We start from the raw sequence: 57,671 nt of genomic DNA, 5'->3' as shown, positions 1-57,671 counted from the left end.
AGACATCGCGGGACCGGTGGTGGCTCGTGGCCGCGAGCGGGATCGCCGTGTTCATGACCCAGCTCGACGCCACGGTCGTCAACGTCGCCATCCCCACCATCCAGGAGGGGATGGGCATCGGCCCCAGCCTGGCCGCCACGCCCCGGCAGCTGCTCGGCGCCACCGCCGCCACGACGAGCCTGGCCCGCCAGCTGGGCGTGGCTCGGCCCGGCACTGGCCACCGGCGTCTGGGCCTTCTCCGGCTACGACCTGCAGGGAATGCGCCTGGCCGTCGTGCTCGCCACGGCGCTGGCCTGCGCCAGCGTGCTGGCCCTGACCCGGCCGGCCCACCGGCCGCTGATCCGTACGACACAGTGAAGGAAGAACGATGTCCGAACCCGTCAAGACCGCCGTGATCTACTACAGCGCGACCGGCAACGTGCACAAGCTCGCCACCGCTCTCGCCGAAGGAGCGGAGAAGGCCGGCTCCGACGTACGCCTGCGCAAGGTGGCCGAGCTGGCCCCGCCCCAGGCCATCGCGAGCAACCCGCAGTGGGCCGAGCACGTCGAGAGCTCCCGCGACGTCGCCGAGGCCGGCATGGACGACCTGCTCTGGGCCGACGTGGTGCTGCTCGGCACGCCGACCAGGTATGGGGCCATGGCCAGCCAGCTCAAGCAGTTCATCGACACGACCGGCCCGGCCTGGCAGAAGGGGCTGCTGGCCGACAAGGTCTATGGTGCCTTCGGCTCGGCCGGCACCCGGCACGGCGGCTCCATCCAGTTCCAGGCCGGCACGCCGTACGGCACGACCCACGTCGGCGGTGACGGCGTGCCCGGAGACCTCGCCCTGGAGAGCGGCCGCTACCAGGCGCGGCGCGCGGTCGAGACCGCGGCGAAGCTCAAAGCGGGCCGCACGTGACCCCTGACCGCCGGATCGCCGGGTGGTCCGGCGTTCTGGCCGGCGCCGGTCTGGCGGTGGAGGCCGCGTTGTGGACGGTCAGCGGCTGGAGCCCCGCCACGTTCGCAGATCCGGCCGCCGCCCTGGAGTTCCTGCGCGCGGGGGGCGGCGTGCTGCGCCTGGCGATGCTCTCGGGGTTCGTCAACCTGGTGTTCCTCGTGGTGTTCGTGGCGGGACTGGCCGCCCGGCTGAAGGACGGCACGCCCACGCTCGCGGCGGCGACCCTCTGGTTCGGCATGATCGGCATCGCCACGCACGTGCTCGTGCCCCTGAACCATTGGTACGGCGTGCCCGCCTTCCTCGCCGCCGCCGCGCGGGATCCTGAGTCTGCGCAGGCCGCCTGGACGGCCTATGCCGTCGCGGGCCACGACGCGCCGAGCGGCGCGGGCAGTCTGTTCCTCGGCCTTTCGATGGTCACGGCGGGCTGGGCCGCGGTCGCCGGGCGGGCGCTGCCGGCGTCGCTGGGGTGGCTCGGCCTGGTCACCGGCGCGGCCACCGTGCTGACCGTCTTCGCGCCGGACACCGTGTTGTCCGGGGTGGCGGGGGCCGTGGCCATGCCCTCGCTGCTGCTCGCCGTCGTCTTCCGCACGTGGGGCGGGATCGTGCTGATCAGGACGCCTGCGCTCTGAGGGCCACGCGTGACGGGTGACGGGAGACGGGCGGCCGCAGCCGCGCCGCCCGTCGCCCTGTGCGTCACTCGCGTCGTTTGCCGTACATGCCGACCGACAGCGAGACGCCGAGAGCGGCCAGGGCGACCTGGATGCCCAGCTCGATCCAGTCGACGCCGCCGGTGTCGGCGACACCCAGAGCCGCCGCGATGGCCGTGCCGATCAGCGCGGCGACCACGCCGATCACGATGGTCAGCCAGATGGGGATGCGTTGCCGTCCAGGGATGACCAGCCGCCCAAGTGCGCCGATCACGATGCCGATGATGAGGCCGGAAATGATGCCGGTGATCTCCACGCTGAACTCCCGAAACTCGGTGGTCCGCCTGTCTGCTCAACGATCGCGCACCGCCGGCGGTTCCTCCAGCCGCCGGTCACCGGATGGTGTAGCCGCCGTCCACGAGGATGTCCGCGCCGTTGATCATGTTGGCGCCGTCCGAGGCGAGGAACAACGCCGTGGCGGCGATCTCCTCGGGATGGGCGAAGCGGCCCGTGGGGATCTGCGCCTTCAACGCGTCGCCCTTCGGCCCCTCCCACGCCTTGCGCCCCAGATCGGTGAGCACCACGGTGGGGGAGATGGTGTTGACCGTCACCCCGCGGCCGGCCCACTCGGAGGCGAGCACCTTCGACAGGCCGACCACGCCGAACTTGGAGGCGCAGTAGGCGGCGTGCTGGTCCAGGGCGACCGTGGCGGCCTGGGAGGCCAGGTTGATGATCTTGCCGCCGCCGGCGGCCAGCATGTGCCGCCCGACCTCCTGGCACATCAGGAACGTGCCCTTGAGGTTGATGTCGATCGTCCGGTCGAAGGCGCTGACGTCGAGGTCCTCGGCCGGGGCCAGGATCGCGACACCGGCGCTGTTCACCAGGATGTCGATGCGGCCGTAGGCGTCCACCACCGCGCCGGTCGCCGACCGGACCGCGGCCGGATCGGACACGTCACACGCGAACCCGGCGTGGCCGTCCCCGAGCTCCTTCGCCCGTGCCCCGGCCGCTTCGTGGTCGATGTCCACCACGGCGACCCGGGCTCCCTTGACCGCGTACGTGGCGGCGATGGCGGCGCCGATCCCGGACGCGCCGCCGGTCACCAGCGCCACCCTGCCCCGCAGCCCGAACGTGAGGTCGGGCGCCTTCTCCGCTGCCGTCATGAGCACTGCTCCTCGCTGTTGGTCTGTACGGCCTGCTTGTCCTGCGCTTCGCCGGTGATGAGGGACGAGTGCACCAGTTCCTCTCCCAGCCGCAACGTCTCGGCCTGGTCGGCCAGGTCGTGCCCCGACTCGTAGCTCAGGAGGGTCCTGACCTTGGCCGCCGAGCTGGAGTTGGCGTCGAAGCGGTAGCCGAGCCACTCGCTCGCCAGGCGGCGGGCCAGCTCCAGGCCGACGACCCGTTGCCCGAAACAGAGGATCTGGGCGTTGTTGCTCAGCACGGACCGTTCGACGGAGAAGCTGTCGTGCGCCGTCACCGCGCGGATGCCGGGCACCTTGTTGGCGCTGATCGCGACCCCCAGCCCGGTGCCGCACACCAGCAGCGCGCGGTCCGCCTCGCCGGCGGCGACCATCCGGGCCGCCATGACGGCGATGTGCGGGTACGGCGTCGTGTCCTCGGCTTCGACCCCGATGTCGACGACCTCGGCCACCCTGGTGTCGCTCTCCAGGTCGGCCTTCAGGACGTTCTTGTACTCCAGGCCGGCATCGTCGGAACCGACGATGATCCGCCATTGGTGAGGCATGGCCCCCCATCCCTTCCTCTTCGTACGACTCAGCGGGCGGGCTGCAGCACGTCCGCGACGGCGAGGGCGCACAGGGCGAGCGACGTCGCGCCCGCGTCCGGGGTCCCCACGCTGCGTTCCGCGAGCGGGCGAGCCCGCCCGATCTGGGGACGCAGGCCGGCGGTCGCCTCGGCCGCGGACTCGCACACCCGCGCGGCCTCCCGCCAGGCGGCGGGCAGTTCCGCTCCGGACCTGACGCGTCCGGTCAGCGCCTCGCAGAACGGGGCGAACGCGTCGACCATCGTCTTGTCGCCGGGCTTGGCCTTTCCAAGGTCGAGCAGCGCCCGCAGCCCGGCCGCGACGGCGTCCGCGACGTCGGAGCCGGTGATCTTCTCGCGGTCGTCGCCCAGACCCCGCCCGATGGCGCACAACATGGCGCCCCAGAGCACGCCTGACGTGCCGCCGGCCTTCGCGGCCCACGCCTCGCCCGCCGTGAGCAGGACCGACTGCGCTCCGGCCCCCGCGTCGGCCGCGTCACGCCCGGCGTCGACCGCGGCGGACGAGCCCTTGACCATCCCGCGCCCGTGATCGCCGTCGCCGGCGGCGGCGTCGATGCGGCCCAGCTCGACCTCGGCCCCGGCCATGGCGGCGGCCATCGCCTCCAGCGCCGAGACGACGGTCTGGGCGCAGGCGCGGGAGGCGGGCGAGCCCGGCGCGGGCGCGGACGGTTCCTCTGAGAGCCGCCCTCCGGCCGGTTGTTCCGAGCGCGACCCGACGTCACGGCGGGCCGGCGCACGCGGTTCGACGCGGCCCCTGCGGAAGGCCGGAGTCTCGGCGGGCGCGCACCACAGCCGCTCAAGCTCGTCGTCGAGGAAGACCAGGGTCAGGGAGCACCCGGCCATGTCCAGGCTGGTGACGAGCTCGCCCACCTCCGGCGCGACGACCTGGAGCCCCTCTTCCGCGAGCAGCCTGGCCACGGTGCGCCAGACGACGAAGAGCTCCTCGTACTTCGTGGTGCCGAGGCCGTTGAGTATCGCGGTCACCCGGTTGCCGGATCCGGCGGGCTTCTCCGCCACGACACCGGACACCAGCCGCCGGGCCAGCTCGGCGGCCGGCGGCAGCGTGTCCTCGCCCACGCCGGGCTCGCCGTGGATGCCGAGGCCCACGCCCATGCGCCCACGAGGAACGGTGAAGAGCGGCGCGGTCCCGCCGGGCAGGGTGCACCCGTCGAAGGCCACCCCCAGCGTCCGGGTGCTGGCGTTGGCGTGGCGGGCGACCCGTTCGACCGCGTCGAGGTCGTAGCCTTCCTCGGCGGCGGCTCCCGCGACCTTGAACACGACGAAGTCCCCGGCGATCCCGCGGCGTTCGCCGATCTGCGACTCCGGCGCGCTGGCGATGTCGTCGGTGACGAACACCACGCGGGTGTCGATGCCCTCCTGGCACAGCCGCTGCTGGGCGAGGGTGAAGTTCATGACGTCCCCGGCGTAGTTGCCGGTGGAGAAGAGCAGGCCGGCGGAGCCGGCGGCGACCCTGCCCACCGAGTACGCGTCCTGTGCCGACGGCGAGGTGAAGATGTTCCCGACGACGGCGCCGTCGGCGAACCCGGGCCCGACCACGCCGCAGAAGGCGGGGTAGTGCCCGGACCCGCCGCCGACGACGACCGCGACCTTGCCCGGCGGTGTCTCGGTGGCGCGTACGACACCGCCCGGCACGCCGGTCACGGTGCCGCGGTGCACGTCCAGGAAACCGGCGAGCATGTCGTCGGTGAAGGTGCTGGGGTCGTCGTACAGACGAGTCATCTGGGTTGTCCCTTCAGTCGCGACGGGCGAGCGCGCCTGCGTGTCATTGCTGAGGGTTGATCACTGATTTGACGGCGAGCGGGTCGCGTTCGGCGGCGAGCAGCGCCGCCTCCGATTCCGCGAGGGGGAAGTGGCCGGTGACGAGGCTGTCGACGTCGACCTGTCCCGAGGCGGCGAGCGCGATGGCCGTGGGCCAGGTGTTCGCGTAGCGGAACGTCCCCGTGACCTCGATTTCGCGGCTCTGGATGAAGGTGAGCGGCAGCGGCAGCCCGTCGTCGCCCATCCCGACGAGCACCGCGCGGCTCGCCCTGTTCAGGGTACGCAGCCCGTCGACCGTGGCGCCCGGGTGGCCGGAGCATTCCAGCAGCACGGTGGGCTCGGTCCCCGCCTCGCTCAGGGGCGTGTCCGCGACGTTGATCGTGGCGGTCGCGCCCAGGTCCGCGGCGAGCTTGAGCCGGTGCGGGTTCAGGTCGGCGACCACGATCTCGGTGGCGCCGAAGGCGCGGGCGCACTGCGTCGCCACCAGCCCGATCGGTCCCGCCCCGGTGATCAGGACGCGGCTTCCCGCGCTCACGCGGCCCTTGCGGCAGGCCCAGACCCCGACCGACAGGGGTTCGAGCAGCGCCGCCGCGTCGTCCGAGATCGAGCCGGGCACAGGGTGGGCGAAGGCCGCGTGGACGGTGACGAATCCGGCGAGCGAGCCGTCGATCGGCGGCGTCGCGAAGAACCTCATGTCCGGACACAGGTTGTAGCGGCCGGCGAGGCACTCCGGGCAGGTCAGGTCGGGCACCCCGGGCTCGACGGACACCCGCTGCCCCATCCGTGAGGCGTCCACGCCGGGCCCCACACCGGCGATGACGCCTCCGGACTCGTGTCCGAGCACCATGGGCCGCTCCACCACGAAGTCGCCGATGCGGCCGTGCTGGTAGTAGTGGACGTCCGAGCCGCAGACGCCCACCGCGTTGACCTGCACCAGCACCTCGCCGGGGCCGGGCTCGGGGACGGGGCGCTCTTCGATCGCCAGCTGCTGGATTCCACGCAGGACCGCTGCCTGCATCGTGGTCATGGAGGATCTCCTCACGTACGCGGTGCTCGGGCTGGTACGGCGGCCTACTTGGCCGTCTCCTCGTTGGCGATGTCACCGGTCTTGAGGTTCGCCTCGATCAGCGCGGGCAGCTGCTGCAGGAACTGGTCCTTCTTGGTGACCACGTGCTCCATGTAGGTGTCCACGTTGTCCGAGGTGACCTTGGGCATGAGGTAGACGGGGTTCCTGTCGACCTCCTCGCCCTTGGCGATCTTGGCGGCCACGGCCAGGCCGGTGGCCAGCTCGACGGTGCCGTGCTGCAGGTTGGTGCCGATGAAGTCGCCGCTCTTGACGGCGTTGAGCCCGTCCTCGATGCCGTCGACGCCGACGATCGGGATCTTGACGCCGGCCTCACGCGTGGCCTGCAGGGCGCCCAGCCCCATGTCGTCGTTCTCCGCGACGACGCCGTCGATCTTGCCGCCGAAGCTGGACAACCAGTTCTTCATCTTGTTGACGGCCTCGTCGCGCTTCCAGTTGGCTGTGTCCTTGGCGAGGATCTTGATGTCGGGGTACTTGGCCAGGATGTTCTGGATGCCCTTGGTACGGTCGATCTCTCCCGACTGGCCGAGCGGGCCCTGGAGGACGACGATGTTGCCCTTGCCGTTGAGCTCGTCCGCCATCATCTGCATCTCCTGCTCGCCGGCCTTGACGTCGTCGGGCAGGACGGTGCCGGCCAGGTCTTTGCTGTCGAGCCCGGCGTTGACGGCGAGGAACGGGATGTTCTTGGCCTTGGCCGAGGCGACCTGCGGACCCAGCGAGTCGGCTTGGACGGGGACGACCATGATGGCGTCCACGCCGGCGTTGACGAACTGGTCGACCTGGCTCGCCTGGGTGCTGACGTCCAGGTTGGCGGAGTTCCAGAGGACCTCGATGTTGTTGGCCTTGGCGTAGGCGTCGATGCCGGCCTTCCCTGCGGTGATGAAGGACGACATGTCGTAGACGCTGATGCCGACCCGGATGCCTCCCTCACCGGACGCGCCGGCGTTGGGGTCGCCGGCGCCGCAGGCGGAGGTGGCCAGCAGGGTCGCGCTCACCGCGGCGAGGACGATGGCACGCAAGCTTTTCATGCGCATGGAAACTCCATTGGTGCGTTTTCGTGCGGGTCTGTGTGCGGAGGCGGGGCGGTCAGCCCCTGCGTTTGGCGGACCAGACGTCCACGGTGACTGCGGCGACGATGAGCGCGCCCTTGATCACGCTCTGCCAGTAGGCGGGCACGACGAGGATGTCGAGGCCGTTGTTCAGCGTCTGGATGAGGAACAGGCCGAGCGCCGTGCCGAGGATGCTGCCCCGGCCGCCGAGCAGGCTCGCGCCGCCGATGACGACGGCGGCGATGGCGTCCAGCTCGTAGCCCTGGCCGAGGTTGGGCGGGCCGGAGATGACCCTGGAGGCGAGCATCACGCCGGACAGCCCGGCGAGCAGCCCGCTGAGTGCGTAGACGCTGAACAGGATCCTGGTGGTCTTGACGCCGGCGATCTGCGCCGCGACGGGGTTGCCGCCCACGGCGTAGACGCGCATTCCGTACGAGGTTCGCTTCATGATCAGGGCGAGCGCGATGATGCCGACGATCATGACCACGACGGGGATCTGCAGGCCGAGGATCTGGTTGTTGGCGATCTCGCCGAAGTTCTGCGGAAGGCCGTTGATCGGCGCGCCCTGGCCCACGACGTACGCCAGCCCGGACGCCGTGGTCAGCATGCCGAGCGTGGCGATGAACGGTGGCACGTTCACTTTCGAGACGAGGAAGCCGTTGACCGCCCCCGCAGCGAGCCCGACCAGCATGGCGACCAGAAGGGACAACCAAAGCCGCTCGGGATGATCCTTCACCGTGTAGGCCGCGGTCATCGCGCTGAGAGCGATGACGCTGCCCACGGACAGGTCGATGCCGCCGGTGAGGATGACCAGCGTCTGGCCCAGCGCGATGAGCGCGAAGGGCGCCGCGGCGATGGCGATCGTCTGGAGGTTGTCCACCGTTCCGAAACGTGCGCTGCGGTAGCTGAAATAGGCGATGATCAGGAGCATCACCACCACCATCGAGTGGCGGATCAGCTGGTCGCGGATCCATGGTCCGGACAAGCGCCAGGTCAGGAGCCGTGCGGCCGTTCCTCCGGGGTTCGTAGGCTCCTGGGCTGACTCCTGCGAGGTCATCGGCCCTCCTTCTCGGTGTGTTGGGGCGCGGGGCCGGTGTCCGGGTTCAGTCCGGCGGCGTACCTGAAGATCACGTCCTGGACGTGGGGGGAGGACAGGTCCTCGCGGGTCAGCTCGCCCGCGACCGCTCCTCCGCGCATGACGAGCGCCCGGTGGGCAAGGCTGAGGATCTCGGGCATGTCGGAGGAGGCCATGACGACGGCCATCCCCGAGGCCGCGAGCTCGGTGATGATGCGGTAGATCTCGCTGCGCGCGCCGACGTCGACGCCGCGGGTGGGTTCGTCGAGCAGGAGGACGTTGACGCTGCCGGTCAGCCAGCGCGCCAGGACCACCTTCTGCTGGTTGCCGCCGGAGAGCGTGCCGACCTGCTGTGACAGCCCGCGACTGCGCAGCTTGACCGACTCCATCGCCGCGCCGACCTGTCTGCCGCGGCTGCGCTGCCGCAACCATCCGGCGACGGTGAAGCGGGACAGCCGGGGCAGGGAGCCGTTGTCCAGCACGTCCATGGTCAGCACGGCCCCGGCTCCTTTGCGGTCCTCCGGGACGAGGGCCATGCCGCGGGTGATCGCGGCGGCGGGGGCGTTGCGCTTGACGGGCCTGCCGGCGACGGTGACGGTCCCCGCGGTGCTCTTGCGCACGCCGAAGATCGCTTCGAGGAGTTCGGTACGGCCTGCCCCCACGAGCCCGGCCAGCCCGAGGATCTCGCCGCGGCGGACGGTCAGGTCCACCGGCCGCGGGTAGCCGCTGACGTGCAGCCCGCTGACCTGAAGGGCGACCTCGTCACCGGGGGCGTGCAGGTCGGGGAAGAAGTCCTGGAGCTCGCGCCCGATCATCGCGTGGACGATCTCGTCGTCCGTGATGTCGCCGATCGCCCGGTCGAGGGCGAGCCCTCCGTCGCGCAGCACGACCACCCTGTCCGCGAGGGCGCGGATCTCCTCCATCTTGTGGGTGGTGTAGAGCATGGCGACGCCCTGCTCGCGCAGCGTGCCGATGACGGCGTAGAGCCGTTCGACCTCGCGTTCCGAGATGGCCGAGCTGGGCTCGTCCAGCAGCAGGATCCGTGCGCCGCCGCTCGTGCTCTTGGCGATCTCGACCAGTTGCCGCAGGCCGACCGGCAGCCGCCGCATGGTCGCCTGCGGGTCGATCTCCACGCCGAAGACGTCCAGGAGCTCGCGGGCCCTGCGCGCCATCGCCCGCCGGTCGAGCAGCCCCGCTCGGGTGCGCAGCTCCCGGCCGATGAACAGGTTCTCGTACACCTTCATGTCCATGATCGGCGCGAGTTCCTGCGGGATGATCGCCACCCCGTGCCGGTGGGCCGCCTGCGGATCGGCATGGGGCAGTGGCTCGCCGCCGACCAGGACCTGGCCGTCGTCGGGCTTGACCTGGCCGGAGGCGATCTTCATCAGCGTCGACTTGCCCGCGCCGTTCTCTCCGGCGAGGGCGGTGACGGAACCGGCCTCGAGTGCCAGAGAGACGCCCTTCAACACGGGCACGCCGCCGAATGCCTTGGCCAGATCCCGGCACTCCAATGCGACATCTTCCACGACTGATCTCCAGTCCCGGCCTTGACGGCTCGGCGCTTGGTCGAGGTCCGCTCGGGGAACGGTGGCGGTCCTGAACGGGTCCGGACGTGAACGAGAACGTGACGGTGCGAGAAGCCGATCCAGGTCAGAGTGGTCGGCGCTCGCCCCGGCAGGTTCCCGAGCGACATCCCTTTGTTTGCTTGTGTGAACATCACACGAGACGACATACCAGTGTCAAGGGTGTGTTACCTATTCGATACATGTTGTATGGACCGGCGCCTGGCGCTCATTGACCAGGGATAGTCCCGCATTACTCAGCCTTGAACTCGCTGACCGCATCCTCTATCGTTCACTCGCCAGCAGGTCCATGGCGTCTCCGGATGAGACTGCGGGTGTGACAGTTGACAAGACTGAACAACAAAGGAGAGCGAAGACGGCATGGGCGTCAGGAGCAGCGTGGATCTGGAGAGCAGACGCCAGGCGCTGGCCGAGCTACTGTCGTCCAGCGGCAGTCTGCGCATCGAAGACCTGGCCGCCCGCTTCGGGGTCAGCACCATGACGATCCGGCGGGATCTGCAGGCGCTGGAGGACGAAGGCCTGGTCCGCCGCGTGCGCGGCGGCGCCGTCAGCTCGGCGCAGCCCTTCGAAGCACGTAAGAGCCGGGCCCGCAGGGCGAAGGAGGAGATCGCGCGGAAGCTGACCGGCCTGGTGCCCTCCGGCGGGGTGGGCATCTGCATGGACGCCTCGTCGACGCTGGCCGTGCTCGCCGGCTCGATGCCGACCGCCGAGAACCTGTCCGTCGTCACCGACGGGATCGAGACCTTCCTGACCCTGACCAGAGACGCGCGGGTGCACGCCTACCTGACAGGGGGCCAGAAGGACCCCAACGCGGGCAGCCTCGTCGGCCCGCTGACCTCCCTGGCCCTGAAGCAGTTCTCATTCGCGCGGGCGTTCCTGTCCGCCGCCGCCATCGACCCGCACTTCGGCACCAGTGAGTTCAGCGCGGAGGAATGCGAGATCAAGCGGCTCATGGCCGAGCTGTCCGAGCATGTCGTCATGGCGGTCGACTCGCAGAAACTCGGCACGGGAGCCGCCGCCCGCTGCCTGCCCTGGGACGGGATCGACCTGATGGTCACCGAGCTCGACGTCTCCGACGACCGGCTCGACCCTTACCGCGACCACGTCGAGCTGCTCTGATCTCGCCCCCACGTGGCGGCCCGTGGCGGCGCGCTGCTCAGGCGCCTTCCACCGCGTACGTCACCAGCGTGGTCAGCACGTCCCTGACCGACGTGCGGTCGCGCACGTCGCAGAGGACGATCGGGACGTGCGCGGTCAGCCCGAGCGCCCGCCGTACCTTGGTCGGGTCGTGGCGGCGGGCGCCGTCGAAGCAGTTCACGCCGACCACGAACGGGATGCCGCGCTGCTCGAAGTAGTCCACCGCGGGGAACGAGTCCTGCAGGCGGCGGGTGTCGGCGAGCACGACCGCGCCGAGCGCGCCGAGCGCGAGCTCGTCCCACATGAACCAGAACCGGTCCTGCCCGGGGGTGCCGAACAGGTACAACCAGAGCCCCTCGCGAATGGTGATACGGCCGAAGTCCAGCGCCACGGTGGTGGTGTTCTTGGACTCCACACCCGAGACGTCGTCCACCCCTACGCCGCGCTCGCTCAGCAGTTCCTCGGTGTGCAGCGGCCGGATCTCGCTGATCGTGCCCACCATGGTCGTCTTGCCGACACCGAACCCGCCCGCGATGAGGATCTTGATGGCCAGCGCCGAGGTGACCGCGGTCGCCCCCGGCTCATAGGCTGCGTAGTCCATCCAGCACTTCCCTGTAGATGTGTTCGTCGATCGTCTGCGCGACCGGGCGCGGGCGCTCAATGGTGACGAAACCCTCTCGCCGGAGGTCACCCAGGATCACCCGGGTGACGTTGAGCGGCAGCCGGAGGTGCGCCGCGACGTCCGCCACCGGCGTGGGTCTGCGGCACACCGACAACACGGCGCGATATTCCGGGATCAGGTCCGCGAGGGTGTGCGGGCCGCCGACCGTCGTGACGATGGCCACCAGGTCGAACGTCTCGCCCTGCGGGCGCGCTCTTCCCCCGGTCAGGCCGTACAGCCGGATCAGCGGCCCGGGATCCTGCCCTGTCACGGTCTTGTGCCGTTCCAGGCGGGTGCCGGCGCCGCTCCTCTCGGCTGCGCGGAAAGGTGCTCGCCGACCCTCTTGACCATGAGCGCCATCTCGTACGTGACCATGCCCAGCTCGGCGTCGCCCGCGGCGAGCACGGCCAGCCGCGCGCCCTGACCGGCGGCGGTGACGAACAGGAAACCACCCTCCATCTCGATGATGGTCTGCCGTACGCCGCCCAGGCCGAAGTGCCGTCCCGCGCCCATGGCGAGGCTGTGGCTGCCAGCGGAGATGGCGGACAGGTGCTCGGCGTCCTCCCGGGTCAGCTCCTGGGAACCGCCCATGGCCAGCCCGTCGGAGGACAGCACGATGGCGTGGCGGATGCCGGGGACGCGCTGGGTGAGGTCGTCGAGGAGCCAGCTCAGTTCACTTCTGGGGTCGGGCATCGGGATGGTCGTCCTTTCGGTTCCACATGTCGGCTCCGTGCTCGACCTGGCGGCGTCCTTGCCGCCAGCCCTGCTGCATGGACGACATGAGTTGTGCGAGTTCCTCAGGCGAGCGCGCCGATACCGGTCGCCGCGCAGGGCCTCCGGTGGAACGCAGCTGGGGAGCCAAGCTTGCCTGCGGTATCCGCATCGGCAGCCCGTCGAGGTCTTCGTCCGCGTCCTGAGCCGGCACCGTGACGCTCCAGTCGGCGGGCGGTCCTGGCGGCTGGGCGGCGGAAGGGTGAGCCTGCCGGGGCACCGGGCCGGGCCCCGTCCCAGAGATCCGCCCAGAGATCGGCCCAGAGAGGGGGCCGGAGAGGGAGCCCGTCAGCGGTTCGTCCGCCGGTCGGGCCGGACCGCCGCGTCTCGGCGCGGGCGGGGCCTCGAACCAGGTGGCCCGCGCGGGCTCGGGGGAAGGACCGGCCGGATCGGCGTGGTCACCGGGGACGTTCCCGCCGTTCACCGCGTCCGGCCGTTCGGGAGCGGCGGACACGACGCCGGAAAGGGCGCCGGAGGGGGTGCCGGACGGTGCCGTGCCGAGCGCCCGCGTGGGCCTGCCGGCGCGGTCGCCGGCGGTGACGGAGGCGTTTCCGGCCTCGGCGAGCAGGACGGTGGGCAGCAGCACGATCGCGGTGGTCCCGTCGTATGGTGAGGGGCGCAGCGAGACCTTGATCCCGTGCCGGGCCGCGAGCCTGGCCACCACGAAGAGGCCGAGCCTGTCGCTGTCGGCCAGGTCGAACTCGGGCGGCTCGGCCAGCCGGGCGTTGTACTCCTGGATCACGGCCTCGTTCAGCCCCAGTCCCCGGTCCTCCACCTCCAGCGCGAAGCCGTTGGCCGCCGTCATGCTGCGGATCTGCACGGTCGTGTCGGGCGGGGAGAAGACCGTGGCGTTCTCCACCAGCTCGGCGACCAGGTGGATCACGTCGGTGACGGCCGCGCCGACGAGCAGCGGGGCATCCGGCATGGGGGCGACGGAGACACGGGTGTAGTCCTCGACTTCCAGCACCGCCGCGCGCACGACGTCGAACAGCGGCACCGGGTCGCGCCAGCGGCGGGCGGGGGCGGAGTCGGACAGGATGATCAGGTTCTCGGCGTGCCGCCGCATGCGGGTGGTGAGGTGGTCGAGTTTGAACAGGTCCTCCAGGACCTCCGGCTCCTCGACGCGGCGCTCCATGATGTCGAGCAATGAGAGCTGGCGGTGCAGCAGCGCCTGGTTGCGCCAGGCCAGGTTGAGGAAGACCTGGCTGACGCCCTTGCGCAGCGTCGCCTGGCCCACCGCGGCCTCGACCGCGGTGCGGCGTACGGCGTAGAACGCGTCGACCACGCGGTCGACCTCGGCCGTGTCGGCGGGGGCCAGGCCGGGCGCCTCGGTGGCCGGGTCGACGTCCTCGCCGCGCCGCAGCCGCGCGACCAGCCGGGGCAGCCGCTGCTCGGCCAGCTCGACCGCCGACGCCTGCAGCCGTTTGAGCTCGTCGACCAGCGACTGGCCGAACCGGTACGACAGCGCCAGCGACACGACCACGGCCGCCAGGCCCAGCAGGAGGACCAGCCCGATCCGCCAGTAGGCGCCGGTCTTTTGTCCCTCGGCCTCGACCGCGGCGCGGGCCAGCTCCTCCTGCGTGTCGCGGTTGATCGCGCTGAGCAGGGCGTCGGCGTCGCTCTTCCACTGCGCCGGATTCACCGGCGGCGCCCCGTTGGTGTCCCAGGTGAACAGCTCGTCCTCGACCTCGATCAGCCGCTTGTACGGGGCGCCGGCGACCAGCTTGTCGTAGTCGTCCCGCAGGTCGGGGCCGACGTCCCGTTCGGCGTTGGCGAAGACGAGCCGGCGGCTGGTCATTGCGGCGACGAACGCGGCACGGTCGGTGGGCGTCATCTTGCGCTGCACGATCGTGCTGGTGAGCACCGCGTGCTCGCGGCCCAGGTATTCCGCCGTGGCGTTGTAGGCGGCCATGCCGCGCACGGCCCGGTAGGAGGAGACGCTGCTCAGCGCGTCGCGGTCGTTGAACTGCCCGTTGGCGACGCTGATCAGGTTGTCGTACGCCTGGATGATCGTCAGCGGTGGGGCGAGCACGCCGCCGTCAGCGGACGCCCGCAGCGACTGGAGCCCGTCGAGCGCCCGCACGAGCGCCTGCACCTGGGCCGGGGTCTCGGCGCCCGCGGAGTCGACGTCGACGGCGCCGATGACCTCGCGCAGGCGTTCGGCCTTCTCGTCGGTGACGTGCCGCTGCTCGGCCAGTGGCGCGTACGTCGCCGTGCTCTTCGGCGCCTCAGCCGACAGCTGGCGTTCCCGTTGCAGCTCGACGATCAGCTGTAACAACGGCGATCCGATGGCTTCCCAGCGGTCCTGCGTCTGGGAGACCTCGACGATCTCCTCCACGCTGGAGTAGGCGATGAACCCCCACAGGGCGACCATGGACACGAGCGGGAGCAGGAGGATCCTGAGCAGCTTGGTGCGGAGGGGTGGGGGCGAGCTCATGCATCTTGTCCAATTCCGCGCGTGATGATGCGCCGCTGGCAGTCGCAACCTGGTACCGGCCCCCGAGAATGCCCGTCACGACTGGTACGCCTGTGGTCCGTCCACTATGCCGATGGGGCAGATGTACTTCAAGCAACAGATGCGAACATTCGTCCCGAATGGCGGTTTGACTCTTTGTCAGCACACGATTCGTGAAGGTAACCATCGGTAAGGGTCACGGACGGTGATGCCAGGCCCGCCTTCCCTTACCGACAGGCCTCATCCATAAGGCTGCACGGTCACCATGTTCGCCCTCTCCGTCACGGTTCGGCCGAGCTGCGGCACCACGTCCGGGCGCCCGCCGCCGCCGCAGCGACGTGATCTTACGGGGCTTACGTTCTGCCCGGAATCAGGGGACGATGCGGTAGAAACAGGGCAAAACGGTCAGGCAACGGTTTTTGGCCTGCCCTTGACGTCCGGATAGGGACGTTCCTAAGTTGGCCTCCCAATGAACGCAAAGACAGTTCCACTGAGTGGAAGCGAGTCCCGCACCAGCTACCTTGCCCGGTTGCTCGACGTCCTGGACGTCGCGGTCACCCACGAACGCGCCCCCCTGCAACTGGGCGAGATCGCCGCGGCGGCGGGCGTGCCGCCCTCGACCGCGTCAAGGCTGGTCGCGCTGCTCGTCGAGCGCGGATTCCTGGTGCAGCTGGACAGGTCCGGCTACGCCGCGGGGCCGAGGTTGCTGCACCTGTCCGTGCGGACGCTCGACCAGATGCACGCCGCCGACCGGCTGAAGGCGTCCGTGGAGGCCCTGGCCGAGCGGACCGGCGAGAGCGCGAGCGCGGGGCTGTTGGTGGGCGACGAGATCGTGCTGGTGGCGCGGAAGGAGCCCGCGCACTCACTGCGGGCCGTGGCGCGCGTCGGCGACGTACTCAACCCGCACACCTCGGCCATGGGCAAGGCCGTGCTGGCGATGTTGCCCGCGCAGCGGCGGCTGGAGGTCCTCCGCACCGCCGTCGGCGACCAGGCCGAGCAGGCGCTGCGCGAGACGCAGGCCGAACTCGCCACCGCCCGCCTGGAGGGATTCGCCGTCGATGAGGAGAGCTACGCGGTCGGCCTGCGCTGTCGCGCCGCCGCGATTCTCGACCGGTCGGGGCACGCGGTGGGCGGCATCTCGATCGCCGGGCCCGCGGCGCGCTTCACGCGTGAGAACGCCAACGCCTGCGTGCCCGCGCTGCTGGCCGAGGTCAAACGGCTCTCCCTGGAGATCAGGAGAAACAATTGAGCACGTCGCAGTCCCTCTACGAGCGCGCGAGCCGGCACGTCCCCGGCGGGGTGCATTCCAACACCCGTTTCCAGGCGCCGCATCCCGTCTATTTCCACCGTGCCGAAGGCGCGTACCTGTGGGACGTCGAGGGCGACCGTTACCTCGACTGCACCATGGGCAACGCCTCGGTGATGCTCGGCCACGCCTGCCCCGACGTGGACGAGGCCGTCGCCGACGCGGTGAGCCGCGGGCTGACCACCGGGGTGGAGACCGAGGCCGCGGTGACCGCGGTGGAGCTGCTCGCCGGGATGATCCCGGATTTCGGCCGCGTCAGGTTCGCCAACACCGGCACCGAGGCGCTGATGCACGCGCTCACGATCGCCCGCCACCACACCGGCAGGGAGCGGGTGGCCAAGGCCGAGGGCGCCTACCACGGCTGGTTCGACCCGCTCTGGGTGTCGACCTGGCCCGCCCCCGACCAGGTCGGGCCCGCCGATCGGCCGGCCGCGCCCCCCAGCTCCGCCGGCCTGTCGCGGTCGGCGCAGGACACCGTGGTGCTGCCGTTCAACGACGCTGCCGCCACCGAGCGGCTGCTGCGCGAGCACGCCTCCGACCTGGCCTCCGTGGTCGTGGAACCCGTGCTCATCGACATCGGCTACATCCCGGCGACCGGCGAATATCTGCGCTTGCTCCGCGACCTCACCACCGAGCTGGGCATCGTGCTCATCTTCGACGAGCTGCTCACCGGCTTCCGCCTGGCGCCCGGGGGAGCCCGGCAGGTGTACGGCATCACCCCCGACCTGACCACGTACGGCAAGGCCATCTCCAACGGTTACCCGCTGGCGGCGGTCGAGGGCCGCGTGGAGCTGCTGGCCGCCACCGACCCGTCGCGCGGCGGTCCGGTCGGCTGGGTCGGCACCTACAACGGGCACGGCTCGGCGGTGGCCGCGGCCGCGGCGACCCTGCCGCTGCTGGCCGACGGCTCGGCCCAGGCCCGCCTCGACCGGCTCGGCGGCCTGGTGCGCGACGGCTTCGCCGAGTTGTCCCGCACGTACGGCATCCCGGCCATGATCGCGGGCGCGGGCGGCCATTTCCAGCCGTACTTCCTGTCGGAGCCGGTCACCGGCTACCGCACGGCCATGGTCAGCGACCCGGCCCGCTACGCGATCCTGCACCGCGTCGCGCGCGAGCACCGCATCCTGCTCCCGGCCAAGCCGCTGCTGCACGCGGCGCTGTCCACCGCGCACACCGATGCCGACGTCGCGGCCCTGCTGAAGGCGGCCGAGGAGGCGTTCGCGGAAATGAGGAGGAGTACGACATGACCGGTGCCGCGTCCAGCAGTGGGCCCGATGCCGAGCTCCGCGGCATCCGCAAGGTCTACGACAACGGCGCCAGAGGCGTGGAGCAGGTCGACTTCACCGTGGCCAAAGGGGAGTTCTTCTCCATGCTGGGGCCCTCGGGCTGCGGCAAGAGCACGACGCTGCGCATCCTGGCGGGGCTGGAGGAGCCCACCTCGGGCGAGGTGCTGATCCGGGGCGAGCCGATGCGGGGCCGTCCCGCGCACCGGCGCCCCACGAACATGGTCTTCCAGCGCCTGGCCCTGTTCCCGCACCTGACCGTGGCCGACAACATCGCGTTCGGGCCGAGGCTGCGGCGCAGGCCGGCCAGGCAGGTGGCCGAGATCGTCGGCTCGATGCTGGACCTGGTGGACCTGACCGGGTACGGCAAGCGGTACCCCGCCCAGCTGTCGGGCGGCCAGCAGCAGCGGGTGGCCATCGCCCGCGCGCTGGCCAACGAGCCGGCCGTGCTGCTGCTCGACGAGCCGCTGGGCGCGCTCGACCTGCGGCTGCGGGTGCAGATGCAGCAGGCGCTCAAAAGGATCCAGCACGACTCGGGCACCACGTTCGTCTACGTCACCCATGACCAGGTGGAGGCGCTGACGATGTCGGACCGGATGGCGGTGATGAACGAGGGCCGCATCGAGCAGATCGGTCCGCCGGCCGAGCTCTACCGGTCGCCGGCCACCACGTTCACCGCCACCTTCCTCGGCGACACGAACCTGTTCGTAGGCGCGTACGACGGCGGCCTGCTGGAGTCGGAGGGCATTGGCGTCAAGGTGGGCCGGCCCGGCCGCGCGGTGTCCGTGCGGCCCGAGCACGTCGCCGTCGGCACGGGCCTGACCTGCGCCAACCGCTATCACGGCCGCCTGGAGGACGTGATCTTCCAGGGGGCGAGCACGCGTTACCACGTACGTCTGGCCTCCGGGGTCCTGGTGATCTCCGAACGGCGCGAAGAAGCCGGATCCACCCTGACGGTCGGCGACGAGGTCGAGACCGGCTGGGACGTGGACGCCGGTGTCGTCCTCGACCACTGAGGGAGTTAGATCGAAATGACGGATATCTCGCGACGCCGGTTCCTTGATATTGCGGCCGGTACCGCGGCCGGAACGGCGAGCCTGGCGCTCGCCACGGCCTGCGGCAGCGTGTCCCCCCAATCCGCCGCGCCGTCCGCGTCGAAGGGCGGCAAGCTCACCCTGACCATGTTCGCTTTCCTCGGCGGCGACCTCGGCAAGATGCCCAAGGAGTTCGCCGAGGAGTACATGGCCTCCCACAAGAACGTCGAGCTCAAGATCTACGAGCAGTCGAACTCCGTCGGCTACACCAAGATGCTGGCCCAGAAGAAGGCCGCCCCCGACCGGCCGCTCGTCAACTTCGGCTTCTTCAACGCCCAGACCTCCGTCCAGGGCGCCGACGACAAGATGTTCACCAAGCTCGACTACGCGGCGATGAGCAACGCCGCCGACATCGACGAGCGGTTCCGCTACGACGACGGCATCGGGATCGGGATCGGGATCGACCAGCTCGGCCTGCTCTACAACAAGCAGGAGATCACGCAGGCACCCGGCTCGTGGGCCGAGCTGTGGAACCACGCCCATCAGGGGAAGGTCGCGTTCTTCTCCTTCCCCTGGTACGCCGTCTACATGGCCGCCAAGCTGAACGGCGGCGGCCTGGACAACATGGAGCCCGGCTGGGAGTTGTGGAAACGCGAGGCCAAGCAGATCCGGCTGCTGGTCGAGTCGAACCCGCAATATCTCAACGTGCTCAGCAACGGCACCGCGCCGCTGACCGCCTACTTCGCCGGCACCGGACAACAGTGGATCAACACCGGCGCCCCGCTGACGTACGTCGTGCCCAAGGAGGGCGCGATCCCGCTGCCGGTCAACCTCCAGGCCGTCGCTGGCCAGTCGCAGAGCCAGCTCGAAGCCATCCACGACATCATCAACGAGATGCTCTCTCCCAAGTGGTGCGCCCGCTGGGCGGAGACCAGCGTCGAGGTGCCCGCCAACACCAAGGCCGAGCTGCCCGAGAGCCTGGCCGGCCTGCCCGCCTTCAGCAAGGCGACCAGCGACGGGTTCCAGCAGATCGACTACGGCATCGTGGGGCGCAACAACGCCGAGTGGCAGAAACGCTGGGAAACCGACGTCGCCTCGCGCATCTGAGGGGCCCGGTCACATGCGCAGACATCGCACGGCCTACCTGCTGGCGGCGCCCAGCGTCGTCCTGCTGGCCGGTGTGTTCGCAGGGGCCATGCTCACCCTGCTCGAATACAGCTTCCACCAGTACCTGCCCGACGGCACCGACATCGCGCACACGACAGTCACCTGGCAGACGTTCCTGACGGGCGGCTACCACTGGCAGATCGTCAGGGAGACCGTGGTGCTCGGCCTGATCACCACGGTCGCCGCCGCGGTGGTCGGCTATCCCACGGCCTACGCCCTGCACCGGGTGCGGCAGTCGCGGTGGCGTTACGTGGGGTTGTTCATCATCTTCGCCCCGCTGCTGACCAGTGTCGTGTCCCGCACCTACGGCTGGGAGCTGATCCTGGGCGACAGCGGGGTGCTCAACAGCCTGCTCGAACCGGCCGGGCTCGGTCCGGTGGAGCTGCTCTACGAGCGCTCGTCCGTGGTGATCGCGCTGGTGCACATCCTGCTGCCGTTCATGGTCTTCCCGATCACCCAGTCGCTCGGGCAGCTCGACCCGGCGTTCGGAGAGGCGGCAGGCGACCTCGGCGCGGGCGCGTTCCGGTGCTTCGTCAAGGTCACGCTGCCGCTGACCACGCCCGGCCTGATCGGCGGGGCACAACTGGTGTTCGCGTTGTCGATCAGCTCGTTCGCCACGCCCAGTCTGCTCGGCGGCGGCCGGGTGAACGTGCTGGCCACCGAGATCTACGACAACGTCAACAACGTCGACTGGCCGCTCGCGGCGGTCTCGTCGTACGCGCTGCTGGCGCTGGCCGTCGTCGCGCTGGGCGTCTTCGGCTGGCTGCAGCGGCGTACCGGGCGGGCCGAGCAGGGCGGGGTGACGGCGGCGGGCGCGGCCTCCTCCGGAGCGCGCGGCTGGAGCGTGTGGCTCGCGATCGTCTACGTCTACGTGCTGCTGCCGCTGCTCATCATCGTGATCAACTCGTTCTCGTCCGTCTCGTACGGCACGTGGCCGCCGCCGGGGTTGTCGGCCAAGTGGTACGCCAACCTCTTCGAGCAGGAAGGACTGGGCGCGGCGACCCTGCTGAGCCTGGAGGTGGCGATCGCGGCCACCATTCTCGCAATGGTCATCGGCACGGCCGTCGCGGTGTCGCTGGTCCGGCACCGCATGCCGGGGCGCGGGCCGCTGCAGTCGTTCGTGCTCTCGCCCACCGTCGTGCCCAAGGTGGCCTTCGGCTTCGCCGGGTTCATCTACCTGCACCGGCTGGGCCTGTTCGGCGGCGTGGCCGGCCTCGTCGTGACGCACACCGTGATCGTGTTGCCGTTCGTCGTCATCGTGGTGACGGCGGCGCTGATGCGGGCCGACGCCACCCTCGACGCGGCCGCCAAGGACCTGGGAGCCGCGCCGCTGCGGGCCTTCCGGCTGGCCACGCTGCCGCAGATCAGGCCCGCGCTGATCGCGGCCGCGCTGTTCGCGTTCGTGGTGAGCTTCGACGAGGTGGACATGACGGTCTTCCTGCTCTCGCCCGACCAGAACACGCTGCCGGTCTGGATGTTCGTCTACATGCAGAAATTCCAGGACCCGACGCTGGCCGCGCTCTCCACCCTGCTCATCGTCGCCGCCCTGGCCATCGCCGCGACCGTCGCGGTGCTGCTGGCCCGCTCCGGCGTGTTCTCCTCGCTGACCACCTCCCCAGAAGAAACCGTAGAGAAAGTGAAGGAAGGATCCTCCGCATGACCGTCGAACAGATCCCGGTGACCACGCTGGCCGGCGGCCACCGCCTGGAGCTGACCGTGCACACCCTGCGAGGCGCCTCCGACGGCCCGCGCATGGTGATGTTCGGCGGCATCCACGGCGACGAGCCGATGGGATCGGAGACGGTCCGCCGCCTCCTGGACGCCATCGACCCCGCCCAGCTCAGCGGCACCGTCGTCGCGGTCCCCGTGGCCAACCCGTACGCGCACCAGGCGCTGACCCGCAACACGCCGCTCGACGGCGTCAACCTCAACCGCATCTTCCCCGGCGACCGGGGCGGCAGCGTCACCGAGCAGCTGGCCGCCGTGCTCTCCGGGATCCTGGAGGGCGCCGACTACTTCATCGACTTCCACTCGGGCGGCAACTTCGCCACCGTGGAGTACGCCTACCTCCACGACGCAGGCGCCGAGATGTCGCGGGCGTACGGCACGTCCGTGCTCTACCGCGGCCACCCCTACGGCGGGTCGGCCACCGGCTGGGCGCTGGAGAAGGGCGTGCGCTGCATGGTCAGCGAGCTCGGCGGCGGCGGCCAGCGCATCGGGCACTACCTGAAGCGGGGCGTCGACGGCACGCTGAACGTCCTGCGCGCCATCGGCATGCTGCCGGGCGACCCGGTGGCGCCGCCGGAGGACCAGGTGATCGTGGACACGCTGACCACGCTCAGGCCGGCCGTCGGCGGCACCGTGGTGTCGGACTTCGGCGCCGCGCGCCTGGGGGAGCGTGTCCCCAAGGGCACGGTGCTGGCCAAGGTCGTCAGCCCGTACACCTCTGAGGAGCTCGAAGTGATCACTGCGCCGTACGAGCCGAGCATCCTGGTCCTCGGCCGCGAGCACCTCACCAACGTCGCCCCCGGTGACTACGGCTTCATGGTCGCCGACGGCGCCACCGCCAAGCCGGCCGACCCGGGCTGAGCGACCCGCGATGTGTGGACGGACGCCGAAGTGTCACACAGCGTCGCCGTGATGCGTACTACCGTCATCGCGTATGAGGCACACGACCGTCACGACATCGTTAATCGCCGCCTTTCTGGTCGCCGGCTGCTCGATCACGACCCCCGAGCCCGACCAGAAAGGCATCGTCTACGACGCGGGCGTCTTCTCCGACACCACGTTCCAGAACTGCGTCGACCCGGGCGTGCGCGACGTGTCCGGCCCGGGTGACCAGGGTTACGTCTATCCGGCCGGCCAGCGCACGTTCGAGTTCGCCGCCGACCCCAATGATCCGGAAGGCGAGAAGACGAAGCCGGGGGCCGAGTCCGGGCCACTGACGATGTGGACCAAGGACCCGCTGGAGATGCGGGTGTCCGGCGTCGTCACGTTCTCGCTCACCAGCGACTGCAAGACGTTGCGGCAGTTCCACGAGCAGATCGGGCTGAAGTACGAAGCCGACACCGACGAGGGCTGGGACAAACTGCTCAGCGTCTACATCGGCCAGCCGCTCGACCGGGCCCTCGACGCGGCCAGCAAGGAGTTCGCCTGGCGTGAGCTGACGTACCGCGACCCGGAGGCCAAGCAGAAGTGGGAGGCGAAGGTCGCCGAGTACATGGGGCAGTTCCTTCGTGAGCAGGGCGGCACCGCCTTCTTCGACAAGTTCTCGGTCACGCTGCAACAGCCGCAGCCGCCGCTGAAGGTGCGCGAGGCGATGGCCGCCGTCCAGCAGGCGCAGGAGGAGAACACGGCGCAGAAGGCGAAGAACGAGAAGGCGCGCACCGAGCTGGAGGCCATCAAGGCGCTGAAGGACGTGCTCGGCGCGCAGGGCGCGGTCATGTGGCAGGCCGTCAAGGACGGGCGAATCCAGATCATCGTCTCCGACAGCGGCCAGATCAACGTCACGCCGAACCAGGGGCGGAAGGGCAACTGACCTGCCGCCCCCGGTCCGTGCCCGCCTGCCTACAGGGGAAGGAGGGGTTTGGAGAGGGTGTAGACCCCGCCCATCTTGCTGTCGGGCAGGTCGTTGACGACGGCGGCCAACGCCTTGGCCGAGATGACGTGGGACCCGAGCGCGCCCTTGGCGGCGTTCGGGTCCCAGACGGTGATCGTGCCCTTGGCCTTGTCGTAGCCGTAGGCCACGATCGCGTGGCCGTAGGTCCTGTCCGCCTTGCTCCACGGCAGCTTGTTGCCCTGAACCGCGAGGATCGTGGGCCTCTTGAGCACGCCCACCGCCTGCGAGACGCGGAGCATCAGCGCGCCGGGCCTGCCCTTCCCGTAGGTCAGGCGGAACATGTAGCCCTTCGGCTTGAGGTGTTTGTTGAGCACGTCGAGGGTGTCGCGTCGTTTGGTGACGCCCGCCTTCGGGTCGGTCTTCATCTCCTTGGCGAGCTGATCCTGGCTGCGCTTGATGCCGAACACCTGGAGAACGATCGAGCTGGACGCCGGCGCGCAATAGTAACCCGTCTTCTGCGCCTGCCCCTTGATCTTCACGGAGCCTTCGAACAGCGACAGCCCCGAGAGCCGGGCGCTGACCGGTGGCTCGCCCGCGGTCAGCGCGGCCGCGGGCGAGGCGCCCGTGGACAGGAGCGCGGCGGTCAGAACGGTACCGAGGGCGAGCTTGGCAGCGACCACGTTGTGTCTCTCCGTGCAAGAGGGGTTACCGGAGTGACCAAAATACCGAGTCGACGGTCATACGTGACTATGACTCGATAAGTAGGTCAATTGACAGGATCCGCCTGGCCGGGCCTCAGAGCTTGAAGAGCTTGGGGTACGGCGCGGTGATGCGACGGGTATGGGCGCCGAAGTCGACGAGGACGGCGACGCCCTCCTCGACCCCGATGACCGAACCGAGGCCGTAGGTGTCATGGCTCACCATGTCCTGCAGGACGAAGCTCTCAAGCGGGGGTGGGGCGACTTCGGGGACGTTGAACGGGCTCCCGGGAAGGCGTCGCCGAGGTGCGGATCGGTGGGACGTCATTAATGCAGTATGCGCTGTTATGACGGATATATCTCGATCTTAGCCTCAATTGTGATGTATGTGCAGGCCAGCGACCCGGGAGGCACCCCCCGGGTCAGGCAGGTTCCGGGCCCGAGGGACACGAGGTCGCGCGCCGTCCGGTCTCGAAGTAGGCGATCACCTTCGCGGCGCACCCGGGCACCCGGATGGCGGACCCGTGCACGTCATCGTCCATGGTCACCAGGGTGCCGCCGATGGCCGCCCGCATGGCGAGCACGCCCTCCCACGGAGACAGGGTTTCGTACCGGTGGCCCGACAACATCAGCGAGCCCCCGTGGTGCTTCAGATGCGTCTTGTGAACCGGCAGCGGCCATCCCGCGCACATCGGCGCGACCGGGCTGGTCCGGCCGGTCACCGGGTAACGCTTCAACCGTTTCTGGTAGGCGTTCCAGGCCGCCTCGAACGAGCGCGACCCCAGATCCTCGTTGCAGTGGTACGCGAGGTTCGCCGTTCTGTCGGTGCCGCCGGGCGCGCCGGACGGCGGGCTGCCGAACACCTTCTTGACCGTCGGCGGGGCGCTCGTCCCCTCAGCGTGCCGCAGTTCCCTCAGCACCTGGGCCATCTCGGGCCAGGAGATGCTGGAGCTGCTCGCGGCCTGGGAGATCAGAGCGCCGTCCACGGTGAGGTCGATGTCGGTGAACGTCAGCGGCTCGGCGTCGTACGACTTCCGCATCTTCTCCACCTCGGACACCACCTGCTGACGAGTCCTGCCGAGTCCGTACGTGTCGTCCCGTTCGGCGATCCAGGCGGCCATGCGCTGGAAGTCACGGTCGGTGGCCTTGGCGCGCAACTCCATGGAGACGTCCGCCCGGGAGTAGGGCGGCGCCACACTGTCGAGCCACATCCGATCGACCTTGCCGGGGTGGACACTGCGCAGGACGGCGCCGAGCCATGAGCCCCAGGAGACGCCGAAGAAGCTGATCTTGCGCTCGTTCAGCGCGGCGCGGATCCCGTTGACGTCATGGGCCACGTTCTCGGTCGTGAGTTGCCCGATGAGCTCGGGGTTAGACTCGGCGCACGCCTTGTTCCTCTCGACCGTCTCGTCATAGATCTTTCTGGCCTGCTCCTCTGTGACCGGGCCCGGCTGCGGCCGTCCACCCTGGCCGCCGCCGGCGCAGGCCGCCTTCGTGCTCCGGCCCACGCCCCGCGGGTCGAACCCGATCAGGTCGTAACGGCTGTCCAGGCCGACGCCCTTGGCGACGAGCTCGACGGGCATCAGATAGCCGCTGCCGCCCGGTCCTCCCGGGTTGAGCACCATGGTGCCGAGCCGGCGTTTCTGGTCGGTGGCCTTCAGCCTGGTCAGGGCGACGGTGATCTGCTCGCCGCGCGGATCGTCGTAGGAGCGGGGAACGCTGAGGGTTCCGCACTCCATGCGGCCGATCAGTTGCCTGGCCCTGGTGAGCTCCTCCTCGCTCAGGCGCGAGCCCAACTCGTCGTCCGAGATCTCCGGGCACTTCCGCCAATCGATGACGGGGGGCTTGGTCCAGACGCTCGCCGCCGCGGTCGGCCCGCCCAGCACGAAGGAGCTCGTCAGCAGGGATCCCAAGGCCATGCCGGTCGCTGTCGTACGATTCACAACTCGAAGTCCTTCCCGGAAGGAACGCACCGCGAGCACCGACCCGCGGTGTGCCGGGTTTCCGGCACCTCAGTTGTGCACCAGCGGCCGTTTCCGCCGCGTTTCCGAGCGGCCCCCACCCCTGCAGGGTGAGGGCCGGACGTCGCTAGAACCGCACCTTCCGCAGGTAGCGGTATCCGACCTCCGCCGTACGCCGGGGCGTCACGTCGGGGGTGTCGTTCTCCACGATGTACTCGATCACCCGGTGCCGGTCGAAGATCCGCCGGAAGTCGATGGTCCCGGTGCCGAGGTCGGCCATGTCGCCGTCGAGATGCCGGTCCTTGACGTGGAACTGCAGGACCCGCTGCGGCGCCCGGCGGATCACGTCGAGCGTGAAACGCACCGGATCGCGCACGCCGCGCCCGACGCCGCCGGTGACCGCCCAGTAGAGGTCGATCTCCAGGTGGACCAGGCGCGGATCGAGCTCGGAGGTGAGCACGTCCCAGGGCGTTCTGCCGCCCCCGAGGTCGATGGTGAACTCGTGGGCGTGGTTGTGGTAGCCGTAGCGCAGCCCGGCCTTGCGCGCCGCGGCCGCCTCCACATTCATGCGCTCGGCCCAGGCCTTCCACTGGTCCTCGCTGTCGGAGTTCAGGTAGGGCACCACCATGAACGACTGGCCGAGGGTCAGCGCGTTCTCGATCTTGGTCTCGAGCCCGGCGTCGTCGGCGCTGATGTCGTCGTGGCTGGAGGTGGAGCGGATGCCGATCCCGTCGAGGAACTCACGGAGCTGCTTGGCCGTACGGCCGAAATAGCCGAGCGCCAGCTCGACCTTGGGGTAGCCGATCTCGGCCAGGTAGGTGAGGGTGGCGTCGTAGTTCTGGGCGAGGTCGTCGCGCACCGTCCAGAGCTGCATGCTGATCTGGCCCGGCGGGATGCGGTGCTTGCGGGGGTGGTGCGGCGTCGCCGCGGCGGCGGGCGAGGCGGCGCCGGCGATGGCCGCCGTCCCGAGCCCGAGTCCCGCCGCGAGCAGCGAGCGCCTGCTGGGGCCGTAGCCGTAACACATGAGGGATCTCCTATCGCGTGGGCTGGAGCACGACCCTGTCGGTGCCCGTCAGCGGCGGCAGGTCGCCGCCGGGGTCGGTGTAGGTGGCGACGAAGACGCCGGTCAGCTCGTCGGTCTCCGGGTCGTGCCCGCTCGGCTCGGTGGTCTGGATGGAGCCGGTGCAGCCGCGGGCCGTCGTCTGCGGATGGCCGTGGTCGTCGTGGCCGAGGATGTAGTCCACGGTCACGTCGGCGCAGTCGACCTCCTGGTCGTCGGTGACCCGCACCTCGAACTCGACCACGTCACCGAACGCGAACGGGTCACCGTCCACGGGCCTGACCAGCTCCACGACCGGTGTGGCGTTGCCCACCACGATCCGCACCGACGTCGCCGCCGACCTGCCGTGACGGTCGGTGACCCGGAGCGTGGCCTGGTACAGGCCGTTCTCCTCGTACGTGAACGACCCCTCAGGGCGGCGGGAGTCGACCCGCCCGTCGGCGTCGAAGTCCCACGCGTAGCCGAGCCGGTCGCCGTCGGCGTCGGCGGTGCCGTCGGCGGTGAAGGCGACGGCGAGCGGCGCGTGGCCGGCCGTCACCGACGCCGTGGCCGCGGGGACGGGCGTGTGGTTGCCGGTGTTGCCGATGTAGTCGTAGCGCGCCAGCTGGGCGTCCTCGTTCTCCTCGAAGTAGCCGTCTCCGTACTCCAGCACGTAGAGGGCGCCGTCGGGGCCGAACTCCATGTCCATCGGGTTGTCGAAGACGAGCGACGGCAGCACGTCCTCGATGCGCCCGTCACGGTGGAACGCCTTCACGTAGTCGCGGGTCCACTCGTAGAACAGCGGGACGCCGTCGTAGTACTTCGGCCAGCCCACCGCCGCGCGCCCGCGCGTGTCACGCGGGTCGTAGTCGTGGGCTGGGCCCGCCATCGGGCCGATGCCGCCGGTGCCCAGCTGCGGGAACTCCGTCGAGGGGCCGTACGAGTACCACACCTGCGGCTGCACGACCGGCGGGAGCTCGCGCCCGCCGGTGTTGTGCGGCGACTCGTTGACGGGCGCGGCGCAGTCGAACGCCGCGCCTGACGCGCCGGTCGCGAAATCGTAGTCGACGTACGGGAGCCGCGCCGTCGCGCAGTACGGCCAGCCGTAGTTGCCCGCCCTGCGGATCGTCGTCCACCTGCCCGTGCCCGCCGGGCCGCGCTGGGGGTCGGCCTCCTGCTCGTCGGGGGAGTAGTCGCCCACATAGAGCTCCCCGGTGGACCGGTTGAGCTCGATCCTGAAGGGGTTGCGCAGGCCCATCGCGTAGATCTCCGGCCGGATGCGCGGCGTGCCGGGCCTGAAGAGGTTGCCGCGCGGGATCGTGTAGGAGCCGTCCGCGCGGACCTTGACGCGCAGGATCTTGCCCCGCAGGTCGTTGGTGTTGCCGGAGCTGCGCTGGGCGTCGAAGGCGGGGTTGCGGTCGGGCCGCTCGTCGATCGGGGTGAAGCCGTCGGAGGAGAACGGGTTGGTGTCGTCGCCGGTCGACAGGTAGAGGTTGCCCTGGGCGTCGAACACGATGTCGCCGCCGACATGGCAGCAGATGCCGCGGTCCACCGGCACGTCGAGGACACGCTGCTCGGTGCGGAGGTCGATCGTGTCGCCGGTGAGGCGGAAGCGGGACAGCCGGATCAGCCCCTTGAAGGGCGCGAAGTCGTCCGGCGTGCCGGTGAGCGGGGCGTCGCCCTCGTTGATGTCCGGGGTGGCCGGGTCGTCGACGGGGGTGTCGAGCGGCGGGGAGTAGTAGAGGTAGACCCAGTCGTCCTTCTTCGACCCCTGGCCGAAGCCGGGGCTGAGGGCGATGCTCTGCAGCCCCTCCTCGTCGTGCTGGTAGACGTCGAGCCGCGCGGCCAGGGTGTTGAGGCCGGTCTCGGGGTCGTGCAGCCAGACCTCGCCCTTCCTGGTGGTGTGCAGCACCCGCGAGTCCGGTAACACCGCCAGGTCCATCGGCTCGCCCGGATGGTCGTTCAGCGTCACCTTCTGGAACTGGTCGTCGGGCGGCGGGGCGGCGACGCCGGACGTCCCAGAGGCCGGCGCGGCGGCGTTGGTGGCGGCGTTGGTGGCGGCGGCCGGCATCAGGATGACGGCGGCAGCGACGGCCACGATCGTGGATCTTGGTCCCATGCCTCTCCCTTCGTTCTGCTCAGGGGGGTAAGAGAGGGCAAAGCACCGTGAATGTAACCCGAGTTTCGCCGACACAGGAGGCCCCAATCGCGGATTTCCGGCCGTCTTTCGCCTGTGATCGCACTAAGTGCCGACACGACATCGGATTCCTCCCGGAAATCTGCCGAACGGCAGAGGTGACGGCCCGGCCGGGTCCGTGATCCTTGGTGTCGCACAACCGGCGACGACACCTGGAGGATCGAATGTTCCCTGCCATCAAGGGCATCGCCCTGGCCGCGGTGCTGGCCCTGCCGATCGGCGTGGCGTCCCCGCGGGAACAGGGCTACGACAGAGCCGATCTGCAGCGCGACACCGATGCCGTCCGCGCCGCCGGGGTCGTCGGCGTACAGGCTCGGGTCGTCGGTCCCGGAGGCGAGAACATGGTTGCCACCAGCGGCGTCGCCGACCTCAGGACCAGGCGTCCGGTGCCGGTCGGCGGCCATTTCCGGATCGGCAGCAACAACAAGAGTCTCGTCGCCACCGTGGTCCTGCAACTCGCCGGCGAGAAGCGGCTGTCGCTGGAGGACACCGTCGAGCGATGGCTGCCGGGCGTGGTGAAGGGGAACGGCAACGACGGCACCCGGATCTCGGTACGTACGGGGAGCTGGACTTGTCGGCTGACCTGGGTGCGTCCGGGGCCGGTGCCGCGGTTCCGGCTGAGCCCGTGCCCGCCCGGCGGGGGGAGAGCGACGCGGACGCCGTGCTCGGCGAGATCCGCGACGCCATCGTCAGGGGCGAATACGTGCCCGACCAGCGCCTGGTGGAGGCCGACCTGAGCGCGCGCTTCGGCGCCGGCCGCAGCGCCGTCCGCGCGGCGCTGCTCCAGCTTGCCAACGAGGGGCTCGTGGAGCGCGTGCAGAACCGTGGCGCGCGGGTGCGGACCGTCTCCCTGGCGGAGGCGATCGAGATCTCCGAGGTGCGGATGGTGGTCGAGGGCCTGTGCGCCGCCAAGGCCGCCGAGCGGGCGACCGCCGCCGACGCGGCGGAGCTGCGCGGGATCGGCGCCCGGATGGAGGCGGCCGTGGCCATGGGCGACGTGCTCGGCTACTCCCAGGCCAACCAGCTGCTGCACCAGCGGATCCGCGACCTCAGCGGCCAGGGCACCGCGGAGCGGGTCCTGGAGCGGCTGCGCGCGCAGAGCGTGCGCCACCAGTTCCGGCTGGCGCTCCAGCCCGGCCGCCCCCCGTCTCCCTGCCGGAGCATCTGGCGATCATCGAGGCGATCTGCGCCGGCGACGCCCAGGCGGCCGAGCAGGCGGTCCGCCGCCACCTCGCCAGCGTGATCGAGGCCCTGAAGGCGACGAACCCGCGACCGTCGGGGGCGCTGCCGCGGTAGGCGCCACGCCCGCCCACGGTCCCCACCTCGCCGTGACCGCTGACCGTCTCGCGGCGGCACAGCGTGACCTTGCAACGGGTCCGGAAATCTGCCGGTCATTCGACCGAAATAAGGTTGACATTGGCCATCAGATTGTCAACAATTCTGGCTACTGTTTCATCAACAGGATGGTCGGGAGCCGGCGTGACAAAGATCGCGATGTTGGGACTGGGCGAGGCCGGGCGGATCTACGCACGTGACCTGCGTGCGGCCGGCCTCGGCGTGCGGGGCTTCGACCCCTACGCGCAGGCCGGCGACGACGTGGAGCAGGTGTCCTGCGTGGAAAAGGCCGTGGCCGGCGCCGACCTCGTCATCAGCCTCGTGGGCGCCCGGGCCGCAGAATCGGTCGCCCGGCAGGCTCTTCCTAGTTGTCCGAAACATGCTATCTACGCGGACCTCAACACCGGTTCTCCCACGCTGAAGCGGACGCTGGCGGAGCTGGCCGCGGCCGAGGACGTCCGGTTCGCCGACGTCGCGGTGCTGGCGCCCGTGCCCCGGCAGGGCGCGCGCACCCCGCTGATGGCCAGCGGCACCGGCGCCGACACGTTCGCCGATCTCGTGCGTCCCGCCGCCGTGCCCGTGGAGAGCATTCCCGGCGGAGCGGGCGCGGCCGCCGCCAGGAAGCTGCTGCGCAGCGTCTTCATGAAGGGCATGGCCGCGCTGATGCTGGAGTGCGAGACCGCCGCCGTCGCCGCGGGCGAGCAGGAGTGGCTGCGGGCGCAGATCGTGGCCGAGCTCTCCGGCGACGTCGACCAGCTGATCGACCGGCTGACCGAGGGCAGCAAGGTGCACGCCGCCCGGCGGGCGCACGAAGTCGAGGACGCCGCCGGCTACCTCGCGGAGCTCGGCACCCCCTCCTGGGTCATGGAAGCCTCCCGCACCTGGCTCGCCTCACTGCTGGACTGACCGGTCCCCCTCCACCACGAAAGGGCAACCCGAAACATGACCGTACGAAGAATGCTGGTCGTCGGAGCGCACAGCGCGGACTTCGTCTGGCGCGCCGCGGGCGCCATCGCCAAGCACACCCTGGCCGGCGGCGAAGCCCGGGTGGTGACGCTCTCGTACGGGGAACGCGGCGAGTCCGGCGAGTTGTGGAAGGAGCCCGGCCAGACCGTCGAGAACGTCAAGCGCGTCCGGCATGCCGAGGCCACCGGGGCGGCGCAGGCGGTGGGCGCGAGCTACGAGTGTTTCGACCTGGGCGACTACCCGCTGCGCGCGGGCGGCGACGCCATCGACAGGCTCGCCGAGCTGATGCGCGACTACGCCCCCCACGTCGTCCTCACCCACCCGGAGAAGGACCCGTTCAACCCCGACCACCCCGTGGCCTACCAGGTGGTCTCGCAGGCCCGGCTGCTCACCTCCGGCGCGGTCGTCGAGGCCGGGTTCCGCACCGCGCCGCCGTCGGAGTTCCTGGTGTTCGAGCCCCACCAGCCGGACCTGTGCGGGTTCGTCCCCACGGTGTTCGTCGACATCACCGAGGTGTTCGAGGCGAAGGCCAAGGCCATGGACGCGATGAGCGCGCAGGCGTACCTGAAGCAGTACTACACCGAACGCGCCGGGCACCGGGCCAACCACGCCCGCAAGGTCACCGGCGACAAGGCGATCCGGCACGCCGAGGCGTTCCAGCGGATCGTCCCGAACGTGGTGGGGGCGCTGTGAGCGAGCGGAAGTTCGACGAGCTGGCCCGCCTCGGCGTGGCGACCGTGTACGAGGCGTCCGGCCGCCAGGGCCTGGTCGACGAGGACTTCATCCAGCTGATCCCCGGCACCGCCGTCGCGGGCCCCGCGCGGATCGCGGTGTGCGGCCCGGCCGACAACCGCGCCGTGCACGAGGCCGCCGCCCGCACCCATCCCGGCGACGTCGTCGTGCTCACGCTGGACAACCCGGTGCCCGTGGCGGTGGTCGGCGACCTGCTCGCCACCCAGTTCAAGGCCCAGGGGGCGGCGGGCCTGCTGATCAACGCCTCGGTGCGCGACGCGGACACGCTGCGCGAGCTGGGCCTGCCGATCTGGGCCCGGTGGATCCGGGTGCGCGGCGCGGCCAAGGCGCACCGCGGCGCGATCGACCGGCCCGCCGTCGTCGGCGGCACACTGATCCGCCCCGGAGACGCCGTGCTCATGGACGGGGACGGTGTGGCCGTCGTCGCCGCCGAGCGGATCGACGACGTGGTGGCGGCCGGCCGGGCCCGCGAGGCGAAGGAGGCCAAGGCACGCGAGCAGTACCTCGCGGGCGGGCTCTCCTACGACCTGCACGGCTTCCGCGCGGCCGACGAAAGGGACTCCCCGTGAAGGTCGACGTCCACGGGCTCACCCTGAAGTACGGCGACGCGGTCGCGGTGTCCGACCTGGATTTGGCGGTGAACGAGGGGGAGTCCCTGGTCCTCCTCGGCCAGTCGGGCTGCGGTAAGACCAGCACCATGCGCTGCATCGCGGGGCTGGAGACGCCGGCGTCGGCCGTCATCACCATCGGCGACCAGACGGTCTTCGACAGCGGCAGGGGCATCAACCGCGCGCCGAACAAGCGCAACGTCGGCATGGTGTTCCAGTCGTACGCCATCTGGCCGCACATGACCGTCTTCGAGAACGTGGCCTTCCCGCTCAAGATGAAGGGCAGGAAGAAGGCGGAGATCAACGAGGCCGTCCACGAGACGCTCGAACTCGTCGGCCTCGACCACCTCGCCGAGCGCGGGGCCAGCCTGCTGTCGGGCGGCCAGATGCAGCGGGTCGCCCTGGCCCGCAGCCTCGCCATGCAGCCGTCGGTGCTGCTGCTCGACGAGCCGCTGTCCAACCTGGACGCCCGGCTGCGCCACCGGCTCCGGATGGAGCTGCGCGAGCTGCAACTGCGGCTCAAACTGACCTCGCTGTACGTCACGCACGACCAGGACGAGGCGCTGGCCCTGGCCGACCGGATCGCCCTTATGCAGGCGGGGAGGATCGTGCAGATCGGCGAGCCGCACGAGATCTACGCCAACCCGAAGAGCGCCTCCATCGCGGAGTTCCTCGGGGTCGACAACGTCATCCCCGTCACCCCGGAGGACACCACCTGCGTCCAGCTGACGGCCACCGGGCAGAAGCTGAGCGTCGAGCCGTACGAGGCGGCCGAGACCCTGCGGCTCTGCGTCCGGGCCGAGGACGTTCTGCTCGCCGCGGGCGGGACCGGGGACGTCAACGCGCTGCCGGGGACGATCGTCAGCTTCGCGTTCCAGGGCTCCACCGTCGCCTACCGCGTCCGGGTCGGTGACGGTCTGGAGCTGGACGCCGTCCAGATGAAGTCCGCCGGGCCGCTGTTCGGCATGAACGACGCGGTCACCGTGTCGTTGCCGGCCCGCGCGATGCGGGTGCTCCCCGCGGAAGTGGCCGCGTGATGACGTCACAGACCGCTGAGAAGCCCGTACGGAACCGGCCGCCGGCGTTGCGGGGACGCGCCCGCCGCCTGCTGCGGGAGATCACGCTCCCGGCGGTGCTGCTCGCGCTGCTCGCCCTGCTGATCCTCGCGCCCGTGGCCCTGGTCGTGTTGTCGGCGTTCGCGTCGGACACTCCACGGCCCGGCAACTTCGACCTGAGCGGGCTGACCCTCGACAACTTCGTCAACGTGACGAGCGCCGGCTCCGTGAAGGCGGCGCTCAACTCGCTCGCCGTGGGCGTCGGCGCCTCCGCGCTGGCCCTGCTCATCGGCGGTTTCCTGGCCTTCGTCACCGCCCGCACCAACGTGTACTGGCGCGGGTTCCTCTACCTGGTGGGGCTGCTGCCGATGTTGCTGCCGTCCTACGTGGGCGCGCTGGCGTGGTCGGTCCTGGGCAGCGAGAACGCCGGGCTGGCCAACATCACGCTGCGCGATCTGGGGTTGCCCGGGTTCGTCGACATCAACAACATCGCCGGCCTGATCGTGGTGCTCGCGCTCTACTACGCGCCGTACGCGTTCCTGCTCATCCACGGTGCGCTGAGCCTGATGAACCCGGACCTGGAGGAGGCCGCCAACGTGCACGGCGCGCCGTTCGCCCAGGTGCTGCGCCGGGTCACCCTGCCGCTGGTCACCCCGGCGTTCCTCGGCGCGGCCGTGCTGATCTTGGTGCTCACCATCGAGAACTTCCCGGTGTCGCAGATCATCGGCGGGGCCGCCGGCGTGGAGACGTTGCCCACGTACATCTACCGGCTGATGAACTCGACGCCGTCGCGCGGCAACGAGGCGGCCGCGGTGGCGATCGCCCTGGTGGCGGTCGTGCTCGTGGTCACCGCGCTGCAACGGCGGATGCTGGCCAGGCGCACCTTCACCACCGTCTCCGGCAAGGGCATGAAACCGCGCAGGATCGACCTCGGCGGCTGGCGGCTGCCCGCGCTCCTGGCCGGTCTCGGCTATTTCCTTCTGTCCACCGTGCTCCCGGTGCTCTCGCTGGCGTTCGTCGCCCTGCACGACTCGCCGTACATCGGCACGGTGCTCGGGGCGTTCGGCAAGCCGGACGCGTTCACCGCCGAGGCCTTCGCGGACGTGCTGGACTCCAGCATCGCCCAGCGGGCCACGGTCAACAGCGTCGTGGTGTCGGTCGCGGCGGCGCTGCTCGGCACCCTGCTGGCGTTCGCGGTGGCGTACGTCGTGCAGCGCACCAAGCTGCCGGGCCGCCAGCCGCTGGAGTACGTGTCCATGTTGCCGCTGGCGATCCCGGCGATCGTGCTCGGCCTGGGCCTGCTGTGGACCTGGCTGATCATGCCGATCCCGGTGTACGGGACGCTCGCCGTCATGGTGATCGCGTTCGTCGCGGCGCAGATGCCGCAGGGCTTCCGCGGCGTCGCCTCGTCGATCGGCCAGGTCGACCGCGACCTGGAGGACTCGGCCGTGATGCACGGCGCCTCCCGCACCCGGGCGATCGCCACCATCACGGCGCCGCTGCTGCGGGTCGGTCTCACCTCGACCTTCCTGCTGCTGCTGATGTTGTCGATGCGCGAGCTGACGGTGCCGTTGTTCCTCTTCACCTCGGACACCCGGTTGTTGTCGATCGTGATCTTCGACGACTTCGACAACGGGATCCTGCAGCGGGCGGCCGCCACGAGCCTGCTCTACTGCCTGGTGATCCTCGCCCTCTCCATCTTGTCCAGGCGCTTCGGCGCCAGCGAGCAGAGATAGCTCAACTTCGTAGGGAGACGTCATGAAAGCTGGCCGTACGGATCGGAAATCCCTCGCGACAGCCGTCGCCGCGGTCCTGGCGCTGGCCGGATGCGGCGGGTCCGGCGGCGGTGCCAGCGAGGCCGCGAAGCTGGAGGTCGGCGGCGAGCTGATCGCCGACGAGCAGCTGTTCTCGGCCGCCAAGGAGGAAGGTTCCCTGGTCTTCTACACCGGCGGCAGCGAGCACTCGGAGAAAGCCGTCACCGACGCCTTCACGGAGGCGACCGGGATCGAGGTCGAGACCATCCGGCTGGCCCCGAACAAACTTTCCGAGCGCGTGCTCTCGGAGGTCGGCGCCAAGAAACTCGGCGCCGACGTGATCCGCATCTCGGGGGAGGACATCATCGTCGCCCTCGCCAAAGCGGGATCGTTCCAGAAGGCCCCGCTGCAGGGTGCGGTGAAGACCGCAGCGGGCGACGCGATCGAGGACGACGGGCTCTACTTCTCCAGCTTCGACCGGGTCTACTCGTTCGCGTTCAACAACGCCGTCGTCCCCAAGGGCCAGGAGCCGAAGAACTGGGCGGACCTGCTGGACCCGAAGTGGCGGGGCAAGCTCGGGATCGTCCAGGTCGGAGCAGGCGGCAGCACCGCCGCGCTCACCCGGTTCCAGTTCGACAAGGTCGGCGACGACTACCTGAAGAAGTTCGCCGCCAACAAGCCGCGGATCTTCGACTCGTCCGCGGGGCAGACCGACGCGCTGACGCGCGGCGAGGTGTCCGTGGCGACGATGCCGGTGGCGACGGGGGTCGGGGCCATCGCCGACGGGGCGCCGCTGACGATCGCCGTCCCGGAGGAGGGCGCGGCCGGATACCCGTTCTACGTGGGCGTGGGCGCGCAGGCGCCGTCGCCGAACGCCGCCAAGGTCTTCGCCTCCTGGCTGCTGTCCAAGGACGCCCAGAAGATCGCCGTACAGCAGGGCGACTATCCGGTGCGCGCGGATGTCGGCACTCCGAAGGTCGGCGACACGACCTTCCCCGCCGCCGACTCCGGCTGGCTCTACCGGATCGACGCCGAGACCGCGCTGGAGCACGTCGAGGAGGACGCGAAGCGGTGGCGGCAGATCTTCGGCTACACCGGCTGACGAACCGGTGGCCATCCTCTGGCAGTCCCGGCGGGCCGTCCCGCCGGGCGAAATGATCACGTGAGTCAGGATCGGGGACGTCCGACCAATGAAAGTAGTGGACCGGATTCGTGAAGCCATCTTCGCGGGGGATCTGGCGCCGAATCAGCGGCTCATCGAGGCGGATCTCTGCGCCCAGCTCGGCGCCTCCAGGTCGCATGTGCGCAACGCGCTCGCCGACCTGGTGAGTGAGGGCCTGGTGGAGCGGATCCCCAACCGGGGCGCGCGGGTCCGGGCGATCACCCTCGCGGAGGCCATCGAGTTCACCGAGATCCGCATGGTCGTCGAGGGGCTCTGCGCGGCCAAGGCGGCCGCCAGGGTCACCGACGGCCAGGCCGCCCAGCTGCGCTCCATCGGGGAGCGGATGCGGCAGTACGAGGCGTCCGGCGACCTCATCGAATACTCCAACTGCAACAGGGAGCTGCACGCGTTCATCAGGACGATCAGCGACCAGTCGGCGGCCGGCGACATCATCGAACGCATCCGCGGCAACCTGACGCGCTACCAGGTGCGCCTCGCGCTCCAGTCGGGCCGCGCGGCCGTGTCGCTGCCGCAGCACCTGGAGATCATCGAGGCCATCTGCGCCCGCGACGAGAGCCGGGCGGAGGCCGCCATGCGCGCTCACCTGCGCAGCGTCATCGAGGCCCTGGAGAACACCCGGCCCGCCACGGAGAACGGAGACCCATGGTGACCGGACGTTCCGGCATCCCCTGCATGATCATGCGTGGGGGCACGTCGAAGGGGCTGTACTTCCTCGCGGACGACCTGCCGGGCGACCGCGAGGAGCGCGACGAGCTGCTGCTGCGGATCATGGGCTCGCCGGACCGCCGGCAGATCGACGGCCTGGGCGGCGCCCATCCGCTCACCAGCAAGGTGGCCGTGGTGTCCCCCAGGGGCGACGGCTCGGTCGACTACCTGTTCCTCCAGGTCTTCGTCGACCAGGCGCTGGTGTCGGACCAGCAGAACTGCGGCAACATCCTCGCGGGCGTGGGGCCGTTCGCCATCGAGCGCGGCCTGGTCGCGGCGGGGCAGGACACCACGTCCGTACGCATCGCCATGGCGAACGCCGGCGGCGCCGTGGCCGCGACGGTGCGCACGCCCGGCGGCGAGGTCACCTACGACGGCGACGTCGAGATCGCCGGGGTGCCCGGCACGGCCGCGCCCGTCGTCCTCGACTTCCAGGGCACGGCCGGCTCGACCTGCGGCTCGCTGCTGCCCACAGGACAGGTCAGCGAGGTCATCGACGGCGTCACCGTCACCTGCGTGGACAACGGCATGCCGGTCGTGGTGATGCCCGCCGGTCAGCTGGGCGTCACCGGCGCGGAGAGCCCCGAGGAGCTGGAGAGCGACGCGTCGCTCCGCCGCCGCCTGGAGGCGCTGCGCCTGGAGGCGGGCCGCCGGATGGGGCTGGGCGACGTCAGCGCCACCACGGTGCCCAAACTGACCATGGTCTCCCCGCCGCGGGCCGGCGGCGCCTGCGGCAGCAGGACCTTCATCCCGCACCGGTGCCACACCTCGATCGGCGTGCTGGGCGCGGCGAGCGTGGCGGCGGCGCTGCGGCTGCCGGGCAGCGCGGTCGACGGCATCGCCGCGCTCTCCGACGGCCCGCGGGTGCGGGTGGAACACCCGACGGGCTACCTCGACGTCGAGGTCGAGCTCGACGGGCACGACGTGACCAGGACCGGAGTGGTGCGCACCGCGCGCAAGCTCATCGACGGCATCGCCTACCCGCGGTGACTGCGGGCCGGGCCTTCTGGCCCCTGCTCGTGGTCCACGCGATCCTGGTCCAGGTCATCAGCTACGGGCTGCGGCCGTCGTTGTCGTACGCGGTGATCGAGCTCGGGTACGGGTCGGTGTGGCTGGCCGTGCTCGCGGTGATGTTCGCGCTCCCGCCGCTGATCCTGGCGGTGGCCACGGGCCGCCTCGTCGACCGGGTGGGGGAGCGGCCGAGCATGGTGATCGGCGGGGCCGCGCTGACCGGCGCCTCGGGGATCGCCCTCGTCGCCTCCGAGCACCTCGCGCTGCTGATCGCCGCCACCGCCCTGCTCGGCATCGGCATCATCTTCTCGATGGTCGCCGAGCAGTCGGCGGTGACCGGACAGGCGCGGCGGCGCGGCATGGACACCGTCTTCGGGATCTACACGTTCATCACGTCCCTGGGGCAGGGTGTGGGCCCGCTGCTCCTGCTGATGCCGCCGGCGCCCGGCACCCTCTCGCCGCCGCTGGAGCCGATCGCCGCCGCGTGCGGGCTGGCGAGCCTGGTGACACTGGCGACCTCGTTCGGGTTCGGCAGCCATCACCGCGCCGAGCCGAAGCCCGCCTCCGGGGGTCGCTGGCCGGCGCGGCGGCTGCTCGCCATCCCGGGCATGTACCGGGCGCTGCTGGTCAGTGGGCTGATCCTGGCGTCGATCGACGTGACGCTGGCGTACCTGCCCGCCCTCGCGCACAGCAGGGGCATCGCCCCCGGCTGGGTGACCGCGATGCTCGCCGCCCGCTCGCTCATGACGATGGCGTCGCGCATCAACCTGGGTTTCCTGGTGCGGATGCTCGGGCGCAGGAAGCTCACCGTGGCGGCCTGTGCGGTGTCGGCGCTCGCGCTGTGCGGCCTGCCCCTCCCCGTGCCCGTCGGCGTCCTCATCGGTCTCACCGCCGTGTACGGCTTCGCCTCGGGTCTCGGCCAGCCGATGACGATGGTGTGGGTCACCCGGCTGACTCCGTCCGGCACCCAGGGGACGGTGTTGTCCCTGCGGATCGCGGGCAACCGGCTGGCCCAGACCCTCATCCCGGCGATGTCCGGGGCGGCCGCCGCGGTGAGCGGCGTCTCGGGCGTGCTGCTGCTGACCGGGGCGGCCCTGGGGGTCGCGGCGTGGTCGGCCACGGCGGTCCCCGACGACTGAGATCGGGAAGGCGATTCGGGGAACTTACTACCAAGTAAGGTTCTGTTGATCCCCTGCGTAGGGACACAATTACCGCATGCCATCCTTCATGCCGCTGCTCCCCGGCGACCCGGAGCGTCTGGGCGGCCTCGACCTGCTCGGCAGGCTGGGCGAGGGCGGACAAGGTGTCGTCTACCTGGCCAGGACGCCGATGGAGGCGTACGTGGCCGTCAAATGGCTGCGCCCGGACCAGTCAGGCGACGAGGAGAGCGTCGAACGGTTCCTGCGCGAGGCGCAGGTCGCCCAGCGGGTGGCGTCGTTCTGCACCGCCGACGTGCTCAGCACGGGCGTCCAGCACGGCCGGCCGTACATCATGAGCGAATACGTCGAAGGGCCCTCGCTGGACCGGGTCGTGCGCCAGGAGGGGCCCCGCACCGGCCCCGCGCTCGACCGGCTGGCCATCGGCACGGCCACGGCGCTTGCCGCCATCCATGAGGGCCAGGTCGTGCACCGTGACTTCAAGCCGGGCAACGTCATCATGGCCGGCGACGGGCCGCGCGTGATCGACTTCGGCATCGCGCGCACGCTGGACCCGGTGCAGATGACCAGCAGCACGCAGATCGGCACTCCCGCGTACATGAGCCCCGAGCAGATCCGGGGCACCGCGATCGGGCCGGCGGCCGACATGTTCTCCTGGGCCGCCACGATCGTCTTCGCGTCATGCGGGCGGGCCCCGTTCGGCCATGACGGCACGCACACGGTAATGCAGCGGGTGCTCCACGAGCAGCCCGACCTGGGCACGCTCGACGGCCCGCTGCGCGAGGTGGCCGCGCAGTGCCTGGCGAAGGACCCGGCGCGGCGGCCGACGGCCAAGACCGTCATGATGCGGCTGCTGCGGAGGTCCGGGCCCGAGGCCGAGCCCGTCGAGGAGGGCGGCGGGCCGACGCCCGTCACCCCGCCGGCGGCCGCCCCGCCGTCCGTCCCCCAGCGGCCCGCTCGGGCGCTGCGGCGCAAGACCGTCGTCGTCGGCGCGGCCGTGGTGACGGCCCTGCTCCTCACGGTGGCCGGGGTCGCGGCGGCCGGGCTGATGACGCCGACCGGCGGCGCGGCCCAGCCCACCGCCCCCTCCGCGTCGGCGCCGTCGAAGGCGACGACCCCGGCGCCGCGTCCCACGGCCACGCCCGTCGACACCGATCTGCCCGGCGGTGCCGAGCTCTTCGAACGGCCCGCCGATCCGATCAGGCTGATGTCGTACAGCGTCAACAACGAGAAGACCGACGAGGACGTCTATTACGCCAGGAAGTTACGGCGCGGCACGTTCGGGAAGCACGCCGGCATCCTCGACTCGCTGGTCTCACCCGACGGCCGCTATCACGCGGTCAGGCAGACGGACTACACCTCGGACGGCTACGACTCCGTGCTCATCACCAACGGCGAGGCAGGGGTCAGCTTCCGGGTCAAGACCGTGCGCGATCCGCTGGAGAGTACCATCACCGCCTGGTCAGGGGACAGCTCGAAGATCCTGCTCAACGTGACCAGACCGAATAAGAACGCGCAGGGTGAGAAAGGCCGGGCCACCACAGGCTTCGCCATCGTCGAAGTGGACCGGGCCGACCTGGCCCGGAGCAAGGTGAACGTGGTCGAGGTGAACGACGCCACGCTCGGAAACGACGAGTTCGGCTGGGACGCCCGAGGGGAGGGCGTGATCTACTTCCACGAGAAGATCAAGGGGCTGCGCTTCTACGACGCCTCCGGCCGTCCCACGCGCGACGTGCCCGGCGTTGGAGCGCTTGAGGCCGGCGCCGAGCTCCAGTTCTCGCCCTCGGGCAGGACCTTCGTGACCGACTGCCACGACGGAGAGGCCGACGGCGACCACTGCCTCTGGGACACCGCGACCGGCAAGCAGGCCCGTACGTTCTCCTCCGACTGCGACAAGGTGCTCGGCTGGTTCGGCGAGGACCATCTCTTCTGCTGGGAGCAGGACAACGGCGCCAACGACGAGATCCAGGTCGTGACCCTGGACGGCAAGCTGGTGCGCAGATTGCTGGACGTCCCCAAGGACCTGGATCTCTCGCCCCGGTACGCGGTGAACCCCTCCTCATGACAGAGCCGACTTACCCATGAGTAAGGGTGCTCGGCCTACACAGCGTCGAGACACAATAACGCCATGCCATCCTTTACACCGCTTGTGCCCGGCGATCCCCCCGCACTGGGTGGCCTGGAGCTCCTCGGCAGGCTGGGTGAGGGCGGACAGGGCGTTGTCTACCTAGCCAGAACACCCATGGGTGCGCACGTGGCCATCAAGTGGTTGCGCGGCGACCAGGCGGACGACGAGGAGAGCGTCCAGCGTTTCCTGCGCGAGGCGCAGGTCGCCCAGCAGGTAGCGCCGTTCTGCACCGCGGTCGTGCTCAGCACGGGCGTCGAGCACGACCGGCCGTACATCGTCAGCCAGTACGTCGAAGGCCCCTCCCTGGAGCAGATCGTGCGGGACGAGGGCCCGCGCACCGGCGCCGCGCTGGACCGGCTGGCCATCGGCACCGCCGCGGCGCTGGTCGCCATCCACGAGGGCAAGGTCGTGCACCGTGACTTCAAGCCGGGCAACGTCATCATGGCCGGCGACGGGCCGCGCGTGATCGACTTCGGCATCGCGCGCACGCTGGACCCGGTGCAGATGACCAGCAGCACCCAGATCGGCACTCCCGCCTACATGAGCCCCGAGCAGATCCTGGGCCGGCCGGTGGGGCCGGCGGCCGACATGTTCTCCTGGGCCGCCACGATCGTCTTCGCGTCATGCGGGCGGGCGCCGTTCGGCCATGACGGGCCGCACGCGGTGACGGACCGGGTGCTCAGGGACCCGCCCGACCTGGGCGTGCTCGACGGGCCGCTGCGCGAGGTGGTCGAGCGGTGCCTGGCCAAGGACCCGGCGGAGCGTCCGACGGCCCAGCAGGTGATCATGCGGCTGCTGCGGAAGCCGCCGGGCGCGGGTGACCCGCTCAGGGAGGTGACCTGGGAGCCGCCGCGGGAAGACGGCCAGCCCGTCAAGCGTCCAGAACGCACGCGCCGGTCCGTCGCCGGCGTGGCCGCCGCCGTCACCGCGCTCGTCCTGGTGTCGGGGGCGGCCGGGGTGGCCGTGGGCAAGGCCGTCTACGAGGCCGACCCGCTCACCGCCCGGCCCGCGGCCGCCACGTCGGCGCCGCCCCAGGACACGAGCACGCCGGAACCCGTCGAGACCGAGCCGCCCGGCGACCGGATGACGCTCTACGAGAGCCCGTCCGACCCGATCAGGCTCACGGCGTACGAGGTCTACGACAAGAAGACCGACACCTACGTCGACTACGCCAGGCAGTCGCTGCAGGGCACGTTCGAGAGATATCCCGCCAACGCGAAGTCGCTGGTCTCGCCCAACGGCCGGTATCTCGCGGAGAGGCCCAAGCTCTACACCGACGACGACTACAGCTCGGTCCTCATCACCAACAGGGATGCCGGGTCCAGCTTCCGGGTCAAGACCGTGCGCAAGCCGATGAGCGGCTCCATCCAGGCCTGGTCGAAGGACAGCTCGAAGATCCTGCTCAACGTCACGAAAGAGGTCAAGAACGGCAAGGGCGAGGAGGAATGGCTCACCGTGGGCTTCGCCGTCCTCACCGTGGACCAAGCCGACCTCGCCAGGAGCACGGTGAGCGTGATCGACGCGGCCGACGAGGCGATCGAGCAACACGAGTTCGTCTGGGGCCCCGAGGAGCAGAGCGTGGTCAGCGTCTACGGCGACGACGAGGGGTTACGCTTCTTCGACGTCTCCGGCAAGCTCGTGCGCGACGTGCCGGACGTCGGGGCGCCGCCGTTCGACGACGCGCAGATCTTCTCGCCCTCCGGTGCGACGTTCGTGACCGACTGCCCGAGCGACCACGACGGCGACCACTGCCTCTGGGAGTCCGCCACCGGCAAACAGGTCCGCACGTTCTCCTCCGACTGCGACACGGTGCTCGGCTGGTACGACGAGACGCATCTGTACTGCTGGGAGCGGGACAACGCGAGCATGATCGAGCTCCGGGTCGTGGACTTCGCGGGCAAGCTGGTGCGCGAGCTCATCGAGGTGCGATCAGGGCCGAGCGTGATCGTGCACTACACGGTCAACCCGTCCAGGACCTCCTGAGCCGGGGACCCCTCCCGGGAGGCGGCGGCTAGCGTGATCCGGGTGCATGGAGAGAGGATCGACGGCATGGCGTGGACGGTGCGCAGGCCGCAAAGCAAAGTGGACATCCTGCCGAAGGAGCTCGGAAACTTCGCCGAAGGGCTTCCCACGGCGCAGCCGGGCACGTTGTTCGTCCGGGGCAGCAACGGAGGGATGCGCGTCGCGCCGGATGCCGGGTTCGATGTGGTGTTCGGGCGTTGCGAGCCGGACGTCCACGTCTGCGTCGGCCCGAACGATCCGCACGTCAGCCGGCGGCACGGATACATCACCCGCGAGGACTCGGCCTGGACGTTGTACAACCTCGGCAGGCTGCCCATCCGCCTGCCGGGCTCGCGGCTGGTGCTCACCGGCCACCGGGAGAGGTTGCCGGTGGCGCACACACCGCTGTTCATCGTCGCCCCCGAGCAGGAACACCTGCTCGAGGTGCGGATCGTGATGGGGAGGGCCGACCGCGGCCAGGACAACCGCCACGACGCCGACACCCGCAACCCGCCCGGATGGAAACTGAGCACGGTCGAGCGCCTGGTGCTGGTCTGCCTCGGCCAGCGTTATCTGCGGCCTGAGCCCTGGCCGCAACCGCTGACCTGGGCTCAGGCCGCCGACGAGCTCAACCGCATCCTCCCCGGTCAGGGCTGGACGGCCAAGCGCGCCGCCCACGTCGTCACCCAGACGCGCAAGCGGCTCAGCCCCAAGGTGCCGGGGCTCCTGGAGGAGGAGATCCCGCCGCCGCTGGGCAACACGCTCAACCACAACCTGATCACGGAGCTGCTGGCCACCTCCACGATCGGCCCGTCCGACCTCGTCCTTCTCGACGGGCCGGACACGACGGGCGCTCCGCCCGCCTAGCCGGCGAGAAGCCGGTGCGGGTGCTCACGGTTTCGCCCGGTCAGCCGGCGAAGCCGGTGATGATGCCCATGGTGAGGGCGGTGCGCTCCGGGATGTGCTCGACGATGGCGTGCTCGGAGCGGGAGTGGGAACCCGCCCCCACGGGGCCGAGCCCGTCGAGCACGGGGCGGCCGAGCGCGGAGACGAAGTTGGCGTCGCTGGCGCCGCCGACCCCCGCCTCACGCAGGTCGAGGCCCTGCTCGATGGCGGCTTTGCAGGCCCTGGCGAACAGGTCTTCCGAGGCCGGGTTGGGGGTCATCGGAGGCCGGTTCCACTCGCCGGTCAGCGCGATGGACACGCGCGGGTCGGGCGAGCGCAGCGCGGCGAGCGCGGCGTCCACGCGGGCCATCTCGTCGGGTTGGGAGACGCGTACGTCGATCCCGCAGGTGGCGCGCCCGGCGGTGACGTTGGTGCCGGTGCCGCCGTTGACGACGCCGACGTTGACCGTGGTGCCGCGCTCGGGCGCGCCCAGTGCGGCGATGTCAAGGATCAGCGCGGCCAGCGCGTGCACGGCGCTGGCGCCGGCCGTGGGGTCGAGCCCGGCGTGCGCTTCGATGCCGGTGGCGGTCACCTGGAAGATGCCCACCCCCTTGCGGGAGGTCTTCACCGCCCCGTCGATCGCGCCCTCGAAGACCAGGGTGGCCAGCGCGTCCTCGCTGGCCACCTCGATCCGCTCGCGGGAGGCCGGGCTGCCGATCTCCTCGTCGCCGTTGAACAGCAGGCGGACCGAGGGGTGCGGGAGGCCGAGCTCGCGCAGCCCGCGCACCGCCCACACCGCCTGGACCAGACCGGTCTTCATGTCGAAGACGCCGGGCGCGCTGATGACGCCGTCGTTGACCCGCCATGGCCAGCCGGCGAGGGTGCCGGCCGGCCAGACGGTGTCGTAGTGGCCGACCAGCAGGACGAAGCCGGGGGCCGTGCCGTGGTAGGTCAGCTCCAGCACGTCGCCGTGGCGCCCGCCGTCGTGACGCTGGAGCAGGTCCGGCTTCCCGATGCGGTCGGCGGCCCAGTCGCCGATCTCGTCGAGTGCCCGGTCGAGCAGTGCCTTGTCGTCGCTCGGGCTCTCCAACTCGACGAGCCTGCGCAGGTCGCCGAGCATGGCGGGAAGGGCCTGGTGGGTCCACATGGGAGCCGGTGTCACTGAAGGATCCTTAATCTAGAGGGAATTACCGGACGGGTACGCCCGGTCCGAGGGGGATGCCGAGGGCCCACCACGCCAGGAACAGCAGCGTCCAGGTGACGAGCATGACCAGGCACAGGGGCAGCACGAGGGCCATCAGGGTGCCGATGCCGGACGACTTGCGGTAGCGCTGGACGAACCCGAGCACCAGCACGAAATAGGGGCTCATCGGCGACAGCGCGTTGGTGCAGGAGTCGGCGATGCGGTAGACCGCCTGGGTGGTCTCCGCCGGGATGTCGAGGAGCATCAGCATCGGCACGAACACCGGGCCGACCAGCGCCCACTGTGCGGAGCCGCTGGTGATCAGGAGGTTGATGATCGTGACGATGAGCAGGATGCCGATGAACACCACGGGACCGGTGATCCCGGCCGCCTTGAGCAGGTCGGCGCCCTTGATCGCGACGATCGTGCCGATGTTGGTCCACTTGAAGTAGGCCAGGAACTGCGAGATGGCGAAGAACAGCACGATGACCGGGGCCATCTCCCGCATGCCGTGCGCCATGAAGTCGGGCACGTCGCTGCTCTTCTTGATGGTGCCGACGATGCGCCCGTAGACGATGCCGACGACGCAGAAGGCGATGCCGATCAGCAGGGCGATCGCACCCAGCAGGGGGCCGAAGTCGAGGTCGCCGTTCTCGTCGCGCAGCGGCGATCCGGACGGGATGATGGCCAGCGCGACCAGCGCGGCGATCACCAGCAGCGAGACTCCGGACCAGCGCAGGCCGCGCCGCTCCAGGTCGGACAGCTTGAGGTCGCCGAGGTCGCCGACGTCGGCGTCGTCGTCGATCGGCATGCTCTTCGCCCGCTTGGTGAGCAGGGTCTCCGTCACCAGGGTGATGACGGCGGCGAGCACGAACGACGAGGCGAGGGAGAAGAAGTAGTTGGCGAGCGGCGTGACGTTGACGGTCTGGTCGATGGTGTGCGCGGCCTCGGTGGTGATGCCGCCCAGGATGACGTCGGTCGGGGTGACCACGGGGCTGGCGTCGAAGCCGGCCGCGACCGAGACGTACGCCACGATCACGCCGATGATCGGGTTGCGGCCCACCGCGTAGAAGGCCAGGCCGCCCAGCGGGATCAGCACGATGTACGCCGAGTCGGCGGCAGCGTGGGAGATCATGCCGGTGAAGGCGAGCGCGAAGGTCACCCATCGCGCCGGCACGCGGGAGATGCCCCGTCTGAGCACCGCGGCCAGCAGCCCGGACTTGTCGGCCACCGCGACGCCGAGCATCACGGCGAGCACCGTGCCCAGCGCGGGGAAGGTGGCGAAGTTGTCGATGGCGTCGCCGAGCATCACCGCGACGCCCTCGGTCGAGAGCAGGTTCTGGGCGACGACGGTCTTGTTGTCGGCGGGGTTGACCGCCGAGACGTTCAAGGTCGCCAGCAACCAGCTGAGCGCCATGAGGAAGGCGCTCAGGAAGACGAACAGCCAGAACGGATGGGGGAGTTTGTTTCCGGCGCGCTCAATTCCATTCAGAGCGCGCAGGGTCGCGCTCATCATGCGCGACTCTTTTTCCACGGTCAGGGGGGTGGACATGAAGTCAGATATTAACCGCACGCATAACGGAAGCGCAAGTGGTAAGCGTACGTACCGAAGTGCCTTCCTGACTCTATCAGAGACAATTGGTCGCAGTGAACGTCAATGGCGTCGTGCCATGTGGAAGAGGCTATGTAACGTTCCAAAAGATGGGGCGAACGATTATTGAGTAAAAGCAGTTCATCTTTCAACCGATCAGCCACCTACCCAAATAGAAAGCTGCGATCCCGATCGACGTGGAGAGCAGAAATCTTTTCGAGATCATGCCCGCCGCGAAAGTGACCGCGCCGCCGATCAGGTAGGGATTGGCCAGCGTCAGCTCGATGCCCTTTCCCGACGGCGTGAGAAGCGCAGGGAACACCAGCGCGGCCAGCACCGCCGGCGGCGTGTACTTCAGCAGGGTCTCCACCACCGCGGGCAACTCCCGGCCGGCGAGGAGCGCCAGCGGCAGATAGCGGGGCAGGAAGCTGCACAACCCCATGCCGATGATCAGCAGCAGCATGCTCATGCCACGTTCTCCTTCTGCTCGCTCGCCTTCGGCTGGTTCCTCCGCGTCGCCAGCTCGCACCCCGCGCCGACCACGGCGCCGACGATCGCGGCCAGCACCACCCCGAGGTTGTACGGCAGGCCCTGCGCCAGCATCACCGTCACTCCGGCCGAGCCGATGGCCGCCGCGACTCGCCAGTTCGTCAGCCCGATCGCGAGCATGGCGACGAACATGGCGATCACGGGGAAGTCGAGGCCGAGCTTCTCCACGTCGGGCACGGCCGATCCGAGCGACATGCCGATCACCGTGCACGTCATCCAGGTGACGTACAGGAGCCCCGACGCCCCGAGGAAGAACAGGTGCTTGTGGTGGGTGAGCCTGCCGTTGCGCAGGCGGTCGATCGCCACGAAGAACACCTCGTCGATCAGCCCGAAACCGAGCACGATCCGCCAGCGCTGCGGGACCTCCTTGACGTACGGGATGAGGATCGTGCTGTACAACAACATCCGCAGGCCCAGGATGAGCGTGGTCAGGATGATCGCGGGCCAGCTCGCGCCGTCGGCGATCAAGGCGAACCCGACGAATTGCGCGGTGCCGGAGTTCACCGCCATCGCCAGCCCCAGAGTGGCGAACTCCGACAGGCCGCTCGACAACCCCAGCACACCTCCCGCGATGCCCATCGGGATGGCGGAGGCGAGGAAGGGCATCGTGCTCCTGGCCCCGGCCAGCAGCTGCTGGCGCGGGGTGGGCGGCGCCTCGGGCGGGTCGGCGGCGGACATGCTCAGAGCTCTTCCTTCCATAGCGTGCGCACCAGGGCGGCCACGGCGTCCGGTGCCGTGCGGCAGAAGTAGTGGCCGGCCGGGCCGATCTCGGCCAGCCGGATCGTGCTCGCGAAGCGCGACCACTCCGTGTGGCGCCGGGCGTACCCGGGGGTGAGCGGGTCGTCGGCGGCGTACACGGCGGTCAGGGGCACGCCGAGCGGGGCCGCGCCCTCCTGTTCGAGCAGGTACGTATTGGCGGAGCGGGAGTCGTGCCGGAACACGCCCGTCACGAAAGCGGCCTGGGCGGAATCGAGCGCGTCGAGCCCGGTGAGCCCCGTGACGCCGGCCAGCCAGGCCACGACCTCGTCGTCGCCCATCGCCTCCGCCTGCCGGATGGACTCGCGGGTGGTGCCGGCGTCGTGCAGCAGCTTGCCGGCCACGACGACGTGGCGCGGCGGGACGCCGGCCACCTCCATCAGGCGTGCCGTCTCGACCGCGATCGCCGAGCCGACGCAGTGGCCCCACAGCAGCACGGGAACGTCGACGGTGGCGCGGATCTCGTCCGCCACCAGCCGGGCCGCCTCCCGCACGGACACGAACGGCTCGCCGGGCCGCCCCGCGTCGTGTCCCGGCAGGTCGACGCCGTAGACGGCGATGCCGCCCTCCTCCGGGTCGCGTTCCTCGGCGAGCGCGGCGGCCAGCGGCTCGAAGTTGGCGGCGTCGCCACCGGCGTACGGGAAGCAGACCAGCGCGCACGTGGCCCGGTCCGGGGCGTCCGTCAGGGGCCTGAGCAGGCGCCGGGGGTGGGGCGCCGCGTCGAGCCCGGCCTCCGCGTCGAGGTTGGCCTCGGCCACCGCGCACAGCGGCCCGAGCGTGGAGTTGCGCATCAGGTCGGTGAGCGTCACCAGGCCGCCCATCTCCATGACCACCCGCATCGCCGACAGCGAGCCGCCGCCCAGCTCGAAGAAGTTGCTGTCGAGCGTGATGGACTCCGCCGGCACGTCGAGCACCGTGGCCCAGGCCTTCGCGATGCGCTGCTGCACGGCGCCCGCGGGACGGCCGCCCGCTCGGGCGGCGCTCCGGCCGCCGGAGCGGCGGAAGGACCTGCGCTCCGGCTCGGGCATGAGCTCCACGCGGCCGTCCAGGCGGCGGCCGTGCAGCCCGGTGTCCACCGTGACGCTCTCGTCGCCGGCCGCGACGAGCACGGCCCTGCCGGGGGTGGCGAACGGCACGCGCAGGCCGCGCCCGTCGGCGATCCGCAGGCGGGCGGGGCGGGGGAGGAGCCCCGCCACCTCCGGGGGCAGGTCCTCCGACTCCTCGGCCGCGGCCAGCCCCGCGCTCTCCTCGCCGGGCAGCAGGTCGGCGAGATGATGCGGGGCGTCGGGATCGGCGGTCATCGCCTCGAACGCCGCCCGGTAGTACGCGCCCATCCTGGCCACCTGCCAGGGCTCGAAGAGGTGGGCGTGGTAGTGCAGGCTCAGGCGTACCTCGTCGGTGACGAAGTGCCGGGAGAACTCGGCGCGCAACACGAACTCGGTCTCCGAGTTGGCCCGCACGTCGAGCAGCGCGAACCCGTCGCGCTCCGCCAGCTGCCTGAGCAGGTAGAAATGGGTGAAGTTGAAGGCCGTCTCGAACAGCGGGTCCTGGGTCTCCAGGTCGTGCTTCATCTGCGCCATCGGGTAGCGCCGGGCCGGCAGCAGCTCCACCTCCGACCGGTAGACCTGGCGGACGAGGTCGGCCCAGGAGCCGGTCTCCATGCGGGCGCGGAACGGCACGGTGTTGAGGAACAACCCGATCGCCTCGGTGGCGCCCTCCGTCTCCGGGCGGCCGCTGTGCTCGTACCCCGTGATGACGTCGCGCTCGCCGCTGATCAGCGAGAGCACCTTCACGTGCGCGGCCAGCGCGACGTTCTTGACCGGCACTGACAACTTCCCGGCCAGCGCCACGATCCGGTCCGACAACCCGGCCGGCAGTTCCACCTCGTGGAACACCACGGGGAACACGTCCGGCGCGGCCGCGTCCCTGGTCCTCGGCAGCTCGGTGAAGGCGCCGCCGTCCAGCACCCCCGCCCAGTGCGCGCGGTGCTCCGGGTCCGCGAGCGAGCGCCGCTCCAGCGCCACGTAGTCGCGGACGTGGTTGCCGGTCGGGGCGTCGGGCAGGGGCCGGCCCTCCACGAGCCGGTGGTACAGGTCGAACAGCGTGGTGTGCACCAGCGTGATGCTCCAGCCGTCGAGCGCCGAGTTGTGCTGGCTGAGCGTGTACCTGAACAGGTCGTCGGCCAGCACGTGCACGTGCAGCCGCACCAGCCCGGGCTCGGCCCACACGAAGCGGTGCGCCTTCTCCCGCTCCACCCAGTCGCGGTACCACGCGTCCTGCTCCCGCTCGGTCATGCCGCGCAGATCGGCGATCGACAGCGGGGTCGGCGCATCCTCGTGCACGAGCTGGAGGTACTCGGTGTAGCCGGTGAGCTGGTAGCTAGTGCGGAAGATCGGGTGGCGGGCGGCGAGGATCCGCACCGCCTGCTCGAACCGTGCGGCGTCGAACGTGCTCTGGATCGTGTAGCTGATGATGTCGTGGTATTCGACGGTGCCGTGCGACAGCTCGCTCTGGAAGACGAGCCCGGCCTGGAGCTGCGTCATCGGGTACGCGTCCACGATCCCGCCCGGGATCTTGGCGCGGTCCTCCGGCTTGAGCAGGTCGAACGGCTGGAGCGCCCGGCCCTCGTCACCCGCGCCGTCCCCAGCGCCCCCGCCACCCGCGCCGCCCTCGCCGGCGGAAGCGACCTCGGCCAGCCGGGCCACGGTCGGGTTCTCGAAGAGCTGCCGGAACGTGAAGTCGAGACCGAGAGCGCGGGCCCTGGCCAGCACGGTGACGAAGCGGATCGAGTCGCCGCCGAGCGCGAAGAAGTTGTCGTGCACGCCGACCCGCTCGATGCCCAGCACCTCGGCCCAGACGCGGGCCAGACCGGCCTCCCTCGGCGTGCGCGGCGCCTCGTACGCGGTGCTCTCGGCGGGCTCGGGCAGCGCGCGGCGGTCCAGCTTGCCGTTCGGCGTGAGCGGCCAGCGCTCCAGAGTGACCAGCCGGGCAGGCACCATGTACTCGGGCAGCTCCTGCCGCAGGTGCTCCTTGAGCTCGTCCTCCGGGATCGGCGCGGCCGACAGCACGTAACCGCGCAGGCCGTCAGGCTCGCGGGCCACGACGACGGCGTCCCGCACCGACGGGTGCCGCCGCAGCCGCTCCTCGATCTCGCCCGGCTCGACGCGGTGCCCGCGCACCTTGAGCTGGTGGTCCATCCGGCCCAGGAACGCGATGGAGCCGTCGGGCAGCCGCACGGCCCGGTCCCCTGTGCGGTAGACGCGCTCCTCGCCCGCGTGCGGCGCGGCGGTGAACCGCTCGGAGGTCAGCTCGGGCCTGCCCAGATAACCCCGGGCCAGCTGGACCCCGGCGATGCACAGCTCGCCCGGCACGCCGACCGGCTGCGGGCGCAGCCCGGCGTCGAGCACGTGGACGCGGGTGTTGGCGACCGGCCAGCCGATCGGCACCCGGATCTCGTTGCCCCGGCACGCGTAATGGGTGACGTCCACGGTGGCCTCGGTGGGGCCGTACAGGTTCACCAGCCGGGCCGACGGGATCACCTGGCGCAAGCGCCGCACGTGGTGCGGGGCCAGCGCCTCGCCGCTGGCGAACACCTGGCGCAGCGGGCCGGTGCCCTCCTGCGCACCGGACACGAAGTCGAGGAACGCGCCGAGCATCGGCGGCACGAAATGCATCGTGGTGACGCCGTGCCGCCGGACGGCCGCGACCAGCGCCTCAGGGTCGCGTTCCGCGCCGGGCGCGGGCAGGCACACCGCGGCGCCCGCGAGCACGCCCCAGAACAGCTCCCATACCGAGACGTCGAACGACGTGGGCGTCTTTTGCATGATCACGTCGGCGGCGTCGATCGGGTACGCCCGCTGCATCCAGGCGATCCGGTTGACGGCCGCGCGGTGCTCGATCTGCACACCCTTCGGCTCGCCGGTCGACCCCGACGTGTAGATGACGTACGCCAGATCGCCGGCGTCCCCGAGAACGGGCGGCGGGCTCGTGTCCGGCGCGTACGCGGCCTCGTCCGTGATGTCCAGGGTCACCACCTCCCCGCCCGCCACTGTGCGTGTCACCGTGCCGGCGAGGTGCGGCTGGGTCAGCACCAGGCGCGCGCCGCTGTCCCGCAGCAGGTACGCGATGCGTTCCGGCGGGTTGCCCGGGTCGATCGGGAGGTAGGCGCCGCCCGCCCGCACCACGGCATGGATGGCCGTGAACATCTCCGGTGACCGGTCGGCCAGCACCGCCACCAGGTCGTCCCGGCCCACGCCGCAGGCGCGCAGCGTGTGCGCCAGGCGGTTGACCCGGGCGCCCAGCTCGGCGTAGGTGAGGCGGAAACCGTCCCCCACCAGGGCGACGGCGTCAGGGGTCGCCGCCACCCGCCGGTCGAACAGCTCATCCAGCCGGGCCGGGCCGTCGAAGGGGACGTGTGTGGCGTTCGCCCCGGCGCTCAGCGCGCGGTCGGCGACGGAACGCAGGTCCAGGGTGCTCAGCTCGGCGTCGGGGTGGGCGCTGGCCTGGTCGAGCAGGAGCATGCAGTGGGTGAGCAGGCGCCGCGCGGTGTTGGGGGCGTGGGTGGCGGGCCGGTACCGCAACCGCAGCGTCAGGCCGTCGGCTCGGCGAGCGAAGGAGAACACCACAGGAAACCCGGACAACCCGTCGCCGTCCGTGGGGCGGTCCGCGAGGGCGTTCGCCGGACCGCCTGTCGCGGTCGGTGCGTCGTTCGTCGAGTCGTGCGCCGGGTCGTGCACCGTGTCGACGAGCACCTCGGCGAAGGGGTCGTCGCCGTCGTGCGGCGCGGCGCCGGACTCGCGGGCGATCAGCTCGATCGGGTAGTCCTGGTGCTCGGCCGCCGCCCGCAACCGGCTCGCCACCTCGCCGAGCAGGCTGCGCAGCGTGCGGCCGCGCCCGATCGGCAGGCGCAGCGGCAGCGTGGCGGCCAGCGGCGGGGGTCCGCCCGCGACCGGGAGGGCGGGTACGGCCAGGACGACCTCCTCCTCACCCGTGTGCCGCTGGAGCAGCGCGCCGGCCGCGGCGACCAGCAGGGCGTGCAGGGCGGCGTCCCGGCCCCTGGCCAGCTTGAGCAGCCGCCCCGCCAGCGAGGGGTCCAGCTCGCGGGCGGCGACGGCGGAGGAACCGGCGTCAGGTGAGCCGCGGTCGGCGGGGAAGCCGGCGCGTTCGGGCAGGGCCGCCAGCTCCGCACGCCAGAACGTGCCCTCGCGGGGACGTTGCGCGGCGGCGACCTTGAGCCTGCCCAGGCTCTCGATGGATTGCATGTGCTCCCTCACCCGGATCAGAAGTCGAAGTCGAACGCGAGCTCGGACAGGTCATGGGGGGTCACGGCCACGCGCCGGAGCTCGCCGAGCTCACCCAGCGGCGTGCCCGGGTCGGCGAGCGCGGCGTCGAGCAGCGCCAGCAACTCGTCGCGGAACAACTCCACGGTCGGCGGCAGGAACAGCGCGGAGGCGTACGCCCAGCGGGCGGCGTAGTCCTTGGGCTCGACCTCGATCTGCAGGTCGAGGTCGAAGATCGTGCGCCCGGTGACGTCGGGCCGCCAGCGCGGGCGGCCGCCCAGGAAGTCCACCCGCTGCAGCCCGGTGTCCTGCACCGCGAAGAACGTGTCGAAAAGGGGGTGCCTGCCGTGGCCGGACGGACGCGCGTACCGGGTGACGTCGAGGGTGTGGTCCTGGTGGTCGACGGCGGCCACGGCGTGCGCGGCCACAGCCCGCAGATGCTGGAGGAACGGCAGCTCGGCCGAGGGGCGGGCTCGCAGGCAGAGCGTGTTGACGAACATGCCCTGCACCCGGTCCACGCCCGGCAGGTGCCGCCCCGACGCCGCAGTACCGACGGTCACGTCCGCGCTGCCGCTCACCCGCCCGAGGAAGGCCGTGTACGCGGCCAGCAGCACGTGGAAGGGCGTCACGGATTCGGCGCGGGCCAGCTCCCTGACCGCCGGCGTCCGCTGCGGGCCGAACCGGAACGCGAGATGGCCGCCCTCCGTAGCGCGCACCGTAGCGCGCGGCCGGTCAGCGGGCAGGTCGAGTGGTGGAACCGGCCGGGCGAACGTCTCCTCCCAGAAGGGCCGCTGGCTCTCCGACAGCGCCCGCCGCTCAGGCCCGGCCGCCCACTGGGCGTAGTCCCGGTAGCGCAGCTCCGCCCCGGGCGGCCGTTCGCCCCTGACCAGCGCCGCCCATTCGCTCATGAGCAGGGTCAGGGCGTGGCCGTCGGTGAGCAGGTGGTGGATGTCGAGCACCAGCCGGGCGCCGGCGGCGTGCCGGACCAGCGCCGCCCGCCACAGGGGCGCCCTGGCCAGGTCGAACGGGCGGATCCAGCGCTCCGCCCACGCGTCGGGGTCCTCACCTGACGGCAGGTCCACCACGTCGATCGTGACGCCCCGCGGTTCGCGGACCCGCTGGTACGGGCGGCCGTCGCCGTCCACGGCGAACTCGGTGCGCAGGATCTCGTGTCGCTCCACGAGCGTTGCGAGCGCGGCCGTCAGGCGCCCGTGATCCACCGGGCCGGGCACGTCGACGAAGATCGGCAGGTTGTACTGGGTGTCGGAGGGGTCCTTGACCTGTTCGACGTAGACGCCGTGCTGCTGGGGTGACAGCGGGCTCCGCTCGGTGGCCAGGCCGGGACGCGGCCCGGCGACCTGCGTACGGTCCGCCGCCCGTACGGTCTCGGCCAGCTCGGCGACCGTGCGGGCGGACAACACGGCCGACACGGGGCAGGACACCCCGAAGCGGCGGCGTACGAGCGCGGACACGCGGGTGGCGGTCAGCGAGCTGCCGCCGAGCCGGTCGAGCGGGTCGTCGGCGCCGATCCCGCGCACGCCGAGCACGTCCTCCCAGAGCCCGGCCAGGGTGCGCTCCACGTCGTCCCGCGCCGCCCTGCCGCCGTTCGCGACCTCGGGGGCGGGCAGCCCGGCCAGGTCGACCTTGCCGTTGGGGGTCAGCGGCAGTTCGGGAAGCACCACGAAGTGCGCGGGCACCATGGGGGCGGGCAACCGTCGCTCGATCTCCGCCCGGACGTGCTCCGCCTCCACACGGCCCTCGACGTACGCGCACAGGTGCGGCTCGGGTTTGCGGCGCAGCACCACCACCGCGCAGCTCACCCCCGCCACGCCCAGCAGGGCCGTTTCGACCTCGCCCGGTTCGACACGGAAACCGCGCACCTTGACCTGGCGGTCCTCCCGGCCGAGGAAGTCGATCGAGCCGTCGGGCCGCCGTCGGGCCCGGTCGCCCGTCCGGTAGAGCAGCCGCCCCGCATGGCGGACGAAGGCCCGCCCGGTGAGGTCGGGCCGCTCGTGGTAGCCGGTCGCCATGCCGTCGCCGCTCACGTACAGGTCTCCTGGGACGCCGACGGGTAGCGGGAGGCGGTCCTGGTTGAGCACGTACGCGGCGGTGTTGGGGACGGGACGGCCGATGGGCACCCGCGCGCCGAGCGGCCCGGCGACGACGTGGACGGTGGAGATGACCGCGTTCTCCGTCGGCCCGTACGCGTTCACCAGCCGCAGGCCGGGGTTGGCGCGCAACACGGCCCGCGCGTGCTCGGGGGAGAGCACGTCGCCTCCGACGAGCAGGTCCCGCAGCGGCCGGAACACGGCCGGGTCCTCGTCCGCCAGCCGGGCGAACAGCGCGGACGTGAACAGCGCCGTGGTGACGCCGGCACCGGCCAGCGAGCGCCGCAGCTCCTCGGCGTCGAGGAACGTCTCCCTATCGAGGAGGTGCAGCGTGCCGCCGTTGAGCAGCGCACCCCAGACCTCCCAGACGGAGGCGTCGAACCCGGTCGCCCCCACCTGCGCCATCCTGGTGGTGGCGTCCAGCCGCACGTATCCGACGCCGCGCACCAGACGCACGACGCCACGGTGCGGGATCATGACGCCCTTGGGCCGTCCGGTGGTGCCCGAGGTGTACATCAGGTACGCGGGCGCGGACGCGTCGCCCGGCACCGGCACGTCCGGCTCGGGGCCGGCCGTCCAGTCCTGGTCGCCGAGATCGACGACCCGCGACCCGGCGGGCGTCGCGGACGGCCGTCCCGAGGCGATCAGCAGTTTCGCTCCGCTGTCCTCCAACGTGAACGTGACGCGGTCCTGGACGGTCGTGGGGTCGATGGGCAGGTAGCAGCCGCCCGCCTTCAGCACGGCCAGCGCGGAGACGACCAGCTCAGCGGTGCGCGGCAGCAGCAGCGCCACCGGCTCGCCTGGACGCAGCCCCGCCCGGAGCAGCGTCCTCGCCAGCGACGAGCTGCGGCGGTGCAGCTCGGCATAGGTAAGGGTGGTGCCCCCATGCACCACGGCCGGATGGGCGGGCGCCCGCTCTGCCTGCTCGGCGAACAGCTGTTCGATCCGTCGTTCCCGCGGGTAGCCGGTCGCGGTGTCGTTCCAGCGGTCGAGCCGGGCGTGCTCGGCGGGGGACAACGGGTCGAGGTCGCGGATCGTGCTGTCCGCCGGCATGGCCAGTACGGCGGCCAGGTGGGTCGCGTGGCGGGCGGCCATGTCCGCGCTCCTGGCAGCGTCGTGGGCAGGGTCGTACCGCAGCCATGCCCCGTCGCCGCCCAGCCTGAGCACCAGCGCGCCCGGCACCCGCCCATCCCCGCGCACCAGTACGGGCAGCGGTCCGGTGCCCGGCGCGTGCGGTTCGGCGGCGGGGAGCGCGCCCGTCACCGACGCCGCCAGGTCGGCGAGCGTGCCGGCGGGGTCGATCGTGAAACGGACCGCGTCGTCCGTCCCGTCGCCGACGACGCGGAAGGCCATGTCGTGCCGGCCCGTGTGGTGGTAGAGGAGCGCACCCCAGGCCGCCAACGCCTCCGGCACCCTGACACCGGGCGGGCACGCGACGGGAAACCCCCACGAGCCCCGGC

The 57,671-nt window shown here is 70.8% G+C and carries 47 protein-coding genes and 1 pseudogene (1 of these 48 running past the window's edge); 25 read left to right on the top strand and 23 right to left on the bottom strand.

Going from position 1 to position 57,671, the window contains the following annotated elements; genetic code table 11:
- The 3 genes in view from E1294_RS01500 to E1294_RS01490 are tightly spaced (each overlapping or abutting the next) and all read left to right on the top strand, a layout consistent with a single transcriptional unit that may run on beyond the window.
- Window positions 1-395, top strand: partial view of a hypothetical protein gene (locus tag E1294_RS01500; protein ID WP_132503798.1) — the 3' portion only. It extends 10 nt beyond the left edge of the window; the window shows 395 of its 405 coding nt (coding positions 11-405); its start codon lies off the left edge, out of view; the stop codon is at window positions 393-395.
- Entirely contained in the window at window positions 368-898 is a 531-nt protein-coding gene (locus tag E1294_RS01495; RefSeq protein WP_132503797.1) for a flavodoxin family protein, read from the top strand. The genes E1294_RS01500 and E1294_RS01495 overlap by 28 nt, the downstream gene beginning before the upstream one ends.
- The gene (locus E1294_RS01490; protein WP_132503796.1) at window positions 895-1,566 is read left to right on the top strand and encodes a DUF4386 family protein; all 672 of its coding nucleotides are present in this window, start codon (window positions 895-897) and stop codon (window positions 1,564-1,566) included. The genes E1294_RS01495 and E1294_RS01490 overlap by 4 nt, the downstream gene beginning before the upstream one ends.
- 64 nt (window positions 1,567-1,630) lie before the next feature.
- Here E1294_RS01490 and E1294_RS01485 read toward each other — a convergent pair whose 3' ends face one another.
- The 8 genes from E1294_RS01485 to E1294_RS01450 form a co-directional block, all read right to left on the bottom strand.
- On the bottom strand, window positions 1,631-1,900 hold the full coding sequence (locus E1294_RS01485; RefSeq protein ID WP_132503795.1) for a GlsB/YeaQ/YmgE family stress response membrane protein: 270 nt from the start codon (window positions 1,898-1,900) through the stop codon (window positions 1,631-1,633).
- Between the two features lie 76 nt (window positions 1,901-1,976).
- Window positions 1,977-2,747 (bottom strand): GolD/DthD family dehydrogenase, encoded by a 771-nt coding sequence (locus E1294_RS01480; RefSeq protein ID WP_132503794.1) that lies wholly within the window; start codon window positions 2,745-2,747, stop codon window positions 1,977-1,979.
- A complete protein-coding gene (locus E1294_RS01475) occupies window positions 2,744-3,328 on the bottom strand; it encodes a ribose-5-phosphate isomerase (RefSeq protein ID WP_132503793.1) in 585 nt (194 codons plus the stop codon). The genes E1294_RS01480 and E1294_RS01475 overlap by 4 nt, the downstream gene beginning before the upstream one ends.
- A 29-nt stretch (window positions 3,329-3,357) precedes the next feature.
- Window positions 3,358-5,106, bottom strand: a complete 1,749-nt coding sequence (locus E1294_RS01470; protein ID WP_132503792.1) for a dihydroxyacetone kinase family protein — start codon at window positions 5,104-5,106, stop codon at window positions 3,358-3,360.
- A 43-nt stretch (window positions 5,107-5,149) separates the two neighbouring features.
- Entirely contained in the window at window positions 5,150-6,172 is a 1,023-nt protein-coding gene (locus E1294_RS01465) for an NAD(P)-dependent alcohol dehydrogenase (RefSeq protein WP_132503791.1), read from the bottom strand.
- 44 nt (window positions 6,173-6,216) lie between these two features.
- A complete protein-coding gene (locus E1294_RS01460) occupies window positions 6,217-7,257 on the bottom strand; it encodes a substrate-binding domain-containing protein (RefSeq protein WP_425465189.1) in 1,041 nt (346 codons plus the stop codon).
- Window positions 7,258-7,315: 58 nt separating this feature from the next.
- A complete protein-coding gene (locus E1294_RS01455) occupies window positions 7,316-8,335 on the bottom strand; it encodes an ABC transporter permease (protein ID WP_132503789.1) in 1,020 nt (339 codons plus the stop codon).
- Window positions 8,332-9,879: a sugar ABC transporter ATP-binding protein gene (locus tag E1294_RS01450; protein ID WP_132503788.1), complete on the bottom strand. Its 1,548-nt coding sequence runs from the start codon at window positions 9,877-9,879 to the stop codon at window positions 8,332-8,334. Before E1294_RS01450 ends, E1294_RS01455 begins: the two co-directional genes overlap by 4 nt.
- A gap of 417 nt (window positions 9,880-10,296) precedes the next feature.
- On the opposite strand from E1294_RS01450, the gene E1294_RS01445 reads away from it, so the two are divergent.
- Window positions 10,297-11,055 carry a DeoR/GlpR family DNA-binding transcription regulator gene (locus tag E1294_RS01445; protein WP_132503787.1) on the top strand — a complete coding sequence of 253 codons (759 nt, stop codon included), beginning with the start codon at window positions 10,297-10,299 and terminating at the stop codon, window positions 11,053-11,055.
- A gap of 37 nt (window positions 11,056-11,092) precedes the next feature.
- Here the strand turns inward: E1294_RS01445 and E1294_RS01440 are convergent, their stop codons facing one another.
- Genes E1294_RS01440 through E1294_RS01425 form a run of 4 tightly spaced genes read right to left on the bottom strand, consistent with a single transcriptional unit; the run spans window position 11,093 to window position 14,942 of the window.
- Complete coding sequence (locus E1294_RS01440; RefSeq protein ID WP_132503786.1) at window positions 11,093-11,674, bottom strand: GTP-binding protein; 582 nt, start codon at window positions 11,672-11,674, stop codon at window positions 11,093-11,095.
- Window positions 11,655-12,005 (bottom strand): DUF742 domain-containing protein, encoded by a 351-nt coding sequence (locus tag E1294_RS01435; RefSeq protein WP_201760457.1) that lies wholly within the window; start codon window positions 12,003-12,005, stop codon window positions 11,655-11,657. Before E1294_RS01435 ends, E1294_RS01440 begins: the two co-directional genes overlap by 20 nt.
- A complete protein-coding gene (locus E1294_RS01430) occupies window positions 12,002-12,427 on the bottom strand; it encodes a roadblock/LC7 domain-containing protein (protein WP_132503784.1) in 426 nt (141 codons plus the stop codon). Before E1294_RS01430 ends, E1294_RS01435 begins: the two co-directional genes overlap by 4 nt.
- Window positions 12,408-14,942, bottom strand: coding sequence for a sensor histidine kinase (locus tag E1294_RS01425; protein ID WP_132503783.1), 2,535 nt, complete (start codon window positions 14,940-14,942; stop codon window positions 12,408-12,410). Before E1294_RS01425 ends, E1294_RS01430 begins: the two co-directional genes overlap by 20 nt.
- A 547-nt stretch (window positions 14,943-15,489) precedes the next feature.
- Between E1294_RS01425 and E1294_RS01420 the strand changes: the two genes are divergently transcribed.
- The 7 genes from E1294_RS01420 to E1294_RS01390 all read left to right on the top strand — a co-directional run bounded on the left by E1294_RS01420 (window position 15,490) and on the right by E1294_RS01390 (window position 23,288).
- The gene (locus E1294_RS01420) at window positions 15,490-16,209 is read left to right on the top strand and encodes an IclR family transcriptional regulator (RefSeq protein ID WP_165977024.1); all 720 of its coding nucleotides are present in this window, start codon (window positions 15,490-15,492) and stop codon (window positions 16,207-16,209) included.
- Entirely contained in the window at window positions 16,206-17,513 is a 1,308-nt protein-coding gene (locus tag E1294_RS01415) for an aspartate aminotransferase family protein (protein WP_165977023.1), read from the top strand. The genes E1294_RS01420 and E1294_RS01415 overlap by 4 nt, the downstream gene beginning before the upstream one ends.
- The gene (locus E1294_RS01410; protein WP_132503780.1) at window positions 17,510-18,565 is read left to right on the top strand and encodes an ABC transporter ATP-binding protein; all 1,056 of its coding nucleotides are present in this window, start codon (window positions 17,510-17,512) and stop codon (window positions 18,563-18,565) included. Before E1294_RS01415 ends, E1294_RS01410 begins: the two co-directional genes overlap by 4 nt.
- 15 nt (window positions 18,566-18,580) lie before the next feature.
- Entirely contained in the window at window positions 18,581-19,690 is a 1,110-nt protein-coding gene (locus E1294_RS01405) for an ABC transporter substrate-binding protein (protein WP_132503779.1), read from the top strand.
- Between the two features lie 13 nt (window positions 19,691-19,703).
- Window positions 19,704-21,410 carry an ABC transporter permease subunit gene (locus E1294_RS01400; protein ID WP_132503778.1) on the top strand — a complete coding sequence of 569 codons (1,707 nt, stop codon included), beginning with the start codon at window positions 19,704-19,706 and terminating at the stop codon, window positions 21,408-21,410.
- A complete protein-coding gene (locus tag E1294_RS01395) occupies window positions 21,407-22,339 on the top strand; it encodes a succinylglutamate desuccinylase/aspartoacylase family protein (protein ID WP_132503777.1) in 933 nt (310 codons plus the stop codon). The genes E1294_RS01400 and E1294_RS01395 overlap by 4 nt, the downstream gene beginning before the upstream one ends.
- A gap of 73 nt (window positions 22,340-22,412) precedes the next feature.
- Window positions 22,413-23,288, top strand: a complete 876-nt coding sequence (locus tag E1294_RS01390) for an SPFH domain-containing protein (protein WP_132503776.1) — start codon at window positions 22,413-22,415, stop codon at window positions 23,286-23,288.
- Window positions 23,289-23,317: 29 nt separating this feature from the next.
- Here the strand turns inward: E1294_RS01390 and E1294_RS01385 are convergent, their stop codons facing one another.
- The 5 genes from E1294_RS01385 to E1294_RS01365 form a co-directional block, all read right to left on the bottom strand.
- Window positions 23,318-23,989 (bottom strand): C39 family peptidase, encoded by a 672-nt coding sequence (locus E1294_RS01385; protein ID WP_132503775.1) that lies wholly within the window; start codon window positions 23,987-23,989, stop codon window positions 23,318-23,320.
- A gap of 115 nt (window positions 23,990-24,104) precedes the next feature.
- Entirely contained in the window at window positions 24,105-24,335 is a 231-nt protein-coding gene (locus E1294_RS01380) for a hypothetical protein (protein WP_132503774.1), read from the bottom strand.
- Between the two features lie 94 nt (window positions 24,336-24,429).
- Window positions 24,430-25,926: an alpha/beta fold hydrolase gene (locus tag E1294_RS01375; RefSeq protein ID WP_132503773.1), complete on the bottom strand. Its 1,497-nt coding sequence runs from the start codon at window positions 25,924-25,926 to the stop codon at window positions 24,430-24,432.
- Window positions 25,927-26,095: 169 nt separating this feature from the next.
- Complete coding sequence (locus E1294_RS01370; protein WP_132503772.1) at window positions 26,096-26,992, bottom strand: sugar phosphate isomerase/epimerase family protein; 897 nt, start codon at window positions 26,990-26,992, stop codon at window positions 26,096-26,098.
- 10 nt (window positions 26,993-27,002) lie between these two features.
- Complete coding sequence (locus E1294_RS01365) at window positions 27,003-29,126, bottom strand: PQQ-dependent sugar dehydrogenase (protein WP_220447494.1); 2,124 nt, start codon at window positions 29,124-29,126, stop codon at window positions 27,003-27,005.
- Between the two features lie 242 nt (window positions 29,127-29,368).
- On the opposite strand from E1294_RS01365, the gene E1294_RS01360 reads away from it, so the two are divergent.
- The 14 genes and pseudogenes from E1294_RS01360 (at window position 29,369) to E1294_RS01295 (ending at window position 44,727) form a co-directional block, all read left to right on the top strand.
- The gene (locus E1294_RS01360) at window positions 29,369-29,941 is read left to right on the top strand and encodes a serine hydrolase (protein ID WP_220447493.1); all 573 of its coding nucleotides are present in this window, start codon (window positions 29,369-29,371) and stop codon (window positions 29,939-29,941) included.
- Window positions 29,830-30,500, top strand: a pseudogene (locus E1294_RS01355) (GntR family transcriptional regulator). Before E1294_RS01360 ends, E1294_RS01355 begins: the two are co-directional and overlap by 112 nt.
- A gap of 183 nt (window positions 30,501-30,683) precedes the next feature.
- Entirely contained in the window at window positions 30,684-31,445 is a 762-nt protein-coding gene (locus E1294_RS01350) for an NAD(P)-dependent oxidoreductase (protein ID WP_220447492.1), read from the top strand.
- A gap of 51 nt (window positions 31,446-31,496) precedes the next feature.
- On the top strand, window positions 31,497-32,198 hold the full coding sequence (locus E1294_RS01345; RefSeq protein ID WP_181958441.1) for a PIG-L deacetylase family protein: 702 nt from the start codon (window positions 31,497-31,499) through the stop codon (window positions 32,196-32,198).
- Window positions 32,195-32,827, top strand: a complete 633-nt coding sequence (locus tag E1294_RS01340) for an RraA family protein (RefSeq protein ID WP_132503770.1) — start codon at window positions 32,195-32,197, stop codon at window positions 32,825-32,827. Before E1294_RS01345 ends, E1294_RS01340 begins: the two co-directional genes overlap by 4 nt.
- On the top strand, window positions 32,824-33,903 hold the full coding sequence (locus E1294_RS01335) for an ABC transporter ATP-binding protein (RefSeq protein WP_132503769.1): 1,080 nt from the start codon (window positions 32,824-32,826) through the stop codon (window positions 33,901-33,903). Before E1294_RS01340 ends, E1294_RS01335 begins: the two co-directional genes overlap by 4 nt.
- Window positions 33,903-35,657 carry an ABC transporter permease gene (locus E1294_RS01330; RefSeq protein ID WP_132503768.1) on the top strand — a complete coding sequence of 585 codons (1,755 nt, stop codon included), beginning with the start codon at window positions 33,903-33,905 and terminating at the stop codon, window positions 35,655-35,657. The genes E1294_RS01335 and E1294_RS01330 overlap by 1 nt, the downstream gene beginning before the upstream one ends.
- Before the next feature lie 22 nt (window positions 35,658-35,679).
- A complete protein-coding gene (locus tag E1294_RS01325) occupies window positions 35,680-36,777 on the top strand; it encodes an ABC transporter substrate-binding protein (protein ID WP_132503767.1) in 1,098 nt (365 codons plus the stop codon).
- Window positions 36,778-36,865: 88 nt separating this feature from the next.
- Window positions 36,866-37,507 (top strand): GntR family transcriptional regulator, encoded by a 642-nt coding sequence (locus tag E1294_RS01320; RefSeq protein WP_181958440.1) that lies wholly within the window; start codon window positions 36,866-36,868, stop codon window positions 37,505-37,507.
- Entirely contained in the window at window positions 37,501-38,553 is a 1,053-nt protein-coding gene (locus E1294_RS01315; RefSeq protein ID WP_132503765.1) for a 4-oxalomesaconate tautomerase, read from the top strand. Before E1294_RS01320 ends, E1294_RS01315 begins: the two co-directional genes overlap by 7 nt.
- Complete coding sequence (locus tag E1294_RS01310) at window positions 38,550-39,713, top strand: MFS transporter (RefSeq protein ID WP_132503764.1); 1,164 nt, start codon at window positions 38,550-38,552, stop codon at window positions 39,711-39,713. Before E1294_RS01315 ends, E1294_RS01310 begins: the two co-directional genes overlap by 4 nt.
- A 76-nt stretch (window positions 39,714-39,789) precedes the next feature.
- Entirely contained in the window at window positions 39,790-41,796 is a 2,007-nt protein-coding gene (locus tag E1294_RS01305; RefSeq protein WP_132503763.1) for a serine/threonine protein kinase, read from the top strand.
- 63 nt (window positions 41,797-41,859) lie between these two features.
- Window positions 41,860-43,842, top strand: a complete 1,983-nt coding sequence (locus E1294_RS01300) for a serine/threonine protein kinase (protein WP_132503762.1) — start codon at window positions 41,860-41,862, stop codon at window positions 43,840-43,842.
- A gap of 42 nt (window positions 43,843-43,884) precedes the next feature.
- Window positions 43,885-44,727: an FHA domain-containing protein gene (locus tag E1294_RS01295; RefSeq protein WP_220447491.1), complete on the top strand. Its 843-nt coding sequence runs from the start codon at window positions 43,885-43,887 to the stop codon at window positions 44,725-44,727.
- Between the two features lie 40 nt (window positions 44,728-44,767).
- On the opposite strand, the gene E1294_RS01290 is transcribed toward E1294_RS01295, so the two are convergent.
- From E1294_RS01290 to E1294_RS01265, 6 genes are all read right to left on the bottom strand, one after another.
- The gene (locus tag E1294_RS01290; RefSeq protein WP_342774998.1) at window positions 44,768-45,907 is read right to left on the bottom strand and encodes a M20 family metallopeptidase; all 1,140 of its coding nucleotides are present in this window, start codon (window positions 45,905-45,907) and stop codon (window positions 44,768-44,770) included.
- Between the two features lie 25 nt (window positions 45,908-45,932).
- Window positions 45,933-47,480: an AbgT family transporter gene (locus tag E1294_RS01285; RefSeq protein ID WP_425465188.1), complete on the bottom strand. Its 1,548-nt coding sequence runs from the start codon at window positions 47,478-47,480 to the stop codon at window positions 45,933-45,935.
- Between the two features lie 187 nt (window positions 47,481-47,667).
- Window positions 47,668-47,988, bottom strand: a complete 321-nt coding sequence (locus E1294_RS01280) for an AzlD domain-containing protein (RefSeq protein WP_132503761.1) — start codon at window positions 47,986-47,988, stop codon at window positions 47,668-47,670.
- Window positions 47,985-48,746: an AzlC family ABC transporter permease gene (locus E1294_RS01275; protein ID WP_165977022.1), complete on the bottom strand. Its 762-nt coding sequence runs from the start codon at window positions 48,744-48,746 to the stop codon at window positions 47,985-47,987. Before E1294_RS01275 ends, E1294_RS01280 begins: the two co-directional genes overlap by 4 nt.
- Window positions 48,747-48,748: 2 nt before the next feature.
- A complete protein-coding gene (locus E1294_RS01270; protein WP_132503759.1) occupies window positions 48,749-54,085 on the bottom strand; it encodes a non-ribosomal peptide synthetase in 5,337 nt (1,778 codons plus the stop codon).
- A gap of 17 nt (window positions 54,086-54,102) precedes the next feature.
- Window positions 54,103-57,624 (bottom strand): non-ribosomal peptide synthetase, encoded by a 3,522-nt coding sequence (locus E1294_RS01265; RefSeq protein ID WP_132503758.1) that lies wholly within the window; start codon window positions 57,622-57,624, stop codon window positions 54,103-54,105.
- Window positions 57,625-57,671 lie beyond the last annotated feature (47 nt).

The organism is Nonomuraea diastatica (assembly GCF_004349015.1).
In the GTDB taxonomy this organism is placed as follows: domain Bacteria; phylum Actinomycetota; class Actinomycetes; order Streptosporangiales; family Streptosporangiaceae; genus Nonomuraea; species Nonomuraea diastatica.
The sequence above is the reverse complement of the archived record's forward strand: the minus strand, read 5'-3'. Positions and strand labels throughout refer to the sequence as shown.

Excerpts from the sequence above, each read along its gene's own strand:
- E1294_RS01300 (WP_132503762.1), top strand. The coding sequence starts at position 41,860 with ATGCCATCCTTTACACCGCTTGTGCCCGGCGATCCCCCCGCACTGGGT.
- E1294_RS01345 (WP_181958441.1), top strand. The coding sequence starts at position 31,497 with ATGCTGGTCGTCGGAGCGCACAGCGCGGACTTCGTCTGGCGCGCCGCG.
- E1294_RS01455 (WP_132503789.1), bottom strand. The coding sequence starts at position 8,335 with ATGACCTCGCAGGAGTCAGCCCAGGAGCCTACGAACCCCGGAGGAACG.
- E1294_RS01365 (WP_220447494.1), bottom strand. The coding sequence starts at position 29,126 with ATGGGACCAAGATCCACGATCGTGGCCGTCGCTGCCGCCGTCATCCTG.
- E1294_RS01375 (WP_132503773.1), bottom strand. The coding sequence starts at position 25,926 with ATGGCCTTGGGATCCCTGCTGACGAGCTCCTTCGTGCTGGGCGGGCCG.
- E1294_RS01465 (WP_132503791.1), bottom strand. The coding sequence starts at position 6,172 with ATGACCACGATGCAGGCAGCGGTCCTGCGTGGAATCCAGCAGCTGGCG.
- E1294_RS01410 (WP_132503780.1), top strand. The coding sequence starts at position 17,510 with ATGACCGGTGCCGCGTCCAGCAGTGGGCCCGATGCCGAGCTCCGCGGC.
- E1294_RS01395 (WP_132503777.1), top strand. The coding sequence starts at position 21,407 with ATGACCGTCGAACAGATCCCGGTGACCACGCTGGCCGGCGGCCACCGC.
- E1294_RS01280 (WP_132503761.1), bottom strand. The coding sequence starts at position 47,988 with ATGAGCATGCTGCTGCTGATCATCGGCATGGGGTTGTGCAGCTTCCTG.
- E1294_RS01305 (WP_132503763.1), top strand. The coding sequence starts at position 39,790 with ATGCCATCCTTCATGCCGCTGCTCCCCGGCGACCCGGAGCGTCTGGGC.
- E1294_RS01270 (WP_132503759.1), bottom strand. The coding sequence starts at position 54,085 with ATGCAATCCATCGAGAGCCTGGGCAGGCTCAAGGTCGCCGCCGCGCAA.
- E1294_RS01275 (WP_165977022.1), bottom strand. The coding sequence starts at position 48,746 with ATGTCCGCCGCCGACCCGCCCGAGGCGCCGCCCACCCCGCGCCAGCAG.
- E1294_RS01320 (WP_181958440.1), top strand. The coding sequence starts at position 36,866 with ATGAAAGTAGTGGACCGGATTCGTGAAGCCATCTTCGCGGGGGATCTG.
- E1294_RS01330 (WP_132503768.1), top strand. The coding sequence starts at position 33,903 with ATGACGTCACAGACCGCTGAGAAGCCCGTACGGAACCGGCCGCCGGCG.
- E1294_RS01360 (WP_220447493.1), top strand. The coding sequence starts at position 29,369 with ATGTTCCCTGCCATCAAGGGCATCGCCCTGGCCGCGGTGCTGGCCCTG.
- E1294_RS01285 (WP_425465188.1), bottom strand. The coding sequence starts at position 47,480 with ATGTCCACCCCCCTGACCGTGGAAAAAGAGTCGCGCATGATGAGCGCG.
- E1294_RS01325 (WP_132503767.1), top strand. The coding sequence starts at position 35,680 with ATGAAAGCTGGCCGTACGGATCGGAAATCCCTCGCGACAGCCGTCGCC.
- E1294_RS01495 (WP_132503797.1), top strand. The coding sequence starts at position 368 with ATGTCCGAACCCGTCAAGACCGCCGTGATCTACTACAGCGCGACCGGC.
- E1294_RS01440 (WP_132503786.1), bottom strand. The coding sequence starts at position 11,674 with ATGGACTACGCAGCCTATGAGCCGGGGGCGACCGCGGTCACCTCGGCG.
- E1294_RS01370 (WP_132503772.1), bottom strand. The coding sequence starts at position 26,992 with ATGTGTTACGGCTACGGCCCCAGCAGGCGCTCGCTGCTCGCGGCGGGA.
- E1294_RS01475 (WP_132503793.1), bottom strand. The coding sequence starts at position 3,328 with ATGCCTCACCAATGGCGGATCATCGTCGGTTCCGACGATGCCGGCCTG.
- E1294_RS01460 (WP_425465189.1), bottom strand. The coding sequence starts at position 7,257 with ATGAAAAGCTTGCGTGCCATCGTCCTCGCCGCGGTGAGCGCGACCCTG.
- E1294_RS01380 (WP_132503774.1), bottom strand. The coding sequence starts at position 24,335 with ATGACGTCCCACCGATCCGCACCTCGGCGACGCCTTCCCGGGAGCCCG.
- E1294_RS01405 (WP_132503779.1), top strand. The coding sequence starts at position 18,581 with ATGACGGATATCTCGCGACGCCGGTTCCTTGATATTGCGGCCGGTACC.
- E1294_RS01470 (WP_132503792.1), bottom strand. The coding sequence starts at position 5,106 with ATGACTCGTCTGTACGACGACCCCAGCACCTTCACCGACGACATGCTC.
- E1294_RS01315 (WP_132503765.1), top strand. The coding sequence starts at position 37,501 with ATGGTGACCGGACGTTCCGGCATCCCCTGCATGATCATGCGTGGGGGC.
- E1294_RS01425 (WP_132503783.1), bottom strand. The coding sequence starts at position 14,942 with ATGAGCTCGCCCCCACCCCTCCGCACCAAGCTGCTCAGGATCCTCCTG.
- E1294_RS01400 (WP_132503778.1), top strand. The coding sequence starts at position 19,704 with ATGCGCAGACATCGCACGGCCTACCTGCTGGCGGCGCCCAGCGTCGTC.
- E1294_RS01445 (WP_132503787.1), top strand. The coding sequence starts at position 10,297 with ATGGGCGTCAGGAGCAGCGTGGATCTGGAGAGCAGACGCCAGGCGCTG.
- E1294_RS01480 (WP_132503794.1), bottom strand. The coding sequence starts at position 2,747 with ATGACGGCAGCGGAGAAGGCGCCCGACCTCACGTTCGGGCTGCGGGGC.
- E1294_RS01390 (WP_132503776.1), top strand. The coding sequence starts at position 22,413 with ATGAGGCACACGACCGTCACGACATCGTTAATCGCCGCCTTTCTGGTC.
- E1294_RS01430 (WP_132503784.1), bottom strand. The coding sequence starts at position 12,427 with ATGCCCGACCCCAGAAGTGAACTGAGCTGGCTCCTCGACGACCTCACC.